The 57671-nt window shown below is 39.4% G+C and carries 48 protein-coding genes (2 of these 48 running past the window's edge); 25 read left to right on the top strand and 23 right to left on the bottom strand.

Annotated features, from left to right (window positions below):
- Together M1D52_RS15300 and M1D52_RS15295 are read left to right on the top strand one after the other, a co-directional pair.
- Nucleotides 1-367, top strand: the final stretch of a protein-coding gene (locus M1D52_RS15300; RefSeq protein ID WP_437392915.1) for a SusC/RagA family TonB-linked outer membrane protein. It extends 2942 nt beyond the left edge of the window; 367 of the gene's 3309 nt are visible here — the last part of the coding sequence; the start codon falls outside the window, past its left edge; its stop codon occupies nt 365-367.
- An 11-nt stretch (nt 368-378) separates the two neighbouring features.
- Nucleotides 379-1953: a SusD/RagB family nutrient-binding outer membrane lipoprotein gene (locus M1D52_RS15295; RefSeq protein WP_130857418.1), complete on the top strand. Its 1575-nt coding sequence runs from the start codon at nt 379-381 to the stop codon at nt 1951-1953.
- A gap of 89 nt (nt 1954-2042) precedes the next feature.
- Here the strand turns inward: M1D52_RS15295 and M1D52_RS15290 are convergent, their stop codons facing one another.
- From M1D52_RS15290 to cmk, 3 genes are all read right to left on the bottom strand, one after another.
- The gene (locus tag M1D52_RS15290; protein WP_437392914.1) at nt 2043-4430 is read right to left on the bottom strand and encodes a glycoside hydrolase family 3 N-terminal domain-containing protein; all 2388 of its coding nucleotides are present in this window, start codon (nt 4428-4430) and stop codon (nt 2043-2045) included.
- 131 nt (nt 4431-4561) lie between these two features.
- Nucleotides 4562-6502, bottom strand: coding sequence for a 30S ribosomal protein S1 (rpsA, locus tag M1D52_RS15285; RefSeq protein ID WP_013666397.1), 1941 nt, complete (start codon nt 6500-6502; stop codon nt 4562-4564).
- Nucleotides 6503-6984: 482 nt separating this feature from the next.
- On the bottom strand, nt 6985-7662 hold the full coding sequence (gene cmk, locus M1D52_RS15280) for a (d)CMP kinase (protein ID WP_013666398.1): 678 nt from the start codon (nt 7660-7662) through the stop codon (nt 6985-6987).
- Nucleotides 7663-7801: 139 nt separating this feature from the next.
- On the opposite strand from cmk, the gene arfB reads away from it, so the two are divergent.
- From arfB to fbp, 8 genes are all read left to right on the top strand, one after another.
- On the top strand, nt 7802-8206 hold the full coding sequence (gene arfB, locus M1D52_RS15275) for an alternative ribosome rescue aminoacyl-tRNA hydrolase ArfB (protein WP_437392913.1): 405 nt from the start codon (nt 7802-7804) through the stop codon (nt 8204-8206).
- A 179-nt stretch (nt 8207-8385) separates the two neighbouring features.
- Entirely contained in the window at nt 8386-8790 is a 405-nt protein-coding gene (locus M1D52_RS15270; protein WP_013666400.1) for a cytochrome c maturation protein CcmE domain-containing protein, read from the top strand.
- Nucleotides 8791-8836: 46 nt separating this feature from the next.
- Entirely contained in the window at nt 8837-11287 is a 2451-nt protein-coding gene (locus tag M1D52_RS15265) for a heme lyase CcmF/NrfE family subunit (RefSeq protein ID WP_437392911.1), read from the top strand.
- A gap of 78 nt (nt 11288-11365) precedes the next feature.
- Entirely contained in the window at nt 11366-12157 is a 792-nt protein-coding gene (locus tag M1D52_RS15260; protein WP_013666402.1) for a Rossmann-like and DUF2520 domain-containing protein, read from the top strand.
- Between the two features lie 9 nt (nt 12158-12166).
- Nucleotides 12167-12685, top strand: a complete 519-nt coding sequence (locus M1D52_RS15255) for a KdsC family phosphatase (protein WP_013666403.1) — start codon at nt 12167-12169, stop codon at nt 12683-12685.
- 32 nt (nt 12686-12717) lie between these two features.
- Nucleotides 12718-13290 (top strand): Maf family nucleotide pyrophosphatase, encoded by a 573-nt coding sequence (locus M1D52_RS15250; RefSeq protein ID WP_130857424.1) that lies wholly within the window; start codon nt 12718-12720, stop codon nt 13288-13290.
- Between the two features lie 16 nt (nt 13291-13306).
- Nucleotides 13307-13801 carry a metallophosphoesterase family protein gene (locus tag M1D52_RS15245; RefSeq protein ID WP_437360302.1) on the top strand — a complete coding sequence of 165 codons (495 nt, stop codon included), beginning with the start codon at nt 13307-13309 and terminating at the stop codon, nt 13799-13801.
- 211 nt (nt 13802-14012) lie between these two features.
- Nucleotides 14013-15056 carry a class 1 fructose-bisphosphatase gene (gene fbp, locus M1D52_RS15240; protein ID WP_013666406.1) on the top strand — a complete coding sequence of 348 codons (1044 nt, stop codon included), beginning with the start codon at nt 14013-14015 and terminating at the stop codon, nt 15054-15056.
- On the opposite strand, the gene M1D52_RS15235 is transcribed toward fbp, so the two are convergent.
- Entirely contained in the window at nt 15040-15375 is a 336-nt protein-coding gene (locus M1D52_RS15235; protein WP_013666407.1) for a MerR family transcriptional regulator, read from the bottom strand. The two genes, fbp and M1D52_RS15235, sit on opposite strands and share 17 nt — an antisense overlap.
- Before the next feature lie 249 nt (nt 15376-15624).
- On the opposite strand from M1D52_RS15235, the gene M1D52_RS15230 reads away from it, so the two are divergent.
- The 3 genes from M1D52_RS15230 to M1D52_RS15220 all read left to right on the top strand — a co-directional run bounded on the left by M1D52_RS15230 (nt 15625) and on the right by M1D52_RS15220 (nt 20545).
- A complete protein-coding gene (locus tag M1D52_RS15230) occupies nt 15625-17796 on the top strand; it encodes a cation:proton antiporter (RefSeq protein WP_013666408.1) in 2172 nt (723 codons plus the stop codon).
- Between the two features lie 7 nt (nt 17797-17803).
- Nucleotides 17804-19072 carry an NADP-dependent isocitrate dehydrogenase gene (gene icd / locus M1D52_RS15225; RefSeq protein WP_437392910.1) on the top strand — a complete coding sequence of 423 codons (1269 nt, stop codon included), beginning with the start codon at nt 17804-17806 and terminating at the stop codon, nt 19070-19072.
- Nucleotides 19073-19177: 105 nt separating this feature from the next.
- The gene (locus tag M1D52_RS15220; protein WP_013666410.1) at nt 19178-20545 is read left to right on the top strand and encodes a sigma-54-dependent transcriptional regulator; all 1368 of its coding nucleotides are present in this window, start codon (nt 19178-19180) and stop codon (nt 20543-20545) included.
- Nucleotides 20546-20568: 23 nt separating this feature from the next.
- Here M1D52_RS15220 and M1D52_RS15215 read toward each other — a convergent pair whose 3' ends face one another.
- The 4 genes from M1D52_RS15215 to pyrE all read right to left on the bottom strand — a co-directional run bounded on the left by M1D52_RS15215 (nt 20569) and on the right by pyrE (nt 27255).
- On the bottom strand, nt 20569-23121 hold the full coding sequence (locus M1D52_RS15215; RefSeq protein ID WP_130857427.1) for an ATP-binding protein: 2553 nt from the start codon (nt 23119-23121) through the stop codon (nt 20569-20571).
- A gap of 232 nt (nt 23122-23353) precedes the next feature.
- Entirely contained in the window at nt 23354-25951 is a 2598-nt protein-coding gene (gene clpB / locus M1D52_RS15210; RefSeq protein WP_013666412.1) for an ATP-dependent chaperone ClpB, read from the bottom strand.
- Between the two features lie 229 nt (nt 25952-26180).
- Nucleotides 26181-26582, bottom strand: a complete 402-nt coding sequence (locus tag M1D52_RS15205) for an SRPBCC family protein (protein ID WP_013666413.1) — start codon at nt 26580-26582, stop codon at nt 26181-26183.
- A 22-nt stretch (nt 26583-26604) separates the two neighbouring features.
- A complete protein-coding gene (pyrE, locus tag M1D52_RS15200; protein ID WP_130857430.1) occupies nt 26605-27255 on the bottom strand; it encodes an orotate phosphoribosyltransferase in 651 nt (216 codons plus the stop codon).
- Between the two features lie 22 nt (nt 27256-27277).
- Here pyrE and M1D52_RS15195 point away from each other — a divergent pair, with 22 nt between their 5' ends.
- On the top strand, nt 27278-27868 hold the full coding sequence (locus tag M1D52_RS15195; RefSeq protein ID WP_013666415.1) for an NUDIX hydrolase: 591 nt from the start codon (nt 27278-27280) through the stop codon (nt 27866-27868).
- Here M1D52_RS15195 and coaD read toward each other — a convergent pair.
- The 3 genes from coaD to M1D52_RS15180 form a co-directional block, all read right to left on the bottom strand.
- Entirely contained in the window at nt 27859-28326 is a 468-nt protein-coding gene (gene coaD / locus M1D52_RS15190; RefSeq protein WP_013666416.1) for a pantetheine-phosphate adenylyltransferase, read from the bottom strand. The two genes, M1D52_RS15195 and coaD, sit on opposite strands and share 10 nt — an antisense overlap.
- A gap of 68 nt (nt 28327-28394) precedes the next feature.
- On the bottom strand, nt 28395-28931 hold the full coding sequence (locus tag M1D52_RS15185) for an RsmD family RNA methyltransferase (RefSeq protein ID WP_013666417.1): 537 nt from the start codon (nt 28929-28931) through the stop codon (nt 28395-28397).
- Nucleotides 28922-29737, bottom strand: coding sequence for a DUF3822 family protein (locus M1D52_RS15180; RefSeq protein ID WP_437392909.1), 816 nt, complete (start codon nt 29735-29737; stop codon nt 28922-28924). The genes M1D52_RS15185 and M1D52_RS15180 overlap by 10 nt, the downstream gene beginning before the upstream one ends.
- A 49-nt stretch (nt 29738-29786) precedes the next feature.
- Here M1D52_RS15180 and M1D52_RS15175 point away from each other — a divergent pair, with 49 nt between their 5' ends.
- Nucleotides 29787-31223: an ATP-dependent DNA helicase gene (locus tag M1D52_RS15175; RefSeq protein ID WP_130857434.1), complete on the top strand. Its 1437-nt coding sequence runs from the start codon at nt 29787-29789 to the stop codon at nt 31221-31223.
- Between the two features lie 26 nt (nt 31224-31249).
- Here M1D52_RS15175 and murI read toward each other — a convergent pair whose 3' ends face one another.
- The gene (gene murI, locus M1D52_RS15170) at nt 31250-32080 is read right to left on the bottom strand and encodes a glutamate racemase (protein WP_437392908.1); all 831 of its coding nucleotides are present in this window, start codon (nt 32078-32080) and stop codon (nt 31250-31252) included.
- A 21-nt stretch (nt 32081-32101) separates the two neighbouring features.
- The gene (locus tag M1D52_RS15165; protein ID WP_130857436.1) at nt 32102-33745 is read right to left on the bottom strand and encodes an FMN-binding glutamate synthase family protein; all 1644 of its coding nucleotides are present in this window, start codon (nt 33743-33745) and stop codon (nt 32102-32104) included.
- A 251-nt stretch (nt 33746-33996) separates the two neighbouring features.
- Here M1D52_RS15165 and aroQ point away from each other — a divergent pair, with 251 nt between their 5' ends.
- Complete coding sequence (gene aroQ / locus M1D52_RS15160) at nt 33997-34413, top strand: type II 3-dehydroquinate dehydratase (protein WP_041387448.1); 417 nt, start codon at nt 33997-33999, stop codon at nt 34411-34413.
- Nucleotides 34414-34422: 9 nt separating this feature from the next.
- Here the strand turns inward: aroQ and M1D52_RS15155 are convergent, their stop codons facing one another.
- Genes M1D52_RS15155 through M1D52_RS15145 form a run of 3 tightly spaced genes read right to left on the bottom strand, consistent with a single transcriptional unit; the run spans nt 34423 to nt 37069 of the window.
- Nucleotides 34423-35124 carry a hypothetical protein gene (locus M1D52_RS15155; RefSeq protein ID WP_437360315.1) on the bottom strand — a complete coding sequence of 234 codons (702 nt, stop codon included), beginning with the start codon at nt 35122-35124 and terminating at the stop codon, nt 34423-34425.
- A 56-nt stretch (nt 35125-35180) separates the two neighbouring features.
- Entirely contained in the window at nt 35181-36203 is a 1023-nt protein-coding gene (locus M1D52_RS15150; RefSeq protein ID WP_013666424.1) for a glycosyltransferase family 2 protein, read from the bottom strand.
- Nucleotides 36200-37069, bottom strand: a complete 870-nt coding sequence (locus tag M1D52_RS15145; protein ID WP_013666425.1) for a lysophospholipid acyltransferase family protein — start codon at nt 37067-37069, stop codon at nt 36200-36202. The genes M1D52_RS15150 and M1D52_RS15145 overlap by 4 nt, the downstream gene beginning before the upstream one ends.
- A gap of 178 nt (nt 37070-37247) precedes the next feature.
- On the opposite strand from M1D52_RS15145, the gene M1D52_RS15140 reads away from it, so the two are divergent.
- Complete coding sequence (locus M1D52_RS15140; protein WP_437392907.1) at nt 37248-37865, top strand: WbqC family protein; 618 nt, start codon at nt 37248-37250, stop codon at nt 37863-37865.
- Nucleotides 37866-37945: 80 nt separating this feature from the next.
- On the opposite strand, the gene M1D52_RS15135 is transcribed toward M1D52_RS15140, so the two are convergent.
- Nucleotides 37946-40102: an FUSC family protein gene (locus M1D52_RS15135; protein WP_437392906.1), complete on the bottom strand. Its 2157-nt coding sequence runs from the start codon at nt 40100-40102 to the stop codon at nt 37946-37948.
- A gap of 416 nt (nt 40103-40518) precedes the next feature.
- On the opposite strand from M1D52_RS15135, the gene M1D52_RS15130 reads away from it, so the two are divergent.
- From M1D52_RS15130 to lysA, 8 genes are all read left to right on the top strand, one after another.
- Nucleotides 40519-43104, top strand: a complete 2586-nt coding sequence (locus M1D52_RS15130) for a phosphoenolpyruvate carboxylase (protein WP_437392905.1) — start codon at nt 40519-40521, stop codon at nt 43102-43104.
- Nucleotides 43105-43207: 103 nt separating this feature from the next.
- Nucleotides 43208-43747: a DUF4142 domain-containing protein gene (locus M1D52_RS15125; RefSeq protein WP_437392904.1), complete on the top strand. Its 540-nt coding sequence runs from the start codon at nt 43208-43210 to the stop codon at nt 43745-43747.
- Nucleotides 43748-43978: 231 nt separating this feature from the next.
- Entirely contained in the window at nt 43979-45010 is a 1032-nt protein-coding gene (locus tag M1D52_RS15120; RefSeq protein ID WP_013666430.1) for a Gfo/Idh/MocA family oxidoreductase, read from the top strand.
- A gap of 55 nt (nt 45011-45065) precedes the next feature.
- Nucleotides 45066-45941 carry a hypothetical protein gene (locus tag M1D52_RS15115; protein WP_013666431.1) on the top strand — a complete coding sequence of 292 codons (876 nt, stop codon included), beginning with the start codon at nt 45066-45068 and terminating at the stop codon, nt 45939-45941.
- Between the two features lie 86 nt (nt 45942-46027).
- Nucleotides 46028-48097, top strand: a complete 2070-nt coding sequence (gene ppk1, locus M1D52_RS15110; protein ID WP_437392903.1) for a polyphosphate kinase 1 — start codon at nt 46028-46030, stop codon at nt 48095-48097.
- Between the two features lie 4 nt (nt 48098-48101).
- Nucleotides 48102-48977 (top strand): Ppx/GppA phosphatase family protein, encoded by an 876-nt coding sequence (locus tag M1D52_RS15105; RefSeq protein ID WP_130857447.1) that lies wholly within the window; start codon nt 48102-48104, stop codon nt 48975-48977.
- A 375-nt stretch (nt 48978-49352) separates the two neighbouring features.
- Nucleotides 49353-50669, top strand: coding sequence for an aspartate kinase (locus tag M1D52_RS15100; RefSeq protein WP_130857448.1), 1317 nt, complete (start codon nt 49353-49355; stop codon nt 50667-50669).
- Between the two features lie 30 nt (nt 50670-50699).
- Entirely contained in the window at nt 50700-51878 is a 1179-nt protein-coding gene (gene lysA / locus M1D52_RS15095) for a diaminopimelate decarboxylase (protein ID WP_013666435.1), read from the top strand.
- Nucleotides 51879-51941: 63 nt separating this feature from the next.
- Here lysA and M1D52_RS15090 read toward each other — a convergent pair whose 3' ends face one another.
- From M1D52_RS15090 to M1D52_RS15065, 6 genes are all read right to left on the bottom strand, one after another.
- Nucleotides 51942-52349: a hypothetical protein gene (locus M1D52_RS15090; protein WP_013666436.1), complete on the bottom strand. Its 408-nt coding sequence runs from the start codon at nt 52347-52349 to the stop codon at nt 51942-51944.
- Nucleotides 52350-52359: 10 nt separating this feature from the next.
- On the bottom strand, nt 52360-54723 hold the full coding sequence (gene topA / locus M1D52_RS15085) for a type I DNA topoisomerase (protein WP_437392902.1): 2364 nt from the start codon (nt 54721-54723) through the stop codon (nt 52360-52362).
- A gap of 260 nt (nt 54724-54983) precedes the next feature.
- Complete coding sequence (mnmA, locus tag M1D52_RS15080) at nt 54984-56072, bottom strand: tRNA 2-thiouridine(34) synthase MnmA (RefSeq protein WP_437392901.1); 1089 nt, start codon at nt 56070-56072, stop codon at nt 54984-54986.
- Between the two features lie 83 nt (nt 56073-56155).
- Entirely contained in the window at nt 56156-56932 is a 777-nt protein-coding gene (locus M1D52_RS15075) for an SDR family NAD(P)-dependent oxidoreductase (protein WP_130857452.1), read from the bottom strand.
- Nucleotides 56933-57093: 161 nt separating this feature from the next.
- Complete coding sequence (purE, locus tag M1D52_RS15070) at nt 57094-57603, bottom strand: 5-(carboxyamino)imidazole ribonucleotide mutase (protein WP_437360334.1); 510 nt, start codon at nt 57601-57603, stop codon at nt 57094-57096.
- 21 nt (nt 57604-57624) lie between these two features.
- On the bottom strand, nt 57625-57671 hold the 3' portion of the coding sequence (locus tag M1D52_RS15065) for a 5-(carboxyamino)imidazole ribonucleotide synthase (RefSeq protein WP_013666441.1). Its footprint extends 1096 nt past the window's final position; 47 of the gene's 1143 nt are visible here — the last part of the coding sequence; its start codon lies off the right edge, out of view — the gene reads right to left on this strand; the stop codon is at nt 57625-57627.

Here is a 57671-nt window from a genome sequence, read left to right as displayed (position 1 = left end):
ACTGGCTGATGGTACACCTAATAGCAATGTGATTTCGCAAGTTACTTACTATGCAAATACGTACAACTGGGGCGGTCCACAATATTCGAATTCTCGCTATGAATTATATGTACAGAAAAACAATTATATCAAAATGCGAGAGCTATCGTTAGGTTATAGGCTACCAGCGTCTATTGCATCTAAATTGAAAGCAAAAAATCTCCAGCTTTCAGTATTCGGTAGAAATTTGTTTTTCATCTATAGATCTATTAAAGATCTGGACCCTGAACAAATGACTGGAGGATCCTTTTGGATGGATCAGGTAACCAATGCGGGAACAAGTCCAGCTACCAGAACTTATGGTTTAATGTTACGTGCAAGTTTTTAAACTAACAGAAAATGAAAAAATATTTTATCATAGGGCTATGTACAGCCACATTATCGATCTCTTCATGCAAAAAGTCATCTTTCGATGAATTTTACAGAGATCCTTCAAAAGTAACAGAAACAACGGTAGATAAACAATTTGCGGGCATGATATATGGTTACCGACAGCTTATAGTTCCGGATTACCGTAATTATTTTGTAACCATACTTCCTACTATAGCACGGTATATCCAAATAGATGGTTGGGCAAATGAGGCAAATCAATTAACACCTGGCGCGGCAGCTATTGACGACCGATGGTCAAGATACTATGAAGGTCTTGCACAATTTAGAGAACTGGAAACAACCTACAATAATTCAGATCCTTTAATACAGGGAGAAACACGAATTTTCTATTTAACAGCTAAGATTTTGTTCTATGATCAGACGCAACAAATTGTTGATTTGCATGGTGACATCCCATGGAGCCAAGCAGGTAAGCTAAGTTCAAACGGAGGTGATTATTCGATTTCTTATGCGCCATACGACACGGCGATAGACATCTACACTGCCATGTTGGATGATCTTGCGACCATTGAAGAAGAGTTGAATAGTCTCACAGTCCCGAGTACTTCAAACTTTTCTTCTCAAGATCTGGTCAATAATGGAGATGTAGAACTTTGGAAAAAATATTGTAATTCTTTACGTTTGAGAATGTTAACTAGAGTTTCGGCATCTTCGCAATTTAGCTCTAGAGCACAATCGGAAATCGCAGAAATTGCGAATGATCTTTCATCATTGATCTTAACCAATGCCGATAATGCACAGCTAGACGTCTTTGATGCGTCGACTGGAATTAATGCTACTGGTTTTCAAGATGCACTAGAAAGTTGGAATGGAAATATTGCTGGAAAAGTAATGATAGACCATATGCTGGCCAATCTTGATCCTCGACTTCCCTTTATTTTTGAACCTGGAGCTGAGGCTGATGGAAGATATATTGGATTGGATCAGTCATTGACTGGATCCGTTCAATCAAATTTGATTACTGGACCAGCTGCTAGTGGGGGTGGAACGATAGCCATCTATAACCGGTCAACATTTTCAAGAAACGATTATTTCCCTGGTATGCTGATTTCAGCTTCAGAAGTGAACTTTCTTTTGGCAGAATACTTCTTGAAAGCGGGCAATATGGCTTCCGCCAAGACCTTTTTTGAAAACGGTATTAAAGAGTCTATCGCGCTTTTTCAACAAATTAGGGCAGTAAGTAATGATATTCTTGTTCCTGCAGCGGCAGCTCCAACTGCGACACAAATTAATACATATATTAATAATGTTAATTGGGATGGCAATACAAATAAAATTGAGCTCATAGCCTATCAAAAATGGTTGCACTTCAATATGATGCAACCCGTTGAGAATTGGGCTGAAGTAAGACGCTTGGATTATCCAACGTTTTTATTTCGAGTGCAAAATTCGGATATTCAGAAAACTGTTCCTGTTAAATTTAATTTACCCTCATCAGAGCAAGTATATAATTCGACGAATTACCAAGCTGTTGCAGGACAAGACAATGTTAACACTAAACTGTTTTGGGACGTAAATTAATGCGAACCATTAGCAGAAAATATTAAAATTGGTCTATAAATGTTTGAGGGGTGGACACATCAGTCCACCCTCTCTTTTTATAGGAAGGACTACAAGTTATAATCCTTATTCAATTCAACATCCGTTGTCAATAGGATATTGTCCGAAGAAGAACCGATCATAATCTTAAATCTACCTTTTTCGGTAACCCATTTCATCTGCGCATTTAACAACTTTAAATCTTCCGCATGAAGAACAAATTCCATCTTTTTTTCTTCTCCTGCCTTCAGATGAATCCGTTGGAAGTTTTTCAGTTGTAAAATAGGCGTTACTACGCTTGAGATCTCATCACGCACGTAAAGTTGAACTACTTCATCACCAGCGTATTTGCCTGTATTTTTTAGTTTAAAGGATATGCTTAAATTAAAATCATCAGGTGTTTCTGTTAATTGATGTCTAATATCGGTGTAAGCAAAAGTGGTATAACTTAATCCGTAACCAAACGAATAAAGGGGCTTAGCATCTACTTCTACATAATCGTGTTTTGTAGGGTTTTTATAATTGTAATAAACCGGTAGCTGACCAACAGATTTAGGAACAGAAACGGAGAGGCGGCCCGCGGGATTATAATCGCCAAACAGCACATCTGCAATGGCGTTTCCACCTTCTTGTCCCGGATACCATGCATCTATAATGGCATCTACATGCTCTTGTGGCCAATTTAAATTTAGCGGACGTCCTTTAATGGTAACCAGCACCACCGGTTTGCCCGTCGCTTTAACTGCTTTTAGTAATTCTAATTGCTTTCCTAACAAATCTAGCGTCGCACGATCAAAACCTTCACCGCTTTCCATGTCACTTATTTTTCCTTGTGTGGCAGTTACCTGCGCCGCCCCTGTTTCCTGATAAGAAGTTTTAAAATCACGTGCACTGGAGCCTCCTAAGACAATAACGACGACTTCGGCAGCTTCGGCAGCTTGAACTGCTGTACTGATAGCTATTTCCGATGTATCTCGAATATCACAGCCTTTTACATAATCAATCCTGGTGCCGGCTCCTAATTTAGCTTGTAGGCCTTCTAATACCGTCACAATGTTTTCTTCCGCTTGCGGAGCCGTATAATCTCCTAGTTGATTATATATATTGTCGGCATTAGGACCGATAAGGGCCAATTTTTTTATAGACTTGCTCAGGGGTAAAAGATTTCCATTATTTTTTAATAGAATAATTGATTGTTGCGCCACTTTTCGCGCCAACTCAATATGGTTGGGAATTCGTACTGTTCTACTTACTTGTTTTATGTCTACGTAAGGGTTTTCAAAAAGACCTAAAGCGAATTTCTGATATAAAACCCTGCTCACAGCGGTGTCTAAGGTTGCCTCCGTAACTTTTCCTTCCTTAACTGCTGCCAAAAGGGCCCGGCCATAGCCGTAACCACTCAAATCAGCGTCGAGCCCGGCGTTGATAGCCTGGCTTGCAGCTTCTGCGGCATTGGCTGCTACATGATGACTGCCTACTAAACCGGAGATACTTCCGAGGTCGGATACGACAAAACCTTTGAAATTCCACTGATTTCTTAATAAATCTTTTAATAACCAGGGGTTGGCAGAACAAGGAATACCATCTATCGAGTTGTAGGCGGTCATAACGGATAAGGCACCCGCTTTAACTGCTTCCCGGAAAGGAGGGAGGTAGCTTTGATAAAGTTCTCTTTGACCTACGGTAACACTACCACCATTGTGGCCGCCTTCGGGTACTCCATAGGCAGTAAAATGTTTTAGCGTTGAGATTATATTTTTTCCACTGCTCAAATCGGTTCCTTGGAAACCGGTAACCATTGCCCTTCCCATTTTTGCATTCAAGACGGGATCTTCCCCGTAAGTTTCTTCCAGGCGTGACCAGCGTGGCTCTCGCGCCAAATCGAGGATAGGCCCATAACCAACATGTCCACCAACAGCGCGAGTTTCCGCCGCGATTGCCTGCGCCATCTCTTGTATTAGCGTCGGATTCCATGTGCTAGCTTGTCCGATAGCAGTTGGGAAAACAGTGGTTCCGATTGCCATATGACCATGAGGACATTCTTCGGATAGTAAAAGTGGTATTCCCAAACGTGTACTATCGACCATATATTTTTGCAAAGCATTGGTAGCCATCGCCGCTTCTTGAGGCGACAATCCTGTTTCTAATGTCTTTTTAGTCCATGGATCAGCACGCAGGGTAGCCCAAAGCATTCCAATGTGCTCTCTTTGCACGGCTTCTTTAAATTTAGTACTGACAGTAACACCTTTATCACTTTTTGTATACATTTCCCAACCTAATAAAGTAGCTAGTTGTCCTACTTTCTCTTCCACTGTCATTTTACTAAGCAAATCTTTGATGCGTTCGCTGATCGGTTTTCGAGGATCTTTATAGATGGGTTGCGGTTTAACATACTTAAAAGAGAGGAGTGGGCAAATAATAATGAGTATTAAAACTAAGTTGATCTGTCTTTTTATCATAAGGTATTGTGCTGATAATTTGATTCTAATTTACCAAAAGTACCAAAAAGTGTAGGTATGACCATTAAAGAATTTATAAAAAAAATGCCGCCCTTTTTATGGGGCGGCACATACTTTTATTGAAGGGAAGCTTATTTAGATTTCTTAGAACCTTCTTCGTCTTCCATTTGCTCTTTTAACTGAGCCAATACATCTAAATCACCTAAGGTAGATTTTTCAACAGAATCTTTTACCTTTTTAACGGCATTTGATGCAGCTTTCGCTTCTTTCTTACGATTATTGAATTCTTCAATACGGGCTTCTGCTCTTTCATCTTCCCAAATACGAGAATGTGAAATTACAATACGCTTCGCTTCTTTATTGAATTCGATAATTTTAAATTGAGCGGATTCTTCTGCTTTTAAAGCTTTACCATCTTCTTTGATGCTGTGCTTACTAGGGCAGAAGCCTTCAACTCCATAAGGAAGTGCTACGATGTCACCTTTATCAGTTACTTTTAATACGGTACCTTCGTGAATAGAATCAACCGTAAAGATCGTTTCAAAAGTATCCCAAGGATTTTCTTCTAATTGTTTGTGTCCTAAACTTAATTTACGATTTTCTTCATCAAGTTCCAATACAACTACATCCAGTTCTTCACCTACTTTTGTGAATTCATTTGGATGGTTGATTTTCTTAGACCATGATAAGTCAGAAATGTGAATTAAACCATCAACTCCCTCTTCAATTTCAACAAACACACCAAAATTAGTCATGTTTTTAACCACTGCTTTATGCTTGCTTCCGATAGGATAGCGTTCAGCAATGTTTTTCCAAGGGTCTGGAGTTAATTGTTTAATACCTAAGCTCATTTTACGCTCTTCGCGATCCAAGGTTAACACCTCTGCCTCGATTTCGTCACCTACTTTCAGGAATTCCTGCGGGCTGCGTAAATTTTGAGACCATGACATTTCAGATACGTGAATCAAGCCCTCAACACCGGGAGTGATTTCTAAGAATGCACCATAATCTGCAACAGTAACAATTTTACCCTTTACTTTAGAACCTACCGCTAATGCCGGATCTAAGGATTCCCAAGGATGAGGAGTCAATTGTTTTAAACCTAATGCAATACGTTTTTTCTCGTCATCAAAATCAAGAACAACCACGTTGATCTTTTCGTCTAATGACAATACTTCTTTTGGATGCTCGATACGGCCCCAAGAAATATCTGTGATGTGCAATAAACCATCAACACCACCAAGATCGATGAATACACCGAAATCTGTGATGTTTTTAACAGTACCTTCCAGTACTTGTCCTTTTTCAAGTTTTGCAACGATTTCTGATTTTTGGTTTTCTAAATCATCCTCGATCAGCACTTTGTGCGAAACCACCACGTTCTTGAACTCATGGTTAATTTTAACAACCTTGAATTCCATTGTCTTACCCACATAGATGTCATAATCACGAATGGGTTTGATGTCAATTTGAGAACCCGGTAAGAAAGCTTCAACACCTTTGATATCCACGATCAAACCACCTTTTGTACGGCTTTTTACGTAACCGTTGATGATGGTGTCGTTTTCTAAAGCTTCATTGATTGCTTCCCAAGATTTTTGTGTTTTAGCACGCTTGCGGGAAAGAACTAATTGTCCGTTCTCGTCTTCGCGTGATTCAACGAACACGTCTACCTTATCACCTACTTTCAGGTCAGGTAGATCGCGGAATTCAGAAAGAGATACCAAGCCATCTGATTTAAAACCGATGTTAAGTACCACGTCTTTGTTGTTAATGGAAACCACGGTTCCTTCAACAATTTCTCCTTTATTGACGGAGTTAAAAGTACCAGCGTATTGCTCTTCTAATTTAGCACGCTCGTCTGCGCTGTAATTTCCGAAACCTTTTTCGTCTTGATCCCAGTCGAAGTCGCCTTCAGGTGTGATCCAAGTATTGGATTTGATTTCGTCGATGAACGTCGAATCAGCTTCTGATTCAATGTTTTCTCTTTCCTTAACTGATTTTAAATCAGCATCTTGGATTTCAGCTTGTTTAGCTTTTAATTCTTTTTCTGCTTCTTGTTTTTTTGCCATTAATTATTTTGTCTCCTTTTCCTGAAATTCATCAGGACTGCAAAGGTGCAAAAATTATTTCTAAATAAAGCAAAAATTATGAGTTTTATTAGCAAAAAGTGGTGATTATCAGGTAACTTAACCAAGAGAGGTAGTCCATTATGCGTTGCAAAGGCGATTCATAAGAAAGTCTGTATTACTGCTCGGTGTTTTTAGGTTTTTCGTCTTAGCACTAATGGTGCTGCCACTGGTTAACCACTTAAGTGCTTCTCTGCGTAACCTCTCCGAAACGAGCAACCAACTCTGCTCTTTCTTCTAAACGTTATCGGGATTTTATCGGGGCGGTATCGTGGCCTGATCGGGAAATTGCCGATAAAAAGCCGATCAGCAGTAAGTAAAAAGCAAATAGAACGAAGCATTTAGTTAGAAGTTGATCAGGCTATCTTGCGTTCGCTAACGATCAGTAATTTAACTACCCACAACGCATAACGTTTAACTTATAACTAACTTTTCGCTTTCCCCACTTTATCTAGTACAAAGTCGAGCTGTTGTTCCTCAGTCATATCGGTATTATCTAAAATAATAGCATCTTCGGCTCGTACCAGCGGGCTTTCTTTTCGCGTAGTATCTTGATAATCACGATGGGCGATATTTTCGAAAACTTCTTCCAGTGTGATGTTTTCACCTTTGTTCTTTAGTTCCAAGTACCGGCGTTCAGCTCGTATTTTAGGGTCAGCGGTCATGAAAATTTTAACCTGCGCATGTGGAAAAACAGCAGTTCCTATATCTCGTCCGTCCATCACCACATTTTTTCGTGCACCCATTTTCTGCTGCTGTTTTACCATTGCCTGTCGGACCGATTTTATAGCGCTTACGGTACTCACATTTTCAGAAACAGGCATTTGTCTGATTTCGTCGGAGACGTCCTCCTCATTTAAAAGGACATGGGTTACCCCTTCTTCTTTATGAAAATCGATGTGGATGTGTTCAAGCGCATTTTGCACCTGCTCTTCATTAGTCACATCAATGTTGTTTCGCAAAAAGTATAAGGTTACAGCTCGGTACATGGCACCACTGTCTACATATACATAATGAAGTTTATTTGCTAAAGCCTTTGCGACCGTGCTTTTCCCGCAGGATGAATAACCATCAATCGCTATAATAATATTCTTCTTTGTCATGGGTGCACAAAACTAGAGAAAATGCTTGGTATTCACGAACAGTAATAAGTAGTTTAATGTCTGTTATTACTTAACTCTATGGTAGTAAAACCGCTAGATTATTTATTACATGCTTATCTTTGTGGTTTAATGGGTAATTATGTACAGTATAGATGAATTAAGTCCTTATATTCAATATAAAACTTCAAGAAGTGGAGGAAGCGGTGGCCAGCATGTGAACAAGGTTTCTTCGAAGGTTGAGTTACAATTTGATTTCCAAGCCTGTAAGTTATGGAATGAAGAAGAAAAAACGCACCTACGACAAAAATTGAGTAATCGATTGTCATCCGAAGGTAAGTTGCAAATTATTAGCCAAAAGGATCGATCCCAATTTAAGAACAAAGCCTCAGCACAAGAAAAACTTTTGCATATACTCGCTGCTGCATCAAGTGTGCAAAAATTGCGAAAGCCTACTAACAGAAGTAAAGCTTCGGTCGAGAAAAGGTTGGCTGATAAACGATATCGGGCACTGATAAAAATGAAAAGAAGCGGAAATGTAGATTAGAATGATTCTTAATAAAGCCTTGCCCTTGCTAATGTTGCCTGTATGTATTTAGTATTTAGTATTTTTGCGCAAAATCTGTATCAGAAATCTGCACTGTTTTTAGTGCAAGGAGAAGTGGTATATCGGAATGATAAACCGGCAAAGACGCAAGAGACAAGACAAAAAAACTGAAATATTACATGAAGAAGGGAGCTATTTTAGGTATTATAATTATTGCAGTAGCGATAGCGATGATCATTAGTATTTACACGGATTCCAGTACATATGCGACATTTACCGATGCGCAGAAGACAGAATCAGAAATACATGTGGTAGGAGAATTGAATAAAACAAAAGCCTTATACTACAACCCGACGGAGAATGCCAATTATTTCGCTTTTTATATGCTTGATAATAATGGTACGGAATGTAAAGTTGTTTTTAATGGATCCAAGCCGCAGGACTTCGAACGTTCGGAGCAAATTGTTTTGACAGGAAAAATGGTAGGAAAAGAGTTTCATGCATCCAAAATTTTGATGAAGTGTCCTTCCAAGTATAACAAAGATCAGGTAGAAGTTACGGAGTCTGCTTCTACTAATGTTTAAAATATTGTTGTATTTCCAATCCTAATCGTAACTTTTATAAAATTTAATGGATATTCAGTATCAAGGTGAAAACCTCCTTCCCGGCCAGCTCGGCCAGTTTTTTATCATTCTTTCTTTTGGCGCAGCGCTTTTATCGTGCATTAGTTACTGCTTCGCTACCCGATATAAAGATGATGCATCTTGGCATAAAATAGGTCGTATTGCTTTTTTTATTAATATAATAGCGGTAATTGGCATTGGAAGTAGCCTTTTCTATATTATTTATAATCATTTATTTGAATATCACTATGCTTGGTCTCACTCTTCACGAACCTTGCCGGTATATTACATAATCTCAAGTTTTTGGGAAGGACAGGAAGGTAGTTTTTGGCTTTGGATGTTTTGGCAGGCTGTCTTAGCGCTCGTAGTAGTGGCTCGAGGTAAAAGTTGGGAAAGTCCTGTTATGACGACAATTATGTTATGCCAAACTGTTTTGGCCTCCATGCTTATAGGAATCGAAGTTTTAGGTGAGCGAGTGGGGAGCTCGCCCTTTATTTTGTTGAGACAAGCGTTAGAAGCGCCTATTTTCTCTAATCCGAATTATCTTAGCATGATTGCCGACGGTAACGGTTTGAACCCCTTATTGCAGAATTACTGGATGGTAATCCACCCACCAACGTTATTTTTAGGCTTTGCTTCTATGGTGGTTCCTTTTGCTTACGGGATAGCCGGCTTATGGCAACGGAAATATAAGGAATGGCTGCGGCCGGCCTTGCCATGGTCTCTCTTCGCTGTAATGGTATTAGGTGCCGGTATTATTATGGGGTCATTTTGGGCTTATGAAGCACTTAATTTTGGTGGATTTTGGGCTTGGGACCCGGTTGAAAATGCTTCCATTATACCTTGGTTTACATTAATTGCTGCAGTGCATGTTATTGTCGCCTATAAAAACTCGGGGCATTCTTATTTTACGGCTACTTTTTTAGTGTTAATAAGCTTCGTATTGGTTATTTACGCATCGTTCTTAACCCGTAGCGGCGTATTGGGCGAAACATCTGTTCACTCCTTTACCGATCTGGGCATGTACTGGCAGCTTGTTGTTTTTAACCTGATCTTTTTCGCCCTTATGGTTTATTTCCTTGCTAGTAGATGGAAAGAACTACCGATCACTAAAAAGGATGAGGAAACGTATTCAAGGGAATTCTGGTTGTTTATTGGCGCTTTAATTTTGGTAGTGGCGTGTGTCCAAATTATCGCTACGACATCAATTCCGGTCTTTAATGCAATGTTTGGAACAAAGATAGCGCCGCCCGTTAATGCGATAGCGCATTACAATAAGTGGCAAGCTGCTTTTGCGATCCTGGTACTTATTCTGTCGGCCATCGCACAGTTTCTAAAATATAAAAAAACTACCCCGAAGATCTTTTATGCTAATTTGCTGGCTTCATTCGTCGTTTCGCTTGTTGTTACCGGTATTCTACTCTATTTCACAAAGGTTTATACCAATTTTATTTACGTGTTATTGTCTTTCGGAGCTGTATTTGCGCTGGTTGCCAATGCAAGAATACTAGGAGATGCTTTTAAAGGAAAATGGAAGTTGGCGGGCTCTTCAGTAGCGCACATCGGATTTGCACTATTGATTATCGGTGCATTGGTTGCGGCTGCAACAAATAAGGTCGTTTCTTTAAATGCCGGAGGTTCTATTCCTATAGCAGGTTTTGAGGAGCGCGAAAAACCCGGTGAAAACCTGTTTTTATATATCAACCAGCCGGTTGAGATGGGTGGTTATACAATCACCTATATTGGCGATAGTATTGCGATGCCTAATATTTATTATAAAGTAAATTACGAACGCAAGGATGAGAAGACCGGTAAGGTCATCGAAAAGTTTCAGTTAACACCCAACGCGCAGCAAAATCCGAAAATGGGATTAATAGGAACGCCGAGCACAAGGCATTATATAACAAAAGACATTTATACAATTGTAACTTCTGCTCCTAAGTTAGATGATCCGCAAGAGCAGGAACATAATCATGAAGGGCATGATCCGAATGAGGGATATGAAGAGCCAACAACACAATTGGTCAATATCGGAGATACACTGCGTTATAAGAATGGCTTTATTGTAGTCAAAGGTGTAAATAGAAATGCGACTTTGCAAAATATGCCTTTAGCCAATGGCGATTTGCTCTTTGCATTGCAATTAGAAGTGCATGCAGTTACCGGTGAAGTATATCAAGCAGATCCAAAATATTTGATAAAAAACGGGAATAGCTTTGATTTTGCTAAAGATGTAGAGGAACAGGGTTTACGTTTGCGGTTTACAAAGATTGCTCCCAATAAAGGTATGGAATTGATGATTTACCAAAAGCCATTGCCGGAAAAAAAATGGATCGTAATGAAAGCCATCGAGTTTCCCTATATAAACTTCTTCTGGTGTGGAACAATCATTATGACCATTGGTTTTGTGCTTTCAATCTTTAGACGAAACAAGGAATTAAAAGGAAAAATAGTGTAAACTTTTATTTCCTTTTATTGTTAATTTTATCCCACGGGGACTGCAGTGAAAATCTCAGTCCCCGTTATTCTTTAATTTATGGAGATAGTTATTCTAGGTAGTGGAAATGTGGCGACCCATTTAGCTTTTGCCCTGAAAAAAGCGGAGTACCATATTAAACAAGTATATAGTCGCGATATCGATCATGCAAAACATTTGGCAGACGGTATAGGTGCTGAGCCTATCGACAGCTTACTATACATTACTACCGAAGCAGATGTATATGTTATCGCTGTTAAAGATGAAGCGATTCTTGAAGTAGCTTCCGAGCTGCGTTTAAGGAACAAGATTTTATTGCACACTTCGGGGAGTACTGATATGGATGTGCTAAAGCCCTTTTCGTCATCGTACGGCGTATTGTACCCCTTACAGACCATCTCGAAAGAAGTAGAGTTAGATTTCTCAAAAGTGCCGTTGATTTTGGAATTTTCCGATCAAAGAACAAAGGAGGAGATATTGAACATGGCCTTTAAATTGTCGCCGATTATTCACGAATATAACTCAGAACAAAGACGATGCTTGCATCTTGCAGCCGTTATTGCTTGTAATTTTAGTAATTATTTATATGCCATTGCTCACGATTTTTTAGCAGAAAAGAAAGTGGATTTTGATTTGTTAAAACCGCTAATTAGCGAGACAGCTCATAAAATACAAAGTCATGATCCGAATGCAGTGCAAACAGGGCCGGCAGTAAGGAATGACGGGAATATTATCCGTAAGCATCTGGATTTATTGAAAGCCCATCCCAACTGGCAGCAAGTTTATGAGCTGATTAGTGAAGATATCGTGCGCAAATATTGGAAGGAAGACAAACAGAACGAAACCAAGTAAAAAGAAAGAATGTTATTTGAAAAATTGAAGTCGGTTAAAGCCTTTGCGTTAGATGTAGACGGCGTGCTTACTGATGGGCTTGTATTGGTTAATGAAGAAGGGCATCAACTGAGAAGGTTTAATATTCGCGATGGCTACGCCTTACAGCTTGCGGTTAAGAAAGGTTTTCCATTGCTAGTGATAACCGGTGGCCAGTCTGAGGGCGTTAGAAAGCGTTTAGCAGGTTTGGGAATAAAGGATATTGAGCTGGGTGTTAGCGATAAAGTCGCTGTATTTAAAAACTGGTTGACCAAGTTGGAGTTACATCCGGAAGATGTTTTATATATAGGTGACGATATTCCTGATCTTGAAGTGATGAAAATAGTAGGTCTTGCTGCATGCCCGAATGATGCTGCAGAAGAAATTAAAGCAATCGCTCACTACATCGGTACCAAAAACGGTGGGGAAGGGGTTGTCAGAGAAATTATGGAGAAGGTTTTAAAGCTACAGGGAGCTTGGGATGCAGATCAATATATAAAAAGCGTATAAGGCAAAAACGATTGCCTGAAATTTTTTAAGTTATGGAAAATTTGGATCAAAAGAATATTATTCTAGCCTCGCAATCACCCAGACGCAAAGAGTTGTTGACCTCATTGGGACTTGATTTCAAGGTGGAAATAAAGGAAATTGAAGAAACATATCCCGATACCATGAGAGGGGCAGCCGTTGCACTGTATATCGCTACAAAGAAGGCGGAGGCGTTCGGTTTAAAATCGGATAAAGATATTTTAATCACTGCTGATACCATTGTTAGTATTGATGATCGGATTCTCGGGAAACCGGTTGATTATGATGATGCGTTTAAGATGCTCAAGTTGCTGTCGGGGCGAAGACATGAGGTAATCACGGGCGTTGCGCTAAAAACAATAGAAAAAGTTCGATCCTTTTATGAGGTGACGGCGGTTTATTTTAATGAACTGAGCGATGAGCAAATAAACTATTATATTAAGACTTTTGAACCCTATGATAAGGCCGGGGCTTACGGTATCCAAGAGTGGATCGGTGCGGTTGCTGTTGATCATATAGAAGGCTCCTATACGAATGTAATGGGATTGCCTACGGCAAAACTTTATAAAGAACTGGTGAAATTATAACGCTAAAGGGAAAAGGATGACAAAAATAGGCTTGCTTGCCGACACACATAGCTATCTGGACGATGCCATATTTAAACACTTTGCATCATGTGATGAAGTTTGGCATGCGGGTGATTTCGGGGACATTACATTAGTTGATAAATTAACTGATTTTAAACCCTTAAGGGGCGTATATGGAAATATTGACAATAAAGATGTCAGGATACGTTACCCGGAGGATTTACGCTTCAGGTGTGAAGAGGTTGATGTGTGGATGACACATATTGGCGGCTATCCCAATAAATATGCACCTCGCGTAAAAGCAACTATTTACTCAAATCCTCCCCAACTATTTATTTCGGGACATTCTCATATATTGAAAGTGATATATGACAAAAAAATTAATTGCTTACACCTAAATCCGGGCGCCGCAGGCAAACAAGGTTGGCATAAAGTTAGAACACTTATGCGTTTTAGCATCGACAAAAACCTTATTAAAGATCTTGAAGTGATTGAACTTTCAGGTTCTTAGTTACACTAATTTAAATTTGTTTGATGATGTTTTTTTATTTGTAAATTGTTTTTTATCAATGCAGTATGTGTACAATTTGTGTAGTTTGTACACATATTTTGATTAGGGTGTTTTACACTAAGTGTTGTTTTTTTAGTATTTTTACAGCGCAATTTTTTGTTGTTGTTAAAAATAAAAATCGTTTCTTATTGTAAATTTTAAAGACTAAATTATGACAGCCGTAAAGACCCTGGGTCAATTTATTATTGAAAAGCAAGCTGACTTTCCGTATGCAAAAGGTGAATTAAGCAGATTATTAAGAGATATTGGTATAGCCGCAAAAATAGTAAACAGAGAGGTCAATAAGGCTGGATTGGTTGATATACTTGGAGACGCAGGGACAACGAATGTGCAAGGAGAGGGGCAGAAGAAATTGGACGTATATGCCAATGAGCAATTCATCGCGGCTTTAAGGAGTGGAGGAGAGTGCTGCGTAGTTGCTTCTGAAGAAAACGATGAGTGCATCTATATTGAATCCGAAATATCAAAAAATGCCAAATATATAGTAGCCATAGATCCCTTGGACGGATCTTCAAATATCGATGTAAATGTAGCGATAGGGACGATCTTTTCTATTTATCGCCGGCAAAGTTTGGACGGCAAGCCGCTAATAAGTGATGTGCTGCAAAAAGGTAGTGAGCAGGTTGCGGCCGGTTATGTGATTTATGGTTCATCAACCATGCTAGTGTATACCACAGGTAAAGGTGTGAATGGCTTTACATTAGATCCGTCAATCGGAGAATTCTGTTTGTCTCATCCTAATATGAGAATTCCAAAGGAGGGTAAAATCTATTCAATAAACGAAGGCAATTACGTTCACTTTCCGCAAGGAGTAAAAGATTACATCAAATATTGTCAGGAGGAAGATATAAATTCGGGACGTCCTTATACATCCCGATATATTGGATCGATGGTAGCCGATATTCACCGAAATCTCATTAAAGGGGGAATCTTTCTCTACCCGGTATCATCAGCTTATCCGAAAGGGAAATTAAGGCTTGTTTATGAATGTAATCCGATGGCCTTTATATTAGAGCAGGCTGGGGGAATTGCCATCGATGGTTCCAACCGCATTTTAGATATCGTTCCCGATCATCTTCATCAACGTTCGGCTATTTTTCTCGGTTCAGAAAACATGGTTAACAAGCTTATGGAGTTTTTAAGCGGCAGTAATTTGATGACCTATAAGGCTGATAGTGCTATAAGCGCTCCTTAACCTCAATTAAAAACTGCTTTAACTTTTCAAGAGAATCAATCACCCGTTGGTTCTCTTTCGCTTGGTTTTTATTCGCCTTTAAATAATCACGCGCTCCTTGTAACGTATATCCTTTGTTCTTTACCAAATTAAATATGATCTTGAGATTTTCGATATCTTCCGGTGTAAAGAGTCTATTACCTTTTTTGTTTTTCTTTGGCTGGATAATATCAAACTCGCGCTCGTAAAATCTTATTTGCGATGCGTTCACCTCAAACATCTCCGTAACCTCTCCCATGGTATAATAGAGCTTGTTGATTTCTCGTTCTTTATAAGGCATATTTTATGGATATTTGCAGGTGAATTTACAAAAAAGTTTCTTGTTGATCCACTGCTTAATTCGATCTCAAAAAAAAAGAAAATACCCAAATAATCAAAATAGATTTTTTTATTAAAAAGGGTTCACTAAATATTCTTTATCTGTATTTCAAGTCAAGATTCCTGCGGGGGCCTTTATCTTCGGAAGAAAAAAACTATATTTAAGGCATACTGTTTAAAAAGTGCAAATGATTGTCGTTAGTGTTAGTTTATGAACAAGAGTTTTATAGAACATATTTCCCACGCCTTTGAAACACCTTTAACGAATTCCGTACTGATCTTTTCCCTGATTTTGCTGATCATACTTTTGGCTCCTATCTTATTGCGGAAAATTAAAATTCCAGGTATTATAGGATTGATTCTTTCCGGGGTTATTATTGGACCTCACGGATTGAATATATTAGCGCAAACAGATGCGGTCAAGCTATTTTCAACAATAGGTTTGCTTTATATTATGTTTATTGCGGGGCTCGAGTTGGATATGAATGAGTTTCGTAAAACCAGGCATAAAAGTATTGTTTTTGGTGTTTATACTTTTTTTATTCCCATTGCCATCGGATATCCGGTTTGTTACTATATCCTGGGATTTGATGTAGGTGCCAGTATATTGGTTTCCAGTATGTTTGCTACGCACACGCTGGTGGCTTATCCGGTGGTAAATAGCTATGGAATTGCTAAAAATCAAGCAGTTGCCATAACCATCGGCGGAACCATTTTAACGGACACGGCTGTTCTAATCATTTTGGCGGTTATCGTTGGTTCATCACAAGGACAGCTTGATCAGCAATTTTGGATGAGGCTGACTTTTTCTTTTGCCGTGTTTTTGGCCATTATGTTTGGAATCGTACCGAGGATTGCCAAATGGTTTTTCCAGAAAGTAGAGAGTGAAAAAACATCTCATTATATATTTGTTCTGTTCATTGTTTTTTTTGCTGCCTTTATCGCTGAGGTATCCGGACTCGAACCGATTATTGGTGCTTTTGTTGCGGGGTTGGCCTTGAACAAGTTCATTCCGCACTCGTCGGCACTTATGAACAGGATTGAGTTTATTGGTAATGCGATTTTCATACCGTTCTTCCTGATTAGCGTTGGTATGATTGTCGACATCAAAGTTCTTTTCAAAGGTCCGGAAGCACTTATCGTGGCGGGCACGCTGACTGTGGTGGCAGTTTGTGGCAAATGGATAGCTGCTTGGTTCACTCAGCTCACTTTTAAATATAGTGGCGCGCAGCGTCAGGTGATCTTTGGATTGAGTAGCGCACATGCCGCTGCCACACTTGCTATCATTATGGTGGGTTATGCCAATAATATAATTGACGAAAATGTATTAAACGGAACCATCGTACTGATACTCATCACCTGTATAGTTGCTTCTATTGCCACGGAATCGGCCTCAAAGAAAGTGGTCCTAGCGGGGGAGCAAGATGTAGTTGAAGAGGATAAGGATATGCTTCGGGATGAACATATTTTAGTGCCAATAGCCAACCTGAATAATATGGAAATCCTTTTGGATTTCGCTACAATGATTAAAAACAAAAAATCCCCTCATCCGGTTACTATATTATCTGTTGTGCCTAATAACGAACTAGCTGAGGCTAATTTAAAGAAAGCAAGGAAAAATCTGGATTCTACAGCTAAATATGCTTCGGGTAGTGAGATAGAAGTGAATATGATGGCTACGATCGACTATAATATTGCCGGCGGGATTAGCAGGGCATCGCGAGAGATTATAGCGGATAGTATTTTACTTGGATGGCCCAGCCAGGTTGGCATTATTGAAAAGATGGTTGGAGAAAAAACGGAAAGTATTCTTAACCGTACAGATATCAATATCTTTATGTGTCATTTCGGTAAGCCTTTTGTAAGTAATGATAAAATCACATTGGTTTGCCCGCCAATGGCGGAAGACGAAAAAGGTTTCTCCTATTGGCTGACGAAAGTTGGTCAATTGGCGATTGAGCTTACGTTACCGGTCGTTTGCATTGCGAATGCCCGATCAGAGTCGGCGGTTACGTCCTTTCTCAAGAAAAGCAAAATCAATTGCAATATCCGGTTTGTTAACCATACTGATTGGGACGACCTGGCATCTCTTAGAGGCTATATAAGCGATACCGACCTACTGGTGTTCGTTTCGGCGAGAGCGGGTGAAGTCTCTTATAATCGAGAATTCGACGGTATACCGAAAAAACTCGCTCGGAAATATGAAAATAATAATAGAATACTAATTTATCCGAGTAGGCGACCAACTAGTGTGTTTGATAATTATGATGAGGTGAGTGCCATGTCGACAAACCGGGGCTATACTCGTCTACAGAGGATGGGCAAAGGTTTAGGAAGCATATTGAATATAAGAAACAGAAACTTACCGGGATCAACTAAATAAGAAAGTTATGGGACAGAAAATAACCATAAATGAAAAAGGACATTTAACCGTTCCTGATAATCCAATCATACCCTTTATCATCGGTGACGGAATAGGGCCTGATATCTGGAATGCAGCCGTTCGTGTTTTTGATGAAGGTGTACGAAAGGCTTATGCAGCGAAGCGGCAGATCGAATGGAAAGAGATTTTGGCAGGGCAAAAAGCCTATGACCAAACTGGCAGCTGGCTTCCTGAGGAAACAATTGAGGCCATGAAGGAGTACGTTGTTTCAATAAAAGGACCACTAACTACAGCCGTTGGAGGTGGTATCCGATCGTTAAATGTGGCTATTCGGCAGTTGCTCGATCTATTTGTTTGCCAGCGCCCGTTATCCTGGATTGAGGGAGTCCCCTCACCGGTTAAACACCCGGAAAATGTTGATATGGTCATATTTCGTGAAAATACGGAGGATATTTATGCCGGCATTGAATTCGAAGCTGACAGTAAGGAAGCCCAAGTTTTAAAAGAGTACCTAACAAATCAGTTTGGTGTGGACTATCCCTTCAAAGAAGAGACGGCTCTTGGCATAAAACCGGTATCGAAGGAAGGGTCCGTTCGTTTAATACGGGCAGCTATAGAATATGCAATAAAGGAGAAACTTCCATCCGTGAGTTTAGTTCATAAGGGGAATATTATGAAGTTTACAGAAGGTGCCTTTAAGAACTGGGGTTATGAATTAGCGGAAAATGAATATGCCGAATACGTGTTTACCTGGACTCAATGGGAAAGATTAAAGGCTACCGACGGTGAACAAGCTGCAAACAATGCGTTACAAAAAGCACAACAGCAAGGGAAAGTTATTATAAAAGACGTAATTGCTGATAATTTTCTGCAACAGATTTTGCTAAACCCAAGAGACTATGCAGTGATTGCTACATTAAATCTCAACGGTGATTACATTTCAGATGCATTGGCGGCCATTGTTGGCGGAATCGGCATAGCTCCGGGAGCGAACATTAATTACCTTAAAGGGCATGCGGTGTTTGAAGCAACGCATGGAACAGCCCCTCGTTTTGCAAATACAGATAGTATGAACCCTTCATCAGTTATCTTGAGCGGCGTGATGATGTTTGATTATATGGGATGGCACGAGGTATCATCAATCATTAAAAAAGGACTGGCTAAAACCATTCGTTCAAAACAAGTTACCATAGACTTTTATAATCAGATGGAAGGGGCTACCTTACTTAAAACGAGTCAATTTGCAGATGCGATTATTCGATATATGGGTAACTAATTCATAATAATTAAGTGCTAATCGGCGAAAAAATAGTAGTTTTGTAGATTAACGTAATATACTAAAAAACGAATTGTTTCCGTTGGAGGATAAAGACAAATAAATATGGCCAAAATCCTGCTTGTAGAAGATGATACTACCTTTTCGACTATTCTCGAAGGCTTTTTGAAAAAAAATGGCCATCAAGTTGAAATGAGGTACAATGTCAAAAGTAGTGTCAAATCATTGGACGAATCTATTGACCTTATGTTGCTGGATTATCGTCTGGGAGATGGAACGGGTTTGGATGTATTGGAAGAGGTTCGGAACAGGGGCCTAAATATCCCTGTTATTATCATGACCAGTTTCAATGACGTACGCACTGCAGTAAGGGCCATGCGTTTGGGGGTGTTTGATTATATTACGAAACCGGTAAACCCCGATGAATTATTAATGGTTTTAAAAGATGCATTAAACCATAATAGTGAAGAACAAATCCCTTCGACCACCAAAAAATTACCGGAAGAAGAGTCGTCAGACTTTGTAAAAGGCGTTAGTACCCAATCTAAAAAGCTTCAAGAATACATCAATTTAGTTGCACCGACCGACATGTCTGTGTTGGTAAGGGGGGAAAGCGGTACGGGAAAGGAGTACGTGGCAAGGTCCATTCATTTAAAAAGCAACCGGGCCAATAAACCTTTTGTATCCATTGATTGTGGAACCCTTTCCAAAGAGCTGGCAGCCAGCGAACTGTTTGGACATATTAAGGGGTCGTTTACAGGAGCACTTACGGATAAAAAAGGACAATTTGAGGAGGCTGATGGCGGTACGCTGTTTTTAGATGAAATAGGGAATTTGTCGTATGATGTGCAGGTGAAATTATTAAGAGCTTTACAAGAAAGAGTAATACAGCCTATTGGTGCTAATAAGCAAATTAAAGTTGATGTTCGTGTCATAGCCGCAACGAACGATGATTTATTGGGTAGTTCAGCATCGGGAAATTTTAGAGAAGATCTATATCATCGGATCAATGAATTCGAAATTATTGTACCGGCTCTAAGAGACCGGGGAAGTGACATGGATACGTTTATTGAGTTTTTTGTAGCTAAAGCTAATAAAGAATTGAATCGACAGGTTGTTCACCTTTCTAAAGAGGTAAAAGATATTTTCAAAGCTTATGATTGGCCCGGCAACCTACGGGAACTTAAAAATGTAATAAAGAGGATGGTGCTATTGACACCGGGTGATACAGCGGAATCGAGCGCGTTACCTGATGAGATGGTATTGTCGATCAATCAGCATAAACATCATGAAAGCCATCCGAATTCCGAGCATGTGGCTGCTGATCTTAAATCCCAAAGTGAGGCACATGAGCGACAGCTTATAATGGATGTCTTACAGCAGGTGAAATATAATAAAAGTAAGGCGGCACAGGTCTTAAATATAGATCGAAAAACCCTCTATAATAAATTAGATAAGTACGGTATTTCCTAATTCGCGTAATTTATTTCTCAAGGTTATAGAACCGTTCCATTGATGAAGGATCGGCTATGCAACTCTTCTTTCAGATAATCCAATAGGCGGTATAATTGATCTATAATCCCTTGAATTTCCAGAATGTCGAATTCATTATTTCTGATGTCAATCTCAAGCTTTCGAAGTTTAATAGCTATCTTCTGTCCGCCGATCTGGGATGTTCTTCCCGCTAGTTTATGACAAATCAACGCGAGTTGTTCTCTCTCGTTAGCCTGCAAAGCATTGCGTAGATTAATAAGATCTTTTCCCGTATCTTTAATAAAAATGTTTAGTATTTTGGTAACCTGATTACTGTCATTGTAGGTCAATTTCTTCAGATTAGAAAAATCAAAATCTCTCAAATCGTTCCGGTTTTTTATTTTAAGGGGCTCTTCGTTTGTTTTACGTAAACCAAGCAGATGCAAAAGATCGGTTTCCTTAAATGGCTTTAGCAATAAACCATCAAAACCCTGAGAAATTATTTTTTCACGCTCTTCCGGTAGTGCCTGGGCTGTGAAGGCATATATTTTCACATCCTCTTCGATTCTTGGTCGTAACTCATGATTTAATTCTACGCCCGTTTTTCCCGGCATACGCATGTCCATTAAGACAATGCTAACACTTGAGTCCCATGGTGTATTCAATAAATCATTCGGATCGGAGAAGGTACGATGGTTGATTTTATATTTATTGAAAATATTGTGACAGAGCTCGAGGATAAAACTATCATCGTCTATCACCCAAATAGTTCCTGTGAAATCTTTTATAGGGATCAGGTTGTTTTCCTCTCTACTTGTTTCGATTAACGTAGACGTTTTTAAAGGGATAAATACGTCAAATGTGGATCCCTTACCCAGCTGACTTTTTATCCTAATATTTCCTCCCATGGCTTCGCATAGCGTCTTTACAATGCTCAGCCCCAAGCCACTGCCAAAATGGGTGCCGGAATTTGAGTTTTCCGCTTGTTCAAACTCGTTGAAAATTCGATGAATATCACTTTCAGGAATACCTTTTCCGGTGTCTTCAACCGTTATTCTTAATTCGGTTAGCTCATTTTTTATGGCGGTACTAACCATCAAGGTAACCGATCCCTGATCGGTAAATTTAATGGCGTTACTAAGCAAGTTATAAAGGATTTGTTTGATCCGAAAAGGATCGCCAAATAGATAACCCGTCCCTTCAATCTCTTTGCTCAAATTTAAGGACAGTGATTTTTCTTCGGCCTGTAGTTGCATAGCTGCAACTACCTCTTCAATTAATTGTGACAAGTAAAAATCCTGGTTATTAAAATGAAATTTACCGGAATTGATACGATTGTAATCCAATACTTCATTTACTATCTGCAATAGGTGTTCCGAAGACTGATATATTACGTTCACCTTACGGCTATCCTCGGGGTGTTCGTCCCGTAATTGTTCGGCATAACCAATGATCGATTGTAGAGGTGTACGAAGCTCATGACTCATGTTGGAAAGGAACCGCTGCTTGGCTGCACTATGGTATTCGGCTTCTTCTTTGGCAATTTCGAGCTCTCGCCTATAGCGATTACTTTTTCTAATATCCGACAAGATCAGTAAGACGAGAATAATTGTAACGCCTAAAAAGCTTAATACCACCAAATTAATCCGACTCAAACTATGGTTCATCACCGTTCTGGCTCCCATATTCTCGTTTTCCATCTGCAGCATTCCCTCTTTTTCCACTGCATTCAGTATACTAAGCATCTTGCTGATCAATAGATTCCCTGCATAAGTCAGCTCCACTTCTCTGTCTATAAATGAATCGCTTTGTGCTCGTTGGGTTTCTTCAATGGTTCTCAAGACGCTATCAATTAATTTAATGGCACTGTCTTGTTTTGAAGTTGCAATTGTATCTATCAGTTCCTCAATACCTTCTTTAACGATCCGTCTCGATTGTGTAATCGTATTCGGGCGGGGCGGGTTTTTTCGTTTCGATCCGAATATCTTTCCGAAGAAGGAGCGGTCATCTTGCATCGAATCAGCCTTCACTATCTCCCCCGGTTCAATGGTGGTTGTTTCCGTAATTTTCCTTCTCGTTACAACAGTACTATCGCTATTCGGGGTGTTTTGAACAATCTCTCCAATGCTTTGTAATTGTTTAGAAAACTCATGACTGTCAACCATTTTTTCACGAACTTGAACATAAGCCTTAAAAAGCTTGTCACGTTCTTTCAACAGCGTTTTAATGGAATCGATCCTTTTGGTTTGATTGCTGTCTTGCGAATATAGATTCTTTAACGAATCGAGGGAGGCAGAAACTAATTTTGATTCTTTTTGTAGCTGTTCATATGAATTATCTCCATCAGTCAATACTTGAGACCGTTGCAACTGATCGAGCTGCATAATGTCTCGCGATACTTTACTAACCAAGCGCATCTTTTCGTTTGGCTTCGCAATATTATCTACAGCCGATAGCACTTGATTAAAAGCATCCTTGCTGATGGTCCATGCCAGAGCAAGGGCAATACAACAACAGATAAAGACAAAAAGAACCTTTCGTCTGACTCCTTTATTTGATAGCTTTTGATCAACCATTAATGTAAAGTTACGAATTTTGTAATTAGTTAAGTAGGATAATGGTAAGTAGGGTAGTGGTTGGAAAGAGATAGTGACAAGAGTCGTTGCAGCGAAGTCATTTTGGTAGTACTCCGATGCTTTTGGAAGAAACAGGTAAGTCGTATACTATATATAACATAAAAAAGAAGAGTGTCTCGCAATATTTGTCTTTGACAAAGAGGAGACACTCTCTTTTCCTGAAAAATGAATATTAGCTATTCTCCTGTAAGAAAACGAATTTGTGATCAAACATATCTAATTTGATTTTACTGTCTTTGTCAATTTTTCCGGCAAGGATTTCTTTTGACAGCTCATTCAAAATTCGTTTTTGTATGACGCGCTTCAACGGTCGTGCGCCAAATTGAGGGTCATAACCCAATTGAGCTAACCAATCGAGCGCTTCATCCGAGGCTTCCAGCTGTATGCCCATTTCAGCCAATTGTCTTTGTACCCCATTAAATTGAAGACGAACGATCTCACCGATTTCATCACGATTTAGTGGAGTAAACATGATAACTTCATCGATCCGATTCAAAAATTCCGGTCTAATCGATTTCTTCAATAGCTCGAATACTTCATTTTTTGTCTTGGCTATAATCTCATCTCGGTTTATTTCATTCAATTCACTGAAATTTTCCTGGATCAGATGAGAACCAATATTTGAGGTCATAATGATAATGGTGTTTTTAAAATTCACCACACGTCCTTTGTTGTCGGTTAAATGTCCATCATCTAAAACTTGTAAAAGAATATTGAATACGTCAGGATGCGCCTTTTCGATTTCGTCCAATAACACAACCGAATAAGGGCGGCGGCGGATAGCTTCGGTTAGCTGGCCACCTTCATCATAACCAACATAACCGGGAGGCGCACCGATTAATCGTGAAACGGCGTGCCGCTCTTGGTATTCGCTCATATCAATCCGGACCATTGAATGTTCATCGTTGAACAAAAATTCGGCGAGCGCTTTTGCCAATTCTGTTTTACCAACCCCTGTTGTTCCCAAAAATATAAAAGATCCGATCGGTCTTCTTTTATCGCTTAAACCTGCACGTGACCTTCTAATGGCATCCGAGATGGCTTCTATGGCTTCACTTTGTCCTGCAACTCGTTTATGAAGTTCTTCTTCCAAATGAAGCAACTTTTCCCTTTCGCTCTGCACCATTTTGCTTACGGGAATCCCCGTCCAACGCGAAACCACATCAGCTATATCTTCGGCGGTAACTTCCTCCTTAAGCATACGACCAGTGCCTTGTTTTTCTTCAAGTTCTTTTTTTAACTTTTCAAGCTCATCTTGTGCCTGCTTTATTCTACCGTATCTAATTTCAGCAACTTTTCCGTAGTCGCCCGCCCTTTCAGCCTGCTCGGCTTCCAGCTTAAAATCTTCAATTTGCTGTACGTGATGGTTCAAATTGTCGACAAGTGATTTTTCACTTTGCCAAGCGGCGCGCAAGGAGTCTCTATCCGAGGCTAGGTTTGCTATTTCGCGACTTAACTCTTCTACTTTATGGGTGTCGTTTTCCCGCTTGATTGCTTCGCGCTCAATCTCAAGTTGCATGATTTTGCGTTCGATTTCATCAACTGCTTCCGGAACGGAATCCATTTCTAATCGAAGTTTAGATGCAGCCTCATCCATCAAGTCAATGGCCTTGTCCGGTAGGAAACGATCCGCAATATAGCGTTGTGAAAGTTCAACGGCAGCGATAATCGCTTCGTCTTTTATTCGCACCTTATGGTGCGTCTCATACCGCTCCTTAATACCTCTTAGAATAGAGATCGCATCTTGTGTGTCGGGCTCGTCTACCATGACTTTCTGGAATCGGCGTTCCAAAGCCTTGTCTTTTTCAAAATATTTCTGGAATTCATTGAGTGTAGTGGCCCCTATGGCACGTAGCTCTCCTCTCGCCAGAGCCGGTTTTAAAATATTGGCGGCATCCATGGCCCCTTCACCACCTCCTGCACCTACCAGGGTATGGATCTCGTCGATAAAGAGAATGATCTCTCCATCGCTATCAGTTACTTCCTTTACAACGGCTTTTAACCGTTCTTCAAACTCACCCTTATACTTGGCACCGGCGATTAGGGCCCCCATATCTAGAGAAAAGACCGTTTTACTTTTCAAGTTCTCCGGCACATCACCCTTGATAATACGATGGGCAATACCCTCTGCTATTGCTGTTTTACCGACACCCGGCTCCCCAACTAAGATTGGATTATTCTTGGTCCGGCGGGAGAGTATTTGGATAACCCGTCGAATTTCTTCGTCTCGTCCTATCACCGGGTCGAGCTTTCCCGATTCGGCAAATTCATTCAGATTACGTGCATATTTGTTCAAGGCATTATAAGTAGCCTCCGCATTCTGATCGGTTACCCGTGTGTTACCTCTTAATTCAATGATGGCTTTCTTTAAGTCTTTTTCCGTGACACCCTGATCTTTTAATGCAGCAGCGGTTTTATCACCCGCGTTTAGGATGCCCAATAATAAGTGCTCTACCGATACAAAGTCATCTTTGAAATCTTTCAGGTATCCCTGTGCTTTTTGTAAAGCTGTATTAGTAGAAGAAGATAAATATATATTGCTTCCGCTTACTTTAGGAAAACCGCTGATTTGTTGATCCAAGGCTTCGTTCAAGCGATTTATATTGACATTGAGTTTTTTTAATAAATGACTTACAACGTTTTCATCAACTAAAAGAAGAGCCTTCAATAAGTGCGCATTTTCAATAGCTTGGTGTTGGTTTCCACCCGCAATCTCCGAGGCTTTTTGAATAGCTTCCTGCGCCTTGATTGTAAAGTTGTTTAAATTCATTTTCGTTTTATTAATAGTCTTATAAGGATTTGCTAGACTATATCAAAACGAATACCATCAAAAGTAGTTTGACGAAAACAGACATTTTGTCGCTACGTAGTTTGGTTTTAATGACTAACTGTCTGTTTTTTAAAGTTTTATATGAAAAAATGGCGGAGTAAATCCCTGTCTCTATATAAAAAAACCTGTCTATTTTAGACAGGTTTTTTTACTTAAGGGGTGTCCCAAGCTACGATTCCAATTCTTCTTTTAATTTCGTTGTCTGGTAATCCGTCAATTTCTTTAAAGGCCCGCTGGCAAGCATCTTCATCATCATGTTTAGATCTGCCTGAATGGTGAAAACAGCTTCGCTGGTGCTAGGATCAATTGATTTCACCTTCCAACTTAATGTGAGATCAAAGGGGGCCTTTTCCGAAGGTACAATGGATATTTCTTGATTTTCTTTACGCTCACTAACTCTTAAGGTAAGTTTAGCCATATTCTGAACAGTAAAACTTGCCTCGTCTTTAGTAGATGACCAATTGTAAACATTTTCGGGCATCAGTTTTTCATGATTATTGCAATCGGCAAGAAAGTTATATACCTTCTCTACGGGTTGATTAATAATGCTTTTGCTTTCTATAACAGTCATCGATATGCTTCTTTACGAAAATCTATACAGTTTTAGGTTCCCAATTTGCCGGATCTCTTCGCCATTCACGTAGCAAATCTTCTTCTTCATGATGGACGAAGCCATTCTCGGAAGCATATTTTATTAAAGCATTGTAGTTTGACAACGTAGTATACCTACATTTAGCCGCTTTGAAATTTTCATCCGCTACATCAAATCCATAACTGAAAATAGCTACTAATCCCACTACATCGCATCCGGCTTCTCTCAATGCCTCTACCGCTTTCAAACTACTTTTTCCTGTAGATATTAAATCTTCAATAACTACTACCCGTTGCCCTTCTATAATTTCTCCTTCAATCATGTTTTGTCGTCCATGCTCTTTTGCACTTGATCGTACATAGGCAAAAGGCAGGCCGAGATCTTGTGCCACCAGTACACCTTGTGGGATACCCGCCGTCGCTACACCGGCTATCATTCCGATAGAACCAAACTCTTCTTGGATAACTTCAGAAAGCTTTTGTCTGATGTACGTTCTTACGGTAGGATGTGATAATGATATGCGATTGTCGCAATAAATTGGGGACTTCCAACCCGATGCCCAAGTAAAAGGTTTGGAAGGTTGTAATTTAATTGCTTTAATTTGCAATAAAAATTCAGCAACTTTTTGTTCAATCTCACTCTTGTGATTCATGATGCAAATTTATAAAATTTATATGAACGAATCGGTCCTTCTCTTGACCGATTTTACGCCTAGCTACTTGGATGCTTTTCAACAAATTGATTTACAGTCTTTTGATTTTGTAAAACTTTTTAAGAAAAGTTTATCACTTGAAAGTGCCACTAAATTTTTACTTTTAGTAGAAGATCCGAAGGCGATGCTTAAAATGATCAAAAGGTCGGTAAGGTTAATCGGTGCAGCCGGCGGCTTGGTGCGGAACGGAGATGGAGATATCCTTTTTATACATCGATTGGGAAAATGGGATTTACCAAAAGGAAAGATAGATCCGGGAGAAAAAAGTAAGCGCGCTGCTCTTCGTGAGGTTGAAGAAGAATGTGGTATACATGTCGACTACTTGGGGCCAAAAATTATATCATCTTACCATGCTTATGAGGTGAAAGGCAGTGTAGTGCTTAAAAAGACAAATTGGTATGAAATGGGGGTGAACAAAAAGCCAAAACTGATTCCTCAGACAAGTGAAGATATTACGGATGCGCAATGGGTCCATCCTGATCGTGTAGGCGATGTTTTGTCAAATACCTACGGCATTATTAAGGATGTACTTGAGAAAAAAGCCTATATATAATTTAGCACTTCCTTTGGTACAAGATGTTTGATAGAGCCTCGGTGCTTAAGTATATCTCTTACAATGGTGGAGCTGATATGCCCAAAGCCGGGGCTTGCAAATAATAAAACAGTTTCAATAGTCGGTTCAAGTTGTCGATTATTCTGCGCTATTGCATTCTCAAAATCAAAATCTGCGGCATTCCGAAGCCCTCTAAGAATATAGGAAGCGCCCACCTCTTTGCAATAATTTACGGTTAAACCGGTGTAGCTTGAAACATGAACTGAAGGTTTACCCTTGAAAATAGCTTCAAGAATTGTTTTTCTCATATCACTACTTAGAAGAGGCGTTTTTGAACTATTTAATCCAATTGCGATATGGATCTCGTCGAATAAAGGAATGGCTCTTAATATGATATCCATGTGTGCATTAGTAATAGGGTCGAAAGACCCGGGAAATACAGCAACTCGCTTCTTCATGGTGGTGTATGTTTATTGCTATCAATTTAAGCTCAAACTTATCGAAAATAATTCGAATATAAAGCGCGCTAGGAAAGTTCAAAAAGGCTAAATGATGAATAACCGTACACGCGTTGCTCCACAAAGCTAACATGCTGATCCACCTTTCTAGTAGTGGGATGCTCTAAAACGAACAATCCTTTTGGATTCAATAGTTTATGCTCGAAGAGCATGTTAGGTAACAAAGGGAGTTGTGGCAAATCATAAGGGGGGTCAGCAAAAATGAAGTCAAAAGATTGTTTGCATCCGGTTATAAACTTCAGCACATCTGCTTTAAGGATCTTCATCTGCTCCAATTGATATTTGCTCTTTTGAGTATCTATATATGTGCAACATTTACCGTGAATGTCTACGGATAAAAGACTTTTGACGCCTCGTGAGGCCAATTCAATTGAAATATTGCCTGTGCCACTAAATAAATCCAATGCGTCCGTTTCGCTCCATACAAGTCGATTTTCCAATATATTGAATAAGGCCTCTTTTGCTAGATCGGTTGTTGGACGAACCGGTAAATTTGTGGGGGGTGAAAGTTTTACCCCTTTAATACGTCCACCAATTATGCGCATAATAATCCGAATAATGATAACTTTTGATACCCCTTTTTCAGTACATTGAAATTGCTACATTCCATTACACCGGACAAATCCAAAAAAGACAATTGATTACTGTATTTTTTCAGGCGTTGATAGGTTGGATCGTCAACTTCTATTTGACCTGAAATTATTATTGATATACTAGAAAGGTTGATGTTGTATTCTTGGGCAATAGCCAATAGAAAGTAGTTAAATTCGTCTGCATCCTGGCTTGGCTGCATATGGTGGTATATCAGTTTCCCGTCTGAGATGTAAGAGAAGTCTGCATACCCTTCGCCAAAGTTAATAGAGAGATAGTTTTTGTGATCTGAAGCAATAGCTGCGAGTGCACTTAATATGGCTGTACTACCGGATTGAATCATGAAATCCGGAAAATTCAAAAGTAATTGCCTTTGCTCTTCTTTTGATATGCCGTAGATGCACTGCGCGGCGAATGGCTTTATATAACTGCTTAATAACGAATGATTTTCCTTGTCTAAAAAAAAAGCATTTAAGTAATATACTTCTTGAGATGGATTGTATAATTCGTTAGGTATTAACATCTTATAATTCGTATCAATTGATAGAACTTTGGATTGATAAGCCAAGTGCAACAATTGGTCGACACGCTCTTCCCTGACATCTTTTTGCCAAGAGAGCAGTAATAACAGGCGATTTTGCTGACTAAAAATGGCCATTTGTGATCGATGGTTGCCTTGTCTTACTAATAATTGGTAATCCTCACTTTTATCTACGGTGAAGTTGTCGTCAATAAATTCTATTTGCAATAGTTCACTCATGGCTAGCAAAAGTACCCTTTACAAACGATATTGCAAAAAGCATTTTTTTGTGTTAGGTTTGAATGTGGAAATAATTAACAAATTCGAGCAATCGTTTCCCGCTACACCCACTCCGCAGCAAAAGGAAGCATTTAAAGAACTGGCCACTTTTTTAAGTTTTAAACAACAGGCGACTTGTTTTATTTTAAAGGGCTATGCCGGTACGGGTAAAACTACGCTTATTAGCACCTTGGTACGTGTATTGCCGGCCCTAAATATGCGGTCGATCCTATTGTCACCTACGGGAAGAGCAGCTAAAGTAATGAGTGCTTATGCAGAAAGACCGGCATTTACTATCCATAAAAAAATCTATCGAAAGAAAGTCGCCGGCACACCGGATATGTCTTTTACCTTGTCTGATAATTTACATAAAAATACGTTATTTATTATAGATGAGTCTTCTATGATTTCAAATGAGCAGAGTGGTTTCGGAAAGACCGGTTTATTGGAAGACCTGATAACTTATGTTGAAAGCGGTGATAATTGCAAACTTATGTTTGTAGGAGATACCGCCCAGCTCCCCCCGGTGGGATTATTGGAAAGTCCCGCCTTAAACCCGAGGTATATAAGAGACCATTTTGGCTATCACGTAATGAGCTGCGAATTGACCGAGGTGGTGCGACAAACGAGTAACTCCGGTATTTTGCGTAATGCCACCGCTATTCGTGAACAAATTAGGCTAGACGGTAGCAATAAAAAGCTCCACTTTCCGAAACTAAAGGTAAGAAACTTCGCCGATGTCTATCGGATGACGGGTGAGCGTTTTATCGAAGGGCTTCATTATGCTTATGACAAATATGGAATCGAAAATACATTGGTTATTTGTAGATCAAATAAAAGTGCCAATTTATATAATCAGCAAATACGTAACCGGATACTCTATCGAGAAGAGGAATTGACCGGAGGAGATCATGTAATGGTGGTGCGAAACAATTATTATTGGACAAGTGGAGAAAGCGATGCGCAGCAGTTTATTGCTAATGGAGATATGGCAATTGTAAAACGGGTTCGTAATGTACATGAACAACATGGTTTTCGGTTTGCCGATGTAAGTTTGGCTTTCGTCGACCAAGATAATTTGGAGCCTTTATCCTGTAGAGTCCTACTAGATTCTTTATACACAGACTCTCCTAATTTACCTACAGAAAGTCAGCGAAAATTGTTCGACTCGGTGATGGAAGACTATCAAGAATTGGGAAGTAAGAAAGAGCAAATAGCAGCTATTAAAAACGACTCGTATTATAACGCATTGCAAATCAAATTTTCTATGGCAGTTACTTGCCATAAGGCACAAGGTGGGCAATGGGACGCCGTTTTTATTGATCAAGGCTTTTTAACGGATGAAATGCTTAATATGGATTTCCTTCGTTGGCTCTATACCGCTTGCACGAGAGCCACAAAGGAACTGTTTTTTGTGAATTTTCATGATAAATTTTTTGCCGATTAATCGCCAACTTGCTGAACACTGTATTGCTAAGGTATTTTGTGGGTCAGGTCAAATTGTGCTGCCTCAACCGGTAAACCATAAAAAATGCTGGCCTTTTCCTCGAAATTCTCAACACTTTCCGTTGTAAAAAACTGCCGTGCGCCATTTTTTGTACAAAGAGCTTCTATTTCCTTATGTCTATACAGATAATCCGCTAAACTTTTCGCTACGATGCTTCCTTGTGAAATCACTTGTACACCTTTTGGCATAAATTCCTTAATTGTAGGTAACAATAGGGGATAGTGTGTGCAAGCTAAAATGACGGCATCAATTTCGGTAGACTGTTGCAAGAGGCGATCGATATGTTGTTTTACGAAATAACGGGCGCCAGGCGAACCCATTTCATTATTCTCGACTAAAGGAACCCACATGGGGCATGCTTCCTGATACACCTTAATTTGAGGGAAAAACTTATGGATTTCCAGCACGTAGGACGCTGAATTGACCGTTCCCGAAGTAGCCAAAATACCGACGTGATTGCTTATAGTGAAGTGATCGATAATTTCGGTCGTTGGTCTGATAACACCTAAAACATTTCGTAAGTCTGTGCGTTTCGGTAAATCTTTTTGTTGAATAGTCCTTAAGGCTTTTGCAGAAGCCGTATTGCAAGCCAATATAACTAAATGGCAACCCAAATCAAATAAATGGTTTACACATTCCATCGTATAGTGATACACAGTGTCGTACGAGCGTGTACCATAGGGAACTCGAGCATTATCGCCAAAATAAATGTAGTCGTATTGAGGAAGCGTATGGCTGATTTCTTTAAAAACTGTTAATCCTCCATAACCGGAGTCGAAAATACCTATTGGGCCCATATTATCTTTATGTCAATATTATCAGTTTGTCATCGGTTTTCTTGCCCACTCTAATTCGTCCCAGTTAAGATTGCTGAAGTTTGGTGTGAAAGAATGTGGATCACTTATTGTCATCAACAGCTCAAATTGTTTAGCATATGGCTTTTTGAGTAAGGAACCTTTGGGTATATAGGGATAGCTGTCTAAATAAGTCAAAATTTTATCCGGAGAAATTCTTCGATGGATATAAGCTCTATGAATGTCATCGGGGTGTCTGATGCCCGCCGCTGCCATAAGCTCAATGGCACTTTTTATTGTTTGCTGATGAAAATTGGCAACTCTTGTTTTTTTATCTTCTACTACGAGGCCACGTACCAGATGAGCATTTTGTGTAGCTACGCCGGTAGGGCACTTGTTGCTATTACACTCTAAAGCCTGTATGCAACCAAGGGCCATCATCATCCCCCGCGCGCTATTGCAGATATCTGCACCAAGTGCGAAATTCTTAACAAGATCGAAACCCGTGGCGATCTTCCCGGAAGCTATAATCTTAATGTGTTGCTTCAGGTCAAAGCCTGTAAGTGTGTCGTAAACAAAGGCTAAGGCATCTCTTAGAGGCATCCCAACATTGTTGGAAAACTCCAAGGGAGCGGCGCCTGTTCCTCCTTCACCACCATCGACGGTAATAAAATCAGGGCAAATCTTCGTTTCAGTCATCGCCTTGCAGATGGCTACAAATTCACTTCGATGTCCTATACATAGCTTGAAACCAATGGGTTTCCCATTAGATAGCTCACGTAACTGTTGGATGAAATTTAATAGCTCAATCGGTGTTTTAAATGCGCGATGATAGGGGGGAGAGTCAACGTCTTTGCCCATTTCAACTAACCGTATACGCGCAATTTCTTCCGTTAGCTTTGCCGCAGGCAATATGCCTCCATGCCCTGGTTTAGCACCTTGTGATAGTTTGATTTCAACCATCTTAACCTGCGGGAGATTCACCTTTTGTTCAAATGCTTCCGGATTGAAATTTCCATCCGGGTAGCGGCATCCAAAATAGCCTGTTCCTATCTGCCAAATTAAATCACCACCACCTTCCAAATGATAATCACTTATGCCACCTTCTCCGGTATTATGAGCAAAATTGCCGATTTTAGCACCTTTGTTTAGTGCCATGATGGCATTTTTACTTAAGGCACCGTAGCTCATTGCCGATATATTCAATATGCTCGCTGAGTACGGTTGTGAACAGGAGGGACCACCTATAATAACCCTTGGATCTTCACATGACGCATCCATATGTAAAGCATTGATGCTATGATTAAGCCATTCATAATTGTTTTCATACACATTTAGTTGGGTGCCAAAAGGAGTAGTATCCATTTCTTTTTTTGCACGTTGATAGATCACACTACGATGAATTCGGCTAAAAGGTCGTCCGTCCGTGTCACTTTCGATGAAATATTGCTGTACCTTGGGGCGGAGGCCTTCCATCACATAACGGAGTCTACCGAAAACAGGGAAGTTGCGTCTGATGGCTCGTTTTGACTGATAAACATCGAAGAGACCGAGAAAGAACAAGGGTATAACGATGATGAACGACCAATATATTGGCGTCCACCAAATGCCTGTGATAATAATCCCTGCTAGTAGGAAAAAGGAGATGAAGAGAAACGTGTTTTTCATCAGTATTAATTTATTAATTAGCCCGCCTATTTGAGGCAATCATTTACCTTGCTCGAATCAACGATGGCATCAAACAATATTACTCCCATAAGCGGGTCGCATTTTAATAGGAAAAGACGAATAAACTTTTAATGAAAATATTATCTTTGCCGTAAAGCATACCGCCATAACATTTCATGCAAAGCTATTATTAATTAATGAAACCTGCATGGATTACCGCTTAAAAAGCGTTGCGCAAAACGATTATAAAGATGAAAATTCAAATCATTAACGGCCCAAACCTCAATTTACTTGGCGTGCGGGAACCATCAATATACGGAAATAAAGGGTTTGAGAGCTATTTCGAAGAACTGAAAGGGTACTTTGATTCAATCGACCTGTCTTATTTTCAAAGTAATCATGAAGGTGAAATTATCGACAAATTGCATGAAGTGGGTTTTTCTTATGATGGTATCGTTTTAAATGCCGGAGCATATACGCATACTTCAGCGGCAATAGGTGACGCAATCGCTGCTATAAAAACACCGGTTATCGAGGTGCATATTTCGAACGTTCATGCGCGGGAAGCGTTCAGACATCATTCGTATTTGGCTAAATATTGTAAAGGGGTTCTATGTGGTTTTGGATTAGATAGTTATCGCTTGGCGGTGCATAGCTTTATCTACTAACGCTATTCGCTACTGATACATGCGACTCCATATTTCATAAATGGGCGCTCCTTTTGAGCTCAACCCGCTGTGATGCCATTGACCATTGTCTAATTTCCCATTGAAAGTCAGGCTCGCTCCAACACGGCTGTCATCCCGGGAAAAAAAGTCGATATTCTCAATATACTTACCATCTTTGAAACTATAGGTCCCACCTCCCGTACCTGAAAATTCGCCGGTTTTCACATTAATTGCTACCCATTGAAACCGAGTGCCACTGAGTATCTTCAATGTTCTCCGATCCCTCAATGGCATTTCATTCATTTGGTTGTCTACTTTTCGGTTGGTAATTCGCCACACGCCTGCCAAAGGCGCATCATTACTATCTATTCGTTGCCAATTTTCTTTGTTGCCGGTTACATTAATAGAAAGGTCTTTAGTTAAATCGAACTGAAAGGTATGTGATTTTTGTACTTCTTCGGGCTTTGTAGCGTTGTACTCAATAGATACCACGATCTGTTTATCTTGTTGCTTATAGGGGCCACCCCAGGTATTAATAAATTTTTTACCATTTAAGTCATATAAGGCATAAGACAGGTAGTTGTCTACAAAAACCAATGTATGGTGAAGGTCGTCTTTTTTTAGCTGCCAAGCTCCTGCGAGTGAACTTGTTTGTCCATAAGCCGTCGACAAGCATGGTAAAAACAATAGCATATAAAAAAGTATCTTCATGGGTTGTTATAAAAGGTTTATTTATAAACTACGATCCGCTCTTTTTGTTTGCCTTTCTAGAATTTTTTATTATTCAATTCAGTAAACTTCTGCTTTTGAAGTATAAAGTAAGCCCAAATAATGCTCGCGCGATAGATGCCAGACGATACTTTTTTTGATTTGGTTCGTTTTCTTTTACGAGCGTTTTTTCGAAAATTCCTGAAAAAATTCACATGTGCTTTGCTGACTGCAAGTGCATCTTTTCGTTTTCCTTCCGATATGAAACGGAGCAGGGCAATGAAATCTAGCCAAAAACGAATAAATATAACGAATATTGCTTGCATTAAGGGCAGATTTTTTTGCAACATAACGAGGTTATTCCTAAAATTGAGGTAGGTCTTGAATGGATTTTCCTTACTCAGCGTACCACCACCAACGTGATAAACCGCTGATTTCGGACAATAATATATGCTATATCCAAAGAGCTTCAGCCGCCAACACAGGTCAATCTCCTCCATGTGAGCAAAGAAATCTTTGTCAAAGCCTTTCGCCTTTCTCCAGGCATCCCTTTTTATAAAAAAAGCTGCACCGCTTGCCCAAAATATCTCTTTTGGATGATTGTACTGCCCTTGATCGACTTCCGTTTTCTCAAGTATTCTTCCTGCACAAAAAGGATAACCTAAATAATCGATAAATCCACCTGCTGCGCCAGCGTGTTCAAACTTCTTTTTGTCGTGAAAAGAAAGTATTTTGGGTTGAGCAGCTCCTATTTTACTGTCTGCTTCCATCAGTTCGATGACAGGCTCTATCCAATAAGGATCGACCTGTACATCAGAATTAAGGAGGACGAAATAATCGGCCTCAACCTGTTCAAGGACACGATTGTATCCTTCGGCGAAACCAAAATTTTCCTTGTTGTTTATGAGCGTTAAAGACGGATATTCGGTCTGTATAAATGAAACGGAATCATCTGTTGAACCATTATCGCCTATTACTATTTCTAGATTTGGGTAGGTGCTTGCGCAAACCGAGGGAAGGAATTTTTCCAAATAACTCCTTCCATTCCAATTCAGTATTACGACGGCTACTTTTTTATTCATGCACTGGGTTTATGTTTCCATCTACGGTGAGACCATAGCCACTGTTCGGGCTTATCATGTATCAGTTTTTCGAGGTACTTGTTATATGCCAACGTGATTTCGTGGTTATCCGTAGCCTTCGGTGTTTCAAATAAAGTAGAAAAGGTGCATTCGTAATATCCACGCCTTATCCGGTTAATATGGCAATAAACAACAGGAAAATCAGTACGCTTGGCTATTTTTTCCATCCCCAGAAACATTAGCGTATCTTGTCCCAGAAAAGGCGTAAAAAAGCTAGATTCCGAACGCGCAGGTGTTTGGTCTGAGAGAAACATACTCATATGTGGCGTGTTTTTATAGGCAAGGATCTGCCGGAGTGTCTGTTTCATCGGTACCATCTGGGCATTGAATCTCGATCGTATATTGTTAAATGTTTGTTCAAATCCCTTGTTTGAGAGAGGTTTATAAATGATCAATAAAGGGTCTTTCAGCATCAAAGACAATCGATGAATACCCAGCTCCCAGTTACTGTAGTGTGCGGTTGTACCGATTACAGGCTTTCCTTGTTCTAAATGGCGGTAAATTTCGTGTGTGGCGTGAACCACCATTCTCTTTTCCACTTCTTTTGCCGTAATCGTCCTCATTTTAATCGTTTCAATGATCATATCCGAGAGGAAAACAAAAAAATTTTTGGCAATTTGCTTTATCTCTTCATCTGATTTTGAGGGAAACGAGTTTGATAGATTTTCGTATACCACCTTTTTTCGGTAACCTACTACATAATATAGGATAAAAAAAAGAAAATCGCTCAAGCAATATAATACCCAAAAGGGAAGTAAAGAGATTATAAATACAAAAAAAGATACAATGCGATTCCCTAAGTTCATCTTAATTTTAGCCAGACCGAATTACTAAAGAATTTGCAAATATCCGATTTCTTTATTTTGAAAAGGAAATTTTTTACAAACTTATAAGCAGTTCTGATTAAAGCATGTCTTTTCTTTTTCAGAAGATTGCAGTTTATTTATCGGCTAATATGTATTTTCGCGGTTTAATTCCAAAATCATGGAGAAAACAGACAAACTATTTCCCTGCTTTTATTTGGCTCCGATTGCTGCGGTGAGCGAGATGTTAAGCGCCGACGGAGATGAAATTCTAATCGAAAAATTCGAACACTTCCCCAAGCAAACCTATCGAAATAGGGCGAGTATCTACTCTCCAAATGGTAAATTGGACTTGATCATTCCTGTTAGGAAGGGTGCAAAAGTACACACGGTGATGAAGGATGTACGGATAAGTTATGAGAGTGACTGGCAACGCCTACATTGGATGAGTTTGCAAACTTCCTACAGACGGTCAGCTTATTTTGAATTTTATGAGGATGACTTCGCGCCATTTTACGAAAAAAAATATGAATTTTTATTTGATTTCAATATCGATCTGACAAGTATGTTGCTTCGGTTGTTAAAAATACGAAAGGCGTTAACGTTTACGACCTCATATCAGGATAGTGATGCCGGTATTCAGGATTTTAGAAACCGCATTCACCCAAAACAGACCTATCAAGCCAAGGAATTCAAGCCGTATTTTCAGGTGTTTGAACCTAAGCATGGATTCCTTCCAAATCTAAGTATTGTTGACTTACTGTTTAACCAAGGCCCTAATAGTTTAAATTTTTTATAATTGCGAACAATCTAATCTTTCGAAACTATTGCTCAGTCGTTGGTTTGGATGCCGAATCGATAAAACAACAAAATATCGGGCTAGGCTGCTTCTTTTAGCAAATCCATGCGCTCACATATTTTATTCAAATCTTGAGTAATTTTGCTTACGAAGGAAATTTGCTCTGTTATTAACTTTGTTTCTTCGTTTTCTCCCGTATCCTCCGGCAAAGCAGTAACCACTTTGATATCTGTTTCGATAAAAGGTTCATCGTCTTCAGTCATTTTAAACTGCAAAATCGTTTGAGAAAGTTGTTTAAGCGATTTTCGTGTCAATCTAACGTGTTCAGCGGTGAGTGACTGCTGAGCAGCATTTTTGACAACAGCTACCAATGCAACTGAGTAAGAGGATAATATGTGATTATATATTAAGAACTTATTTAGTTCTTTGGCGTTTTTTTGTTTGCTTTTTGGCTCAGTAATCATCCGCTGAAAAATCGAGGTCATATTGGCCATATTAACATAGACATCTTTCCTAACCAATTTGTATTCGGTCTCACTTACCTCTATACCAATAATATACTCCAACGCTTTGACTAAGTAATTGTAATTAGCAATAAGGAGCTTTCGCATACTGGTTTGTACATTTTTACTCTCCCAACTGGGGAAAATAATGTAACTGGAAGTAAAAGCCAATAAACTACCGGTTACGGTGTCTATCACACGTTCCTGAAGAATTTCAAAGGTGCTTACGCCGAGAAAGCTATATAAAAGTAAAAGGTAAGGTGTTAAAAACATGACACCTAGAATGTAGTTAATGCGAATGAAGCTGTAAGCTAATACCATAAAAATCATTAAAAAAATGAATCTGGCAATCTCTTGCTCAATGCCAAGTAGAATCGCGATACCCGCCAGTCCGCCGATTATAGTGCCTGACATACGTTGATAATTGCGTTGCTTTGTCAAGCTCCAACCCGGTTTAAGAATAACCAGGACGGTCATTAAAATCCAATAACTATGATTGCCAAAAGGGATTAGTTTCGAAATAAAAAAAGCTGCAATCATCACAATCACCATTCTTAAGGCATGTCTGAAAGTAGACGATTTTAAACTTAAATTGTCTTTTAGAACCTTCGGATTGAATGACTGATGTGATAAAAACTTAGTTAAATCTGTTTCCTGATTGTTAAATTGAGCGGTTTGCGTATCAAAGTATTGATAAATGTTGTTGAGCTTGTTAATTAAATCCCGGATATTGACTAATATCTTTTTTAAGATTACCGTGTTTTTGCCTGTGTTTTCTACGCGATCTATTGCCCCTTTTATATGTTCTAAGTCCGATTTGAAATCGTATAATTTCTTTGGTCGATGATTCGCATTGATATGATAAGCCAGATTGTCCATCTCGTTGGCTAATCTGTTAACCGTTATTCTAATAGCCCTTAAAGCATCTGTATCTCCGAAGTTATGGCGAATGGCCTCATAATCGTAATGTGTAGCCATCGTTCGTTCAAAAATATCTACCATGTCGGTAAATATAATGACCAATACGCGCCCTAAGCGCGTAGAGTCTTTTACAATCGCCTTGCTTTTAAAAAGTAACTCCCTCACGACATCCTGATGTTGATGAACGATCACTTGCTGGTCAATCAATTTTTGGTAGTTTTTGTCGTTATCAACGGTTATATCATAAAAATTGGCCTTTAATCGTACATAAGCAGCGGTATCTTGAATACATTCAGCTAGGGCCTGCTGGGAAAGTCTGAATGGACGAAATTGAGTTAAGGTAAGACTCAAAAGCATGTACCAAGCTCCTCCAATCGTTGCATAGACAGCATGCATAAGCGAGCTGTCAGCAGTCATCTTTAAATCATCCATATTAAGGATCATCACTAGAATTGCGGCCGTGCCCAAAGAAGCTGCCCGCGTTCCGTAAACCGCTATCATACACATAGAAAAATTGAGGACAGACAGAAAGATGATAACAGCTACATCGAAAGGGTTAATCAATTTGGTGATAAACGATATCACAAAGATAAAGCCTACTAACACCAGCATCGCATTTCTTCGGTCTTTTGTAGGGCCAGGGGTATCTACAATACTGGTAATTACCGCCCCTAAAGAGACAGCTATCCCCGTTCTTATGTCTCCTAAATAGGAAAAGATTAGAGCAGGAACCAGGGCCCCAAAAGCAATTCGCAAACCATCGGCAAAATACTGACTATATAAAAATGTCTTAATAGCTTGTGTTTGTTTCACTAGAAAAAATCAGTAATAATAGTATGAATGACTTTCCCCTTGTCATTTTGGGATTTACTGACGAATATACAAAAATCCGGCCGACTTATTTTTTGCTTTAGATATTTTGACTGATTAAAGTCATTTTATTTTTTCTAAACGGCGTAAAGCATTTTTATCCATATTGTTGAGAACCGTAATAAAAAGCGTCAAGCAAAACTTAACAGTATCGTACCTGTTATTGCATAGACACTAACCGCATTATGCTGTTTATTGTTTGAGTAATTAAATTGAAAAATGTTATCATAACGAGGGTAATTGCTTGGCGAATTGTAGTTAAGTTTAGATTGTTTTGATATTTATTTGTATTTTGTGCCGTTTTGTTGAAAAAACAATAAATTTTTGTTTTTAACCACGTATTAATCTTTGAGGTATTTATGAAACTAAGTCAGAAAGAAGCTGTTTATGAGAATGAGGTCTTGACACGCTTTGAACTCTATAACAGTCTTTTTTTAACATTACCATTTTATCAAGTCAAGCATACCGGGACCCTATTGCCTTTCTTTTCAACACATATCGAAAAGGGAGTAAATGATAAAATGGATCCCGAAGCAATAATTGAAAGTTTTTTTGGACAATACGAACAATATATTCACAAGGCCGATCGCTTCGATTTGCTTTTCCGGATCATCCAATATATCGAAAGACAGGTCGTTTTATTTGATGCGATAGAAGATGCCGCTTTCTCGAAGACCGGTAGGGCCGATGATGCCGGATCATTGGAATCTTTATTTAAACGTGCTGAAAATAATAACGTATTACGTGATAAGATCGTTAATCGGTTGAAAGATTTTTCGCTGCGATTGGTTCTTACCGCCCATCCTACACAGTTCTATCCGGGTGAAGTGTTGGGTATTATCACCGACTTAACAGGGGCTCTAAAAAAGAATGACATTAACGATATTCATTTATTGTTACAGCAGTTAGGCAAGACACCGTTCCTACAGAAAAATAAGCCAACACCCGTTGACGAAGCCAGGAGCTTAGCCTGGTTTTTGGAGCATGTGTTTTACCCGGTTGTTTCGGATATACAATGTATGGTGGATAATGACTTTGATGCCAATGGTTCTATTAGGGAAGCGGAAAAACAAATCGTTGAGTTGGGCTTCTGGCCGGGGGGGGATCGCGATGGAAATCCTAATGTGACTACAGAAAGTACAAAAGAGGTTTCTGCTTTGTTGAGAACCATCTTGTTCAGGTGTTACTACCGGGATTTTAGAGTGATGAAACGCCGTATTACTTTCAGAGGAGTGGAAAAGTATATGGCAGCTTTGCAGGAAATTTTCTACGAGAATAGCTTTAACCCACAGGAAAATCAAACGAATGTAAAAGACGCTATCATCTTCAATTTAAGTGAAGTAAAACGAGTGCTTACCGACTATCACGACGGTCTTTTTGTGAACCTTGTGGACGATCTTTTGCGGAAGGTTAAAATTTTCGGGACCTACTTCTCGAGCTTGGATATTCGCCAGGATAGCAGCATCCTCCGCAAAACATATCAATACCTCTACAAAGCTCATCCGGAAGAGACAGGAATTGATGCAGATTTTGAAACGTTGGAGGAGGCAGACAAGATTATGTCCGCTCGCTTCCGTGAGGCTGATTTACCAACAGACAATATTAAGGATCCTTTAATTCTGGATATGGTAGAAACGATTCGTTTTGTTCAAAAAATCCAGCAGTCGGGAGGACCGAAGGCCTGCCATCGATTTATTATCAGTAATTGTCAACAAGCGTCAGATATTCTGTCTCTTATGGAACTTTTCCTATGGAACGGTTGGAAGAAAGAGACGCTTTCAATTGATTTTGTACCATTGTTTGAGACGGTAGATGATCTGAAGCGTGCGGCTAATGTGATGGAAATCCTCTATAACAATAAGGCTTATCAATCCCATCTTAAATACCGTGAGAATAAGCAAACAATTATGCTCGGGTTTTCAGATAGCACAAAAGATGGTGGATACCTAATGGCCAATTGGTCTATTTACAAAGCAAAAATGGAGCTTACTGCGATGGCGCGTAAATACGATGTCGATTTAACCTTCTTTGATGGACGGGGTGGGCCTCCGGCTAGAGGAGGAGGGAAAACCCAACGGTTTTATGCTTCTATGGGTGATGAAATAGCGAATGATCATATACAATTAACGATTCAGGGGCAAACGATAAGTAGTCAGTATGGCTCTTTTGATACCGCACATTACAATATTGAGCAATTGTTGAATGCCGGTATAACTTCAGGAATAAAAACCAAACCTGGCGATACCCTCAGTCAGGAGAAGAAAATGTTGATTGATCGTATGGCTGGAGCTAGCTATAATAAATTTATGGAGCTAAGGAAACACCCCTTATTCCTAAAATATCTGGAAGAACTTAGTCCATTGAAGTTCCTGTCATCTCTTAACATCAGCAGTAGACCGGTAAAAAGAAATTCAAATTCTGAATTACGATTGGAGGACCTACGGGCAATCAGTTTTGTAACCGCTTGGAGCCAACTGAAGCAAAGTGTCCCTGGTTGTTACGGCGTGGGAACGGCGCTTAAAAATGCAGACGATTCGGGCGAGTGGGATAAAGTGCAAGAACTTTATAATACTTCCGGTATGTTCAAAACAATCATTGATAATAGTATTATGTCTATGACGAAATCAAATTTTAATATCACTGCCTATTTAAAAGACGACGAAAAGTTTGGGACATTTTGGAATATGCTTCGCGAAGAGTTTGAGTTAACTAAGCAATACTTTTTAAAATTAACGGGTACCACGATGCTTATGGAACGATATCCCGTGGAAAGGAAATCGATTGCTACGAGAGAGAAAATCGTTCTACCTCTTGTCATTATTCAACATTATGCGATTAAAAAAATGCATAATTTGAGTACGGATGATCCGAATTATGAGATTTATGGTAAATTACTCACCCGCACGGTATATGGTATTGTCAACGCCGGAAGGAATTTGGTATGATTGAGTGGTATTCACGGTGGATTTGTACATAAAAATTGATAATAGGAAAATTTTATGTTAGGTTTGCTGGACAAAACTGTACATACATAAATAGAAATTAAAAATGAATAGGAAGATAGCTTTATTTGGCTTGTCAACTTTTGCATGTGTTTTATCGATGAGCTCCTGTACAAGTGTTGGTGAACATAAGGCCAGCGCAGAGTTATACTACACAAACATCACGAAAGCAGATACCGAAGAATATAGATTTTATCGTACGGTATATCAATTGGCGAATGAGGAAATAGAGTTTGCTAATATCATTTCACAGCGAGGAAGCAATGCGAGTGTAAAATCCTTAGCTACAAATTTAAGCACCCAATATAAAGATGTGTTAGCAAAAGTTCAGGAATTGGCTACCAAATCTGATGTACTGATTCCTTTCCCGGCTATGCACTCATTGGAATTACCTGCCGGCTTGGATTCTGCTCAGGCAAGCATATTGGATAAAGAATTTCTAAAACACTCGCTACATAATCAGGAAACTATTCTTCACCAATTTGAGGGCGCAGCCCGCACCACAGATGTCAGTGTGAGAAAATATGCGAAAGAGGCACTTCCTGTTCTTGAAAAAAGCATAGAAGAGACAAAAACTTTACTGTAAGCTTTTTCAGAGTGCCTTAGGAAGGTGTCTTAAAAGGTACAAGTCGGGATAACGATAAAAAGTAACTTTTTAAAGACACCTTCTTCTTTTGTATAATTTCCTTGGATTCGGCTCGGTATTATTACCAGAACCTAGAAATATGATAAAATTTTGTTGAGATAAAAGCTAATCCGACTAACAAAACTATTTACGGGATTTAGCGTTTTATTAAACAATAAAACTTATAAGTATATGTCAAAATATCCGGTAATAGCAGGCATACTTTCCTATGGTATGTCTGGTAGAATATTTCATGCGCCTTTTCTTGAAACAAATACGCGGTTTAAGTTCAAAGCGGTTGTAGAAAGAAGTAAAAAAACGGCACAGCAACGATACCCCAATATTATCAGTTATGATAGCGTTGATGAGTTATTAGATGATAAGGATATAGAACTGGTTGTGGTAAACACCCCTAACCAGACACATTTCGACTATGCCAAAAAGGCTTTGCTGAAAGGAAAGCATGTGCTAATCGAAAAGCCCTGTGCTGCCACAAGTCAGGAAGTAAAAGAGCTTTTTGATCTTGGCAGAGAACAAGGTAAGCATGTAATGGTGTTCCAGAACAGGAGATGGGACAGTGATTTCAAACTTGTTAAAAGAATTATTGAAAGTGGTGCGCTTGGTGATATAATTGAATTTCATATCCGTTTCGATCGTTATAGGAAAGAAAAGAGTCCTAAAACATTTAAAGAAATCAATCAGGCAGCCGCTGGTTTAACCTATGATTTAGGTCCGCACTTGCTTGACCAGGTAATCTCGCTGTTCGGTAAGCCTAAAGATAGCATCAAGCTGACAAGCATTCACAGAGAAAATTCAGAGGTAGATGATTTTTTCACCTTTGTATTAACTTATGAACACGGACTTACTGTTTTTGCACATGCAAGTTTGTTAGTTGCACAGCCCTTGCCCGCGTACGTGATACATGGCACAAAAGGCTCTTTTCAAAAAAACCGAGCAGATGTGCAAGAGGAACAATTGGACAAAGGGATGTGGCCGACTGACGAAAAATTCGGACTGGAAGCTGTTGGTCAAGAGGGCTTATTAACTATTATCAATAAAACTAATCAAAAACAGATTTTTTATAAAGAGGCACTTAAAGGGAACTATAAGGGCTTGTTTAATGCCGTATATGAACAAATCCGGAAAGACAAACCTTATCCTATCACAGAGGAACAGATTATATGGCAAATGGAGCTACTTGAGAAAAAATCGTGGAATAAATAATCCTTTGTTTCCGGTATTTAATTTGCTTAGCTTTATATAACTTAAATAAACGGTTATGGCTAAGAAAATCACAAAAAAACAAAAGAAAGCGGATAAGCAAAAAGTTACCAAATCGCTAACTAAACGTGTTACGGCTCTATTGAATGATTTAGGGCATGAAACGAAAGATTTGGCAAAAGATATTAAGAAAGCCAGTAAGAAACTCGCGGAAAAGCTGTCGGATAAAATAGAAGGTGCTAAAGGTCAAACGAAGAAAAAAGCAGAGGCTTCCAAAAAGAAAGTCAAAACTGTCGGAGAAAAGGTAGAAAAGAAATCAAAAGAGAAGGCAGAAAAAAGTGCAAAAGCAGTAGAGCAGAAAGTAAAAACTGCAACTAAAACCAGCAGCACTTCGAAAAAGGAGCCTGTGAAGGACGACAAGGTTGGAAAGACAGAGGTTAGCAAAGTTAGTGGTAAAACTCAATCGGTAGCTCCTGCAAAATTACCCATTCCAAAGGCTACTCCAAGCAAACCGGTAACCGCAGCCACACCACCTGCAAGCACAAGCAAGAAGACAAGCCCCCAAAAGGACCCGTCAGCAACAGCAACGGTAAAAAAAGCTGTTCCGCAGCGAAGCGCTTCTTCATCAACTGGCAGCGCTAAAACAGATAGTAAGCAATCGGCGGTAGCATCAGCAGCCACTAAAGCAGTATCGCAACCAAAAAAAGTTGTTACTCCTAATCAAATTGCAAACCAAGCGAAAAAAGAAGCAGAATTAAAACCCGCTGTTAAAGAGGAAAAGAAGGCAGTTGTTACGGGTAATAAAACAAGCGCAAAGCCGGCAACGAATGTTAATAGTCAGCCAAAAACTGCTCCCAAAAAAGCGACGCCTGCAACCGCGAGCAAAACAGCAAGTAAACCATCAGAACCGTCAGATAAACCAGCAATTTCCTAATTTTGATTCATAAAAGGTAATGTTTACTTAACATGTACTTAACATTTTTATGCAAAATTTGCTGTCTATAAATGGTATTCTGATAAATGTCTGCATCTTTTAAGAGCAAAGCTCCTTTAATTAATAGAGAGATAAGTTGGTTATATTTCAATGAGCGCGTATTACAGGAAGCGGCGGATAAATCAGTGCCTCTACTAGAGCGTCTTCGCTTTCTTTCGATATTCTCTTCCAATTTAGATGAGTTCTATCGCGTAAGAGTGGCTACGCTTAATAGGTTGGCAAACGTAAATACGAAAGCGAAGGAGCTCCTGGGCTTTAACCCTCGGAAAGTATTAAATGAAATTAAGAATATCGTTGTTAAACAGGAAAAGCGGTTTGAATACCTTTATGAGCACGAAATAATTAAAGAGCTGGCGGAAGAGAAGATTTTTATTATTAATGAAAAACAACTGAACGTTAGTCGAGGAGAATTTGTTAGGAAGTATTTTCAAGAGAAAGTACTTCCTAATCTGGTTCCGATTATGTTGGATGTGGACAATACCAAGCCATTCCCTGAATTAAAAGATCGCCGAATTTATTTCCTTATTAAGTTAACATATCATAAGAAAATCAGATATGCCCTATTGGAGGTGCCCAGCAAAAGCATTAACCGTTTTTTGGTGCTTCCTCATAGTAATCAATTGAAATTCATTATACTTTTGGATGATATCATTCGATATTGTCTTGATGAATTGTTTTTTATTTTTAAATACGATACCATTGAAGCCTTCACGATCCAACTGACCCGTGATGCGGAACTGGATATCGATCCCAATGTAAGTGAGAAGTTTATCGAAGCCTTAAGTAAGAGCCTTCAAAGGCGATCGAAGGGAAAGCCAATGCGCTTGCTTTATGACAGTGAGATCCCACTGGACATGCTGAATTTTTTGGTTTCGAGAATGAATTTGAGCAACGGTGTACTTATTCCCGGCAATCGTTACCACAATTTCAAAGACTTCATAGCCTTTCCAAATGTAGGAGGACCATCCTTGGAGTATGAGGCGCTTCCTGCACTCGAAGTAAAAGAGCTCGACTTGAGTAATAGCATTTTTAACCAGATTGCAAAAAGAGATTATCTGATCAGTTTGCCATACCAGTCATTTGACTATATCATTCATTTTTTGCGAGAGGCTGCCATTGATCCAAAAGTGGTGGAAATTAATATTACCCTCTATCGTTTGGCCGAAAATTCAAAGATTATCAATGCCTTAATCAACGCAGCAAAGAACGGAAAAAAAGTAAACTGCCTGATTGAATTAAAAGCGCGATTTGATGAAGAAGCCAATATTTTCTGGAGTAATAAATTAGAAGAGGGTGGAGTGCATGTACATTATGGTCTTTTGGCTTATAAGGTACATTCCAAAATATGTTTGATAAGCAGGAGGGAAAAGGGGAGACTTACGTATTATGCGAATCTGGCAACAGGAAATTATAATGAAAAGAGCGCGCGAAGTTATTGCGACCATAGTATGTTCACCGTTCATAAAGGTATAACGGCAGATCTAAAAAGGCTTTTTAAAGGACTGGAAAAAAAATCTTTTTACAAAGGCTATAAATACATTATCACTTCGCCTTTGGAAATGCGCAATGCAGTTTATCAATTAATCGATAGGGAAATAGAGCTTGCTAAAGCGGGCAAGGATGCATATATGATTTTAAAGATGAACAGCCTTTCTGATGAAGGTATGATTTTGAAATTGTATGAAGCTAGTAACGCGGGAGTCGAGATCCGACTAATTGTGCGAGGTATGTGCTGTCTGGTTCCGCAACAACCAGGTTTCAGCGAAAATATAACGGTTATTAGTATTGTAGACAGATTTTTGGAGCATGCTCGTGTGTGGATCTTCGGGAACGATGGCAATGAAAAAATATATTTATCGTCAGCTGATTGGATGACCAGAAACATAGATAGACGATTGGAAGTTAGCTTTCCAGTAGTAGATCCCTTATTGGTTAAGGAAATAAAAGATATTCTTGATCTCCAACTTCGCGATAATACTAAAGCAAGGGTAATTAATGCGGCAAACGATAACAGATACGTAAAGAAGAGAAAAAATGAAATGAGTTATCGGGCCCAACTGGATACTTACCATTATTTGAAACAAAAGAATAAATAAAGATATGAGATATGGAGCTATTGATATTGGTTCAAACGCTATCAGATTATTAATTGCTGATATAATTGAGAATGGCCAAGTAGTTTCTTTTAAGAAGAATACACTCATTCGAGTACCCTTACGTTTAGGCGACGACGCTTTTATTGATAAGAACATCTCTAAGAGAAAATCAGAAGATTTAATAAAAACTATGTCGGCGTTTAAATCACTGATGGACGTCTATAAGGTTAGTGAATACATGGCTTGTGCAACTTCTGCCATGCGAGAAGCTGTCAATGGTTCCGAGTTGGTGCAAGAGATAAAAAAAGTCGGTATCAACCTGGAAATCATTGATGGCGTAAAAGAAGCTAGTATCATCTATAATAGCCATGTTGAACAGCAATTGGAAAGACGGAAAAGCTATTTATACATTGATGTTGGTGGTGGTAGCACCGAGTTATCGGTATTTAATAATGGAGCTTTAAGCGCATCGAGGTCATTTAATATAGGAACTATTCGTATCCTAGATAATCAGGATAGCGAGGAAACATGGACTGAAATGAAGGAATGGATAAAAGAAAACACCAAGAATTATAAAGGAATTATAGGCATTGGAACCGGCGGTAATATTAATAAGTTGCATCGTCTAGCCGACGAAAAGGGAACTAAGCCTTTATCTTTCAATAAACTTAAGTCGCTATACGAATATTTAAATTCTTTTTCCTTAAAAGAACGTATCAATGTTCTCGGATTAAATAACGACCGTGCTGATGTGATTATTCCGGCTTGTGAAATCTTCCTGAATGTTATGAAATGGGGAAGTGTAAAAAATATTGTTGTGCCTAGGGTAGGTCTTGTCGATGGAATTATCCAAACGCTCATCGACGAACATGGAAAATAAATAAGAAAAAGCTCGATAATACCGATTTTGAATAAAAAAAATTAAACCTATCGGGCGTTATGGTGTTTTTTTTTAAATATAACTGAAAATATATTATAGATATAATAAAATTGAGTATCTTTGGCGCCCGTATGAAAAGACTTTTTATACGGGTTTTTTGTTGCTATTTTTGCGCATGGTCAAGAAAGTCGCCCTTATAGCGGTTAGGTCTGGATTATATAGGCGACTAAAAAATAACTTATTCTGACGAAAAATGGCTGAGCTGCCAGAGGGGTACTTTAGCTCAGACAAGCTTCGTCGCCGTTAACCGAGCTTGCGAGCTCATTGATACCTAAAAACAGTGAATAGTATCGATAAAAACAAATTAAACATTCAATGAAAATCTTAAAATTCGGTGGAACATCGGTTGGTAGTCCCGAGCGTATGAAGAAATTACTGGACATCATCCAACCCGGTGAAGAGAAACAGATCGTTGTTTTATCTGCAGTAGCAGGTACAACCAATGCATTAGTTGAAATATCACAAGCTTTTGCAGCGGGTGATAAGCGAAAGGCCGAAGCACTAATTAAGGGTTTGCACGCGAAGTATGAGGAATTTATTGAAGAGCTATTTACAAGTCAAGAAGGTAAAGAAAATGGAAAGGAACTGATCGATTATCATTTTAACTTTATAGAATCTTTTGCCCATGACCTTTTTACACCTATAGAAGAAAAGATTATTTTGGCACAAGGGGAGTTATTGTCAACGACCCTTTATCATTTTTATCTTACGGAAATTGGCGTTCGCTCTAAGCTGCTACCGGCTTTAGACTTCATGAAGATCGATGAGGATAATGAACCTACTATTGATTTTATCGGCGAGCATTTGTCGACTTTATTAGCAGCTTCAAATGACCACCAGTTGTTTATTACGCAAGGTTACATCTGCAGAAATGCTTTTGGTGAGATTGATAACCTAAGACGAGGTGGAAGCGATTATACCGCCTCGTTAATAGGTGCAGCCATACGTGCGGAAGAGGTTCAAATTTGGACAGATATTGATGGTATGCATAATAACGATCCGCGTATCGTAAAGGGTACAAAGCCCATTGCCCATTTAACATTTGATGAAGCTGCGGAGCTAGCTTATTTCGGAGCAAAAATTTTACATCCTCAAAGTGTATTTCCAGCTCAACGATATAACATTCCCGTAAGGCTACTGAATACCATGGATCCTGATGCCTCGGGCACTTTGATCAGTAAAGAGGGGGCCGTTAGGGGAGAAGTTCGGTCTATTGCGGCTAAGGATGGTATTACCGCAATTCGAATTCATTCTTCGCGTATGCTTTTAGCTTTTGGTTTTTTAAGAAGAGTTTTCGAAGTTTTTGAGCGTTACAAAACACCTATCGATATGATTACCACTTCGGAAGTCGCTGTATCGTTGACCATTGATGATACCCGTTTTCTCAGTGATATTGAAAGGGAATTAAAAGATTTTGGTTCAGTTGAAATTGACGTTAATCAAACCATCGTTTGCGTCGTCGGCGATTTCAGTTTAAATACGCATGGTTACGCTTCCCGTGTATTGGACGCTGTGAAACACATCCCTGTGCGCATGATTTCGTATGGTGGCAGCAATTTTAACATCTCATTGCTGATTAACGCTGAAGATAAGGTTGAAGTGCTTCGTTCTTTACACAATCGTTTATTTTAATTATAATGGCGATTTACGCTACAGAATTACATGTTTAACAGAGATATTATAGCTGCTTTTGAGCAGAAGGAAACCCCCTTTTTTTATTACGATTTACAGCTACTCCAAGCAACAATAGACAATGCGCTTACTGAGGCTGATAAGTACAAGTTTCACATACATTATGCGCTTAAGGCGAATTTTAATGAACGCGTTTTACAAATTATCCAAGAATCCGGTATTGGAGCCGATTGTGTAAGTGGTAATGAAGTACTAAAGGCGGTAGAAACGGGTTTTTCCCCTGATAAAATTGTTTTTGCAGGTGTTGGTAAAGCTGATAAAGAAATCATAGCTGCACTTCATCACGATATATTTGCTTTTAATGTTGAATCGGTACAGGAGTTGTGCGTCATCGGCGATTTAGCGAAGAAGGAAGGCAAGGTGGCGAAAGTTGCACTTAGAATCAACCCAAACGTGGATGCGAAGACACACAAGTATATTACAACCGGTTTAGACGAGAACAAGTTTGGTATTAAAACTTGGGAACTAAATGAATGCTTGGATGTTATCAGGAACTTTGATTCGCTGGAATTAATCGGACTACATTTTCATGTGGGCTCACAAGTAGTTGATCTCAATGTTTTCAAAAGCCTGTGTGTAAAAGTAAATGAGTTTAACAATTGGTTTGACGAGCGTGGATATCGTTTAAAAGTACTTAATGTAGGCGGAGGATTGGGGGTTAACTATACCGATCCCGATGGTGAACCTATTGTTGATTTTAAACGTTACTTTGAAATCTTTGATCAATTTTTGGAGCGCAAGGGAGAGCAAGAGGTGCATTTTGAGCTCGGAAGAGCTCTGGTTGCGCAAAGCGGAAGCTTAATTAGTAAGGTCTTGTATGTCAAGAATGGTATTAAAAAACATTTTTTGATTCTCGATGCAGGTATGACAGAATTAATGAGACCCGCTTTATATCAAGCTTATCACAAAATAGAGCATTTATCTGCTAAGCAGCTAAGTGAAGAGACGAGGGACGGATCGGTTAACTATGACGTTGTAGGGCCTATTTGCGAGAGTACCGATTGTTTCGGGAAGGAAGTCGAGCTTCCGGAGTCTAAGCGCGGGGATTTGATTGCCATTCGCACAACGGGTGCATATGGTGAGGTAATGGCTTCAAAATACAACCTACGAGACGAAATTCGTTATGTTTATAGTGATGAAATAGTATAAGTATAGGCTTGCTTGCGGGTCTATAAAAATAAAGAGCAGATTGTATAAATCCGCTCTTTATTTTTATATCCCAATTAAAATGCCCGGTTTATTAATGATTGGAATACGGATCAGGTTGGTGTCAACAATACTTTCCGGTAAGAAAATAAATTTCTTATCATAAATAGTTCCACCAATATAATAACTCAGCAAATATTCATTGGTTAAACCGAAAACCTGTTCGTCAATTGCTTCTACTAATGCAAACTCTTTTGCCTCTATATCTCCGATAAAATGGCGTAATACGGAAGTTTTTACTTCGCGCTCATCCTTCAAACCATAGCCCTTGCTGCTGATAAGCACATTCTTTATGGGTTCTTCCTTTTGGTTGATTAAGTAAACATTCCAGTGTCTGCTGGTAGGCGAATCACTTTCCAATACAACAGCTACATATATATCTTCTACAACGTTTGGAGGAAGGTCCTTCTTCATATATCTTCCGCTATTTTTTCTTTGCCGTTTTACTTTTGCCTTTCGCAGGTACCTTCTTTTTGGTGCCGGTGTTAGACTTATCACTTTCCGCTAATTGCAAAATATCATTATATGTTATTTTGTCTACGTCCTTATCTTTAGGAATCTTAATGTTTTGTTTTCCGAAACGGATGAAAGGTCCCCAGCGGCCTTGTTCAATTCGTGCCTCCGGATTTTCATCAAAGGTCTTGATCACTTTCTCAATGTCCTTTTTCCGTTTCAATTCAATGATTTCTATCGCTTGGGTCTCGTTTACATCCATTGGATCTATTCCTTTGGGTAAGGAGTAAAAAGCATTGTTGTGGCGGATATATGGTCCAAATCGGCCAATTGCTACCGTCATCTCCTTATCCTCGTACTTTCCAACTTTTTTTGGCAACTTAAATAATTCCAAGGCTTCCTCTAAAGTGATGGTCTCGATCATTTGTCCGCTGCGCAGACTGGCAAATACCGGTTTTTCTTCATCATCTGCCGAACCAATCTGTACCAAAGGGCCAAAACGGCCTATTCGTACACTTACCTGTTTACCCGTTTGTGGATCCGTCCCTAAAATCCGCTCACTGCTTGCTCGGTCGGCGTTTTCAATGGTATCGGTTACTTCTTTATGAAAAGGGCCATAGAAATTGTGGAGCATAGCGGTCCATTCTTTCAGTCCATTAGCGATTTCGTCAAATTCTTTTTCAACCGTAGCCGTAAAATTAAAATCGACGATATCCTTAAAGTGTTCCACTAGAAAATCATTAACCAAAATCCCAATATCGGTAGGGAATAGTTTTGATTTTTCGACTCCTGTGATTTCGGTTTTCTTAGTAGTATTTACTTTACCATGGCCTAATGTCAGTACATTGTATTCGCGTTGTTTTCCCTCCCTATCTTCTTTTACCACATAGCCTCTATTCTGGATAGTCGATATCGTAGGAGCATAGGTTGAGGGTCGGCCAATACCGAGCTCTTCTAGTTTTTTTACCAAACTTGCTTCAGTATAGCGGGCAGGTGGTCTACTAAAACGTTCTGTAGCGGTCATTTCCTTTAAACCGAGCTGCTGACCGTTTCTAAGAGGAGGTAGAAGTGCATTGTCATCAGATTCTTCTAAATTGACTTCGCTTTCCTCATCAGTCGACTCAAAGTAGACTTTTAAGAAACCGTCGAATTTCATGACCTCGCCACTAGCCGTAAACTCTTCGTTACGCGTTGAAATATTAATTTTTGCGGTAGTTTTTTCAAATTCAGCTTCGCTCATTTGCGAAGCGATCGCTCGTTTCCATATGAGCTCGTAGAGTCGCTTTTCTGAATGATCCCCCTCTATGGTGTGTTGGTTAAAATAGGTAGGACGGATCGCTTCGTGTGCTTCTTGGGCACCGGCAGATTTAGTTTTATATTGTCTTCTCTTATGATATTTATCGCCATAGGCAGAACGGATCTCTTGTTCGGCTGCCTGTAAGGCCGTATCACTTAGATTGACAGAATCGGTACGCATATACGTAATTTTTCCCGATTCATACAAACGTTGCGCCACTGTCATGGTTCTAGCTACTGAAAAGCCAAGTTTTCTACTGGCTTCCTGTTGCAAGGTCGAAGTTGTAAAAGGTGCAGCAGGATTTCGCTTGCTTGGCTTTGTTTCTAGGCTTTTGACATGATATGATGCCGGAATACAGTCATTAAGAAATTTTTCGGCTTCATTTATAGTTGCGAATCGTTTCGATAATTCCGCTTTGAAAAGTTCTTTTTTATTTTCTTCCGTAAAGAAGATTGCAACAACCCGAAAGGCTGCTTCGGGCTCAAACTTGTTTATTTCCCGTTCTCTATCAACTAACAGCCGTACTGCTACCGACTGTACGCGACCGGCTGAGAGGGAGGGTTTAACCTTTTTCCATAATACGGGAGATAATTCAAAACCAACTAAACGATCCAATACGCGTCTGGCTTGCTGGGCATTTACTAAGTTAAAATCAATTTTTCGCGGCTGTTCAATGGCTTTAAGAATGGCAGGCTTGGTAATTTCGTGAAAAACAATCCGTTTTGTGCTGGATTCTTTTAGGTTTAACGTCTCGTATAAGTGCCAGGAAATCGCTTCTCCTTCCCGGTCTTCATCGGACGCGAGCCAAACAGTTTCAGCAGATTTGGCCAGCTTTTTTAACTCGCTAACAACCGCTTTTTTATCCGCCGGGACTTCATATTTCTGCTCGAAATTATTTGCAGTATCAATGGCATCATCCGTTTTTACCAGATCACGAATATGTCCATAACTTGATTTAACTAAAAAATCTTTTCCTAAATATCCTTCTATTGTTTTTGCTTTTGCCGGTGATTCTACAATTAATAAGTTCTTTGCCATTCAGTATCTTGATTTTTGCAAATAAAGGGATTTATTCATGTTTTAGCAAACTGCCTTCGCCTTTTTGATCAAAAAGCCGAAGTATACACGCTTCGGCTTTTTGTTTTATCGCTCAAACATAGATAAAATTGTTCGTTATTTGTATAATAGTTAGTTGATTTTATCTTTCGTTTTCGTTGCCAGTCTAATCAATTTATGGATCAAATTAAATATTGGAAATAAAGATTACCAAATTTTTTTAATTAAAATTGCATTAAAATTTACATGAGGAATCCGCCGCCCAACAAATCATTCCCTTCATAAAAAACCGCTGATTGACCCGGAGCTATTCCTTTTACATAATGTTCGAAGTCCACTTTCATACTTCCGTTTTCTTCAACAATCCGACTAATAGCACCGGTATCCTTATAGCGTATTTTGGTTACTGCTTCCATCGGTTCAGGTATATGCTCGTATTTGATCAGATTGATATTTCTGACGTATGCCGTATCTTTTTGGAGTTCCTCTTCTGAGCCCAACACTACTGTATTGCTTTCAGGTAGTATTTGAATAACAAAAACAGGACGTCCCAGAGCAATCCCCAAGCCTTTTCTCTGTCCGATGGTATAATAAGGATATCCCGCGTGTTTGCCCACTACCGTACCGTCCGATAAGATAAAGTTACCAGCACCTATACGCTCATCAATGTCTTCTACGCGATGGCGTAAAAAAGATCGATAATCGTTGTCCGGAACGAAGCAAATTTCATAGCTTTCCGATTTATTGGCCAATTCTACTTGTCCCATTTCAAGCGCCATCTGTCTGATTTCAGTTTTGGTAAAGCTTCCCAAAGGAAATTTTGTTCTAGCCAGATTTTTTTGGGAAACGCCCCACAACACATACGATTGATCTTTATGCTCATCTCGGCCTTTGGATATGACATACCGACCGCTGTCCTGTAAGCGAATATTTGCATAATGACCCGTTGCAATAAATTCGCAATCCAGTTTGTCCGCTCTTTTTAATAAAGCCTCCCATTTGATATGGGTATTGCAAAGAACACAGGGATTAGGCGTTCTTCCCGCCAGGTATTCATCCACAAAATTATTGATCACAAAGTCGCCAAATTCATCTCGAATATCTAAGATATAATGAGGAAAACCATAACCAACTGCTAAAGCACGGGCATCGTTAATGCTATCCAAGCTACAGCAACCGGTTTCTTTGGTGCTTCCTCCGGAAGATGCATAATCCCAGGTTTTCATCGTCAACCCAATAACCTCATAACCTTGCTCATGAAGCATCACTGCGGCCACTGAACTGTCTACCCCGCCACTCATAGCTACTAAAATTCGTCCGTGCTTGCTCATATCTTAAAAATAAAGCGCAAAGATAAGTCTAAATTTTTGTAAAGCCAGCTCTTTGGCAGTCAGTTAAATGTAATATAGGCCTTTTATGCTCCCTGTCCCAAATTTATACTTAAGGCGCCATCAATAGTAAAAGTCGTTCCCGTAACATAATCACTATCTGACGACGCAAGGTATACCGCTAAAGGGCCAATCTCTTCGGGTTTGCCGGCACGCTTGATGGGAATGTGCTGCTCCTTCTCCTCCCGTACCTTTTTGTTATCCATGGCTTGCTGGTTCATAGGAGTTAGTATCATCCCCGGGGCGATGTTATTAACACACACACCTTTAGGTGCCAGCTCCAAAGCGAGGCTTTTGCTGAAGTTTCTAACCCCACCCTTAGATGCGTTATAATCGGCATTGCCTGCTGTACACACTTCTTCGTGGATAGAACTGACAATGATTATTTTAGTTCCCTTAAGTTTGTTTTTTCGCAGCCTCAAAAATTCTCTACAGCAATAGAATGCACCATACAGATTCGTTTTGATACACGTATCGAAAGTTTCTGTGTCCATTTCCACTACGGGGATATTACTGCCGTTAACGCCTGCATTGCTGACCAGTATATCGATTTGACCAAATTCCTTTACAGCCTTTCCGAAAACCGATTGAACACTGGTCTCATCACTCACATCCAATTGATAGGTTGAAACTTTTGTTTTTAATTTCTTTATCTTTTGTTCAGCCTCTTTAGCACTTTCCCGGTCAGAATGGTAGGTGATAATAACATGAGCGCCTTCGGAAGCATACGCTTCGGCGATTGCACGACCAATGCCGGAATCAGATCCGGTTATTAGAGCCACTTTGTCTTTCAATTTACTCATAAATCTTAAATGAATTGATTGTTCTTTTTTATACTATGATGGAACAATAGAAAGCGCAAATTGTTGGTGCCGGAGCTAGCACAAAAAGATAGGCTGGATGGTTTAATTTTTTGAATAATGAAAAACAGCCATTACGATTATCGTTATGGCTGTTTTCCGGTTTAGAAGCTCATATTTTCCACTTCTTGTGCGGTCTCTTCTATTTTTTTCTTCAACTCTTGTTTGAAATGGATAAGATTCTGTGCCAATTGCTGATCAGCAGTAGCTAAAATCTGCGCAGCCAAAAGGCCTGCATTCTTTGCTGCATTCAATGCTACCGTAGCAACAGGAATGCCATTAGGCATTTGTAATATAGACAAAATGGAATCCCATCCGTCAATAGAATTGGAAGATTTGACGGGTACCCCGATTACCGGCAGGTGCGTAATCGATGCCACCATACCCGGCAAATGAGCGGCCCCTCCGGCTCCTGCAATGATTACTTTCAGTCCGCGCGACGCAGCCGTTTGCGCATAGTCGAACATACGTTCCGGAGTCCTATGCGCCGATACGATAGAAACCTCTATTTGAACACCCAGTTCTTTTAATATTTTAATCGCGTCTTCCATTACGGGGAGGTCGGATTTGCTGCCCATAATGATTCCTACTGAAGGAAGTTGACTTGTTTGCATAATAATGGATTTGATTTTTATTTAGGCCTTTACTTTAATGGTAGCCTGTACTTTTCTAGCTAAGGTAA

Source organism: Olivibacter sp. SA151 (genome assembly GCF_054130995.1).
This window is presented reverse-complemented; position numbering and strand designations above follow the sequence as displayed.

Excerpts from the sequence above, each read along its gene's own strand:
- M1D52_RS15140 (WP_437392907.1), top strand. The coding sequence starts at position 37,248 with ATGGAGAAAACAGACAAACTATTTCCCTGCTTTTATTTGGCTCCGATT.
- coaD (WP_013666416.1), bottom strand. The coding sequence starts at position 28,326 with ATGAAGAAGCGAGTTGCTGTATTTCCCGGGTCTTTCGACCCTATTACT.
- M1D52_RS15295 (WP_130857418.1), top strand. The coding sequence starts at position 379 with ATGAAAAAATATTTTATCATAGGGCTATGTACAGCCACATTATCGATC.
- M1D52_RS15125 (WP_437392904.1), top strand. The coding sequence starts at position 43,208 with ATGAATAGGAAGATAGCTTTATTTGGCTTGTCAACTTTTGCATGTGTT.
- M1D52_RS15245 (WP_437360302.1), top strand. The coding sequence starts at position 13,307 with ATGACAAAAATAGGCTTGCTTGCCGACACACATAGCTATCTGGACGAT.
- mnmA (WP_437392901.1), bottom strand. The coding sequence starts at position 56,072 with ATGAGCAAGCACGGACGAATTTTAGTAGCTATGAGTGGCGGGGTAGAC.
- M1D52_RS15260 (WP_013666402.1), top strand. The coding sequence starts at position 11,366 with ATGGAGATAGTTATTCTAGGTAGTGGAAATGTGGCGACCCATTTAGCT.
- M1D52_RS15155 (WP_437360315.1), bottom strand. The coding sequence starts at position 35,124 with ATGAAGATACTTTTTTATATGCTATTGTTTTTACCATGCTTGTCGACG.
- M1D52_RS15265 (WP_437392911.1), top strand. The coding sequence starts at position 8,837 with ATGGATATTCAGTATCAAGGTGAAAACCTCCTTCCCGGCCAGCTCGGC.
- pyrE (WP_130857430.1), bottom strand. The coding sequence starts at position 27,255 with ATGAATCACAAGAGTGAGATTGAACAAAAAGTTGCTGAATTTTTATTG.
- M1D52_RS15145 (WP_013666425.1), bottom strand. The coding sequence starts at position 37,069 with ATGAACTTAGGGAATCGCATTGTATCTTTTTTTGTATTTATAATCTCT.
- M1D52_RS15075 (WP_130857452.1), bottom strand. The coding sequence starts at position 56,932 with ATGAGTAAATTGAAAGACAAAGTGGCTCTAATAACCGGATCTGATTCC.
- arfB (WP_437392913.1), top strand. The coding sequence starts at position 7,802 with ATGTACAGTATAGATGAATTAAGTCCTTATATTCAATATAAAACTTCA.
- M1D52_RS15120 (WP_013666430.1), top strand. The coding sequence starts at position 43,979 with ATGTCAAAATATCCGGTAATAGCAGGCATACTTTCCTATGGTATGTCT.
- M1D52_RS15130 (WP_437392905.1), top strand. The coding sequence starts at position 40,519 with ATGAAACTAAGTCAGAAAGAAGCTGTTTATGAGAATGAGGTCTTGACA.
- M1D52_RS15205 (WP_013666413.1), bottom strand. The coding sequence starts at position 26,582 with ATGACTGTTATAGAAAGCAAAAGCATTATTAATCAACCCGTAGAGAAG.
- M1D52_RS15230 (WP_013666408.1), top strand. The coding sequence starts at position 15,625 with ATGAACAAGAGTTTTATAGAACATATTTCCCACGCCTTTGAAACACCT.
- M1D52_RS15105 (WP_130857447.1), top strand. The coding sequence starts at position 48,102 with ATGAGATATGGAGCTATTGATATTGGTTCAAACGCTATCAGATTATTA.
- lysA (WP_013666435.1), top strand. The coding sequence starts at position 50,700 with ATGTTTAACAGAGATATTATAGCTGCTTTTGAGCAGAAGGAAACCCCC.
- M1D52_RS15090 (WP_013666436.1), bottom strand. The coding sequence starts at position 52,349 with ATGAAGAAGGACCTTCCTCCAAACGTTGTAGAAGATATATATGTAGCT.
- M1D52_RS15215 (WP_130857427.1), bottom strand. The coding sequence starts at position 23,121 with ATGGTTGATCAAAAGCTATCAAATAAAGGAGTCAGACGAAAGGTTCTT.
- M1D52_RS15290 (WP_437392914.1), bottom strand. The coding sequence starts at position 4,430 with ATGATAAAAAGACAGATCAACTTAGTTTTAATACTCATTATTATTTGC.
- aroQ (WP_041387448.1), top strand. The coding sequence starts at position 33,997 with ATGAAAATTCAAATCATTAACGGCCCAAACCTCAATTTACTTGGCGTG.
- purE (WP_437360334.1), bottom strand. The coding sequence starts at position 57,603 with ATGCAAACAAGTCAACTTCCTTCAGTAGGAATCATTATGGGCAGCAAA.
- M1D52_RS15115 (WP_013666431.1), top strand. The coding sequence starts at position 45,066 with ATGGCTAAGAAAATCACAAAAAAACAAAAGAAAGCGGATAAGCAAAAA.
- M1D52_RS15235 (WP_013666407.1), bottom strand. The coding sequence starts at position 15,375 with ATGCCTTATAAAGAACGAGAAATCAACAAGCTCTATTATACCATGGGA.
- M1D52_RS15180 (WP_437392909.1), bottom strand. The coding sequence starts at position 29,737 with ATGAGTGAACTATTGCAAATAGAATTTATTGACGACAACTTCACCGTA.
- rpsA (WP_013666397.1), bottom strand. The coding sequence starts at position 6,502 with ATGGCAAAAAAACAAGAAGCAGAAAAAGAATTAAAAGCTAAACAAGCT.
- M1D52_RS15100 (WP_130857448.1), top strand. The coding sequence starts at position 49,353 with ATGAAAATCTTAAAATTCGGTGGAACATCGGTTGGTAGTCCCGAGCGT.
- M1D52_RS15150 (WP_013666424.1), bottom strand. The coding sequence starts at position 36,203 with ATGAATAAAAAAGTAGCCGTCGTAATACTGAATTGGAATGGAAGGAGT.
- ppk1 (WP_437392903.1), top strand. The coding sequence starts at position 46,028 with ATGTCTGCATCTTTTAAGAGCAAAGCTCCTTTAATTAATAGAGAGATA.
- fbp (WP_013666406.1), top strand. The coding sequence starts at position 14,013 with ATGACAGCCGTAAAGACCCTGGGTCAATTTATTATTGAAAAGCAAGCT.
- M1D52_RS15250 (WP_130857424.1), top strand. The coding sequence starts at position 12,718 with ATGGAAAATTTGGATCAAAAGAATATTATTCTAGCCTCGCAATCACCC.
- clpB (WP_013666412.1), bottom strand. The coding sequence starts at position 25,951 with ATGAATTTAAACAACTTTACAATCAAGGCGCAGGAAGCTATTCAAAAA.
- M1D52_RS15195 (WP_013666415.1), top strand. The coding sequence starts at position 27,278 with ATGAACGAATCGGTCCTTCTCTTGACCGATTTTACGCCTAGCTACTTG.
- M1D52_RS15270 (WP_013666400.1), top strand. The coding sequence starts at position 8,386 with ATGAAGAAGGGAGCTATTTTAGGTATTATAATTATTGCAGTAGCGATA.
- M1D52_RS15165 (WP_130857436.1), bottom strand. The coding sequence starts at position 33,745 with ATGAAAAACACGTTTCTCTTCATCTCCTTTTTCCTACTAGCAGGGATT.
- cmk (WP_013666398.1), bottom strand. The coding sequence starts at position 7,662 with ATGACAAAGAAGAATATTATTATAGCGATTGATGGTTATTCATCCTGC.
- topA (WP_437392902.1), bottom strand. The coding sequence starts at position 54,723 with ATGGCAAAGAACTTATTAATTGTAGAATCACCGGCAAAAGCAAAAACA.
- M1D52_RS15185 (WP_013666417.1), bottom strand. The coding sequence starts at position 28,931 with ATGCGCATAATTGGTGGACGTATTAAAGGGGTAAAACTTTCACCCCCC.
- M1D52_RS15220 (WP_013666410.1), top strand. The coding sequence starts at position 19,178 with ATGGCCAAAATCCTGCTTGTAGAAGATGATACTACCTTTTCGACTATT.
- murI (WP_437392908.1), bottom strand. The coding sequence starts at position 32,080 with ATGGGCCCAATAGGTATTTTCGACTCCGGTTATGGAGGATTAACAGTT.
- M1D52_RS15255 (WP_013666403.1), top strand. The coding sequence starts at position 12,167 with ATGTTATTTGAAAAATTGAAGTCGGTTAAAGCCTTTGCGTTAGATGTA.
- icd (WP_437392910.1), top strand. The coding sequence starts at position 17,804 with ATGGGACAGAAAATAACCATAAATGAAAAAGGACATTTAACCGTTCCT.